50 protein-coding genes (2 of these 50 only partly in view) are annotated in these 56,300 nt (G+C 72.2%); 26 read left to right on the top strand and 24 right to left on the bottom strand.

Annotated elements, in window-relative coordinates; genetic code table 11:
• The 4 genes in view from EIW28_RS08145 to EIW28_RS08130 are tightly spaced (at most 57 nt apart) and all read right to left on the bottom strand, a layout consistent with a single transcriptional unit that may run on beyond the window.
• Positions 1-521: the 5' portion of a flavin reductase family protein gene (locus EIW28_RS08145; RefSeq protein ID WP_125247200.1), read on the bottom strand. 70 nt of this gene lie to the left of the window's left edge; only the first 521 of its 591 coding nucleotides appear in the window; it begins with the start codon at positions 519-521; the stop codon falls past the left edge of the window.
• Complete coding sequence (locus EIW28_RS08140) at positions 518-1,753, bottom strand: FAD-dependent monooxygenase (protein WP_125247199.1); 1,236 nt, start codon at positions 1,751-1,753, stop codon at positions 518-520. Before EIW28_RS08140 ends, EIW28_RS08145 begins: the two co-directional genes overlap by 4 nt.
• Positions 1,750-2,817: a monodechloroaminopyrrolnitrin synthase PrnB family protein gene (locus tag EIW28_RS08135; RefSeq protein WP_197717148.1), complete on the bottom strand. Its 1,068-nt coding sequence runs from the start codon at positions 2,815-2,817 to the stop codon at positions 1,750-1,752. Before EIW28_RS08135 ends, EIW28_RS08140 begins: the two co-directional genes overlap by 4 nt.
• Positions 2,818-2,874: 57 nt before the next feature.
• Positions 2,875-4,479, bottom strand: a complete 1,605-nt coding sequence (locus tag EIW28_RS08130; protein ID WP_125247198.1) for a tryptophan halogenase family protein — start codon at positions 4,477-4,479, stop codon at positions 2,875-2,877.
• A 244-nt stretch (positions 4,480-4,723) separates the two neighbouring features.
• Between EIW28_RS08130 and EIW28_RS08125 the strand changes: the two genes are divergently transcribed.
• The 3 genes from EIW28_RS08125 to EIW28_RS08115 all read left to right on the top strand — a co-directional run bounded on the left by EIW28_RS08125 (position 4,724) and on the right by EIW28_RS08115 (position 8,794).
• Positions 4,724-7,057, top strand: coding sequence for an ATP-binding protein (locus EIW28_RS08125; RefSeq protein WP_158630325.1), 2,334 nt, complete (start codon positions 4,724-4,726; stop codon positions 7,055-7,057).
• 204 nt (positions 7,058-7,261) lie between these two features.
• Complete coding sequence (locus tag EIW28_RS08120; RefSeq protein ID WP_187350586.1) at positions 7,262-8,089, top strand: SAM-dependent methyltransferase; 828 nt, start codon at positions 7,262-7,264, stop codon at positions 8,087-8,089.
• Between the two features lie 162 nt (positions 8,090-8,251).
• Entirely contained in the window at positions 8,252-8,794 is a 543-nt protein-coding gene (locus EIW28_RS08115; RefSeq protein ID WP_125247196.1) for a histidine phosphatase family protein, read from the top strand.
• 52 nt (positions 8,795-8,846) lie between these two features.
• On the opposite strand, the gene EIW28_RS08110 is transcribed toward EIW28_RS08115, so the two are convergent.
• Positions 8,847-10,514, bottom strand: coding sequence for a hypothetical protein (locus tag EIW28_RS08110; protein ID WP_125247195.1), 1,668 nt, complete (start codon positions 10,512-10,514; stop codon positions 8,847-8,849).
• Between the two features lie 201 nt (positions 10,515-10,715).
• Between EIW28_RS08110 and EIW28_RS08105 the strand changes: the two genes are divergently transcribed.
• Together EIW28_RS08105 and EIW28_RS08100 are read left to right on the top strand one after the other, a co-directional pair.
• Positions 10,716-11,351, top strand: coding sequence for a LysE family translocator (locus EIW28_RS08105; RefSeq protein WP_125247194.1), 636 nt, complete (start codon positions 10,716-10,718; stop codon positions 11,349-11,351).
• 424 nt (positions 11,352-11,775) lie between these two features.
• Positions 11,776-12,222, top strand: coding sequence for a PaaI family thioesterase (locus EIW28_RS08100; RefSeq protein ID WP_125247193.1), 447 nt, complete (start codon positions 11,776-11,778; stop codon positions 12,220-12,222).
• Positions 12,223-12,299: 77 nt separating this feature from the next.
• Here EIW28_RS08100 and EIW28_RS08095 read toward each other — a convergent pair whose 3' ends face one another.
• A complete protein-coding gene (locus tag EIW28_RS08095; RefSeq protein WP_125247192.1) occupies positions 12,300-13,106 on the bottom strand; it encodes an isocitrate lyase/PEP mutase family protein in 807 nt (268 codons plus the stop codon).
• 430 nt (positions 13,107-13,536) lie between these two features.
• Between EIW28_RS08095 and EIW28_RS08090 the strand changes: the two genes are divergently transcribed.
• The 4 genes from EIW28_RS08090 to EIW28_RS08075 are packed head-to-tail and all read left to right on the top strand — an operon-like array spanning position 13,537 to position 17,116.
• Positions 13,537-14,445: an ABC transporter ATP-binding protein gene (locus EIW28_RS08090; RefSeq protein WP_125247191.1), complete on the top strand. Its 909-nt coding sequence runs from the start codon at positions 13,537-13,539 to the stop codon at positions 14,443-14,445.
• A 29-nt stretch (positions 14,446-14,474) separates the two neighbouring features.
• Positions 14,475-15,209, top strand: a complete 735-nt coding sequence (locus EIW28_RS08085; protein WP_125247190.1) for an ABC transporter permease — start codon at positions 14,475-14,477, stop codon at positions 15,207-15,209.
• 4 nt (positions 15,210-15,213) lie between these two features.
• Positions 15,214-16,470 carry a sensor histidine kinase gene (locus tag EIW28_RS08080; RefSeq protein WP_125247189.1) on the top strand — a complete coding sequence of 419 codons (1,257 nt, stop codon included), beginning with the start codon at positions 15,214-15,216 and terminating at the stop codon, positions 16,468-16,470.
• Positions 16,460-17,116, top strand: coding sequence for a response regulator (locus EIW28_RS08075; RefSeq protein ID WP_125247188.1), 657 nt, complete (start codon positions 16,460-16,462; stop codon positions 17,114-17,116). The genes EIW28_RS08080 and EIW28_RS08075 overlap by 11 nt, the downstream gene beginning before the upstream one ends.
• Before the next feature lie 141 nt (positions 17,117-17,257).
• On the opposite strand, the gene EIW28_RS08070 is transcribed toward EIW28_RS08075, so the two are convergent.
• The 6 genes from EIW28_RS08070 to EIW28_RS08045 all read right to left on the bottom strand — a co-directional run bounded on the left by EIW28_RS08070 (position 17,258) and on the right by EIW28_RS08045 (position 23,724).
• Positions 17,258-18,484: a beta-1,3-glucanase family protein gene (locus EIW28_RS08070; protein WP_125247187.1), complete on the bottom strand. Its 1,227-nt coding sequence runs from the start codon at positions 18,482-18,484 to the stop codon at positions 17,258-17,260.
• A gap of 346 nt (positions 18,485-18,830) precedes the next feature.
• Positions 18,831-19,481 (bottom strand): phage antirepressor KilAC domain-containing protein, encoded by a 651-nt coding sequence (locus EIW28_RS08065; RefSeq protein WP_125247186.1) that lies wholly within the window; start codon positions 19,479-19,481, stop codon positions 18,831-18,833.
• Between the two features lie 242 nt (positions 19,482-19,723).
• Positions 19,724-20,425 carry an alpha/beta fold hydrolase gene (locus EIW28_RS08060; RefSeq protein WP_125247185.1) on the bottom strand — a complete coding sequence of 234 codons (702 nt, stop codon included), beginning with the start codon at positions 20,423-20,425 and terminating at the stop codon, positions 19,724-19,726.
• Between the two features lie 79 nt (positions 20,426-20,504).
• The gene (locus tag EIW28_RS08055; protein ID WP_125247184.1) at positions 20,505-21,938 is read right to left on the bottom strand and encodes a metallophosphoesterase; all 1,434 of its coding nucleotides are present in this window, start codon (positions 21,936-21,938) and stop codon (positions 20,505-20,507) included.
• The gene (locus EIW28_RS08050; protein ID WP_125247183.1) at positions 21,939-22,685 is read right to left on the bottom strand and encodes an SDR family NAD(P)-dependent oxidoreductase; all 747 of its coding nucleotides are present in this window, start codon (positions 22,683-22,685) and stop codon (positions 21,939-21,941) included.
• A gap of 34 nt (positions 22,686-22,719) precedes the next feature.
• Positions 22,720-23,724, bottom strand: a complete 1,005-nt coding sequence (locus tag EIW28_RS08045) for a hypothetical protein (RefSeq protein ID WP_125247182.1) — start codon at positions 23,722-23,724, stop codon at positions 22,720-22,722.
• 276 nt (positions 23,725-24,000) lie between these two features.
• On the opposite strand from EIW28_RS08045, the gene EIW28_RS08040 reads away from it, so the two are divergent.
• Positions 24,001-24,381, top strand: coding sequence for an Mth938-like domain-containing protein (locus tag EIW28_RS08040; protein ID WP_125247181.1), 381 nt, complete (start codon positions 24,001-24,003; stop codon positions 24,379-24,381).
• A gap of 4 nt (positions 24,382-24,385) precedes the next feature.
• Here EIW28_RS08040 and eccCa read toward each other — a convergent pair whose 3' ends face one another.
• The 5 genes from eccCa to EIW28_RS08020 are packed head-to-tail and all read right to left on the bottom strand — an operon-like array spanning position 24,386 to position 30,708.
• Positions 24,386-28,366: a type VII secretion protein EccCa gene (eccCa, locus tag EIW28_RS08035; protein ID WP_125247180.1), complete on the bottom strand. Its 3,981-nt coding sequence runs from the start codon at positions 28,364-28,366 to the stop codon at positions 24,386-24,388.
• Between the two features lies 1 nt (position 28,367).
• On the bottom strand, positions 28,368-29,699 hold the full coding sequence (gene eccD, locus EIW28_RS08030; protein ID WP_158630324.1) for a type VII secretion integral membrane protein EccD: 1,332 nt from the start codon (positions 29,697-29,699) through the stop codon (positions 28,368-28,370).
• A gap of 11 nt (positions 29,700-29,710) precedes the next feature.
• Positions 29,711-30,046 carry a hypothetical protein gene (locus tag EIW28_RS24135; protein ID WP_158630323.1) on the bottom strand — a complete coding sequence of 112 codons (336 nt, stop codon included), beginning with the start codon at positions 30,044-30,046 and terminating at the stop codon, positions 29,711-29,713.
• On the bottom strand, positions 30,043-30,345 hold the full coding sequence (locus EIW28_RS08025; RefSeq protein WP_125247178.1) for a hypothetical protein: 303 nt from the start codon (positions 30,343-30,345) through the stop codon (positions 30,043-30,045). The genes EIW28_RS24135 and EIW28_RS08025 overlap by 4 nt, the downstream gene beginning before the upstream one ends.
• 15 nt (positions 30,346-30,360) lie before the next feature.
• Complete coding sequence (locus EIW28_RS08020) at positions 30,361-30,708, bottom strand: hypothetical protein (protein WP_125247177.1); 348 nt, start codon at positions 30,706-30,708, stop codon at positions 30,361-30,363.
• Positions 30,709-30,977: 269 nt separating this feature from the next.
• On the opposite strand from EIW28_RS08020, the gene EIW28_RS08015 reads away from it, so the two are divergent.
• From EIW28_RS08015 to EIW28_RS08000, 4 genes are read left to right on the top strand one after another with little or no spacing between them, the layout of a single operon-like run.
• Positions 30,978-31,295 carry a hypothetical protein gene (locus EIW28_RS08015; RefSeq protein WP_125247176.1) on the top strand — a complete coding sequence of 106 codons (318 nt, stop codon included), beginning with the start codon at positions 30,978-30,980 and terminating at the stop codon, positions 31,293-31,295.
• 22 nt (positions 31,296-31,317) lie between these two features.
• Positions 31,318-33,789, top strand: coding sequence for a TPR repeat region-containing protein (locus EIW28_RS08010; RefSeq protein ID WP_125247175.1), 2,472 nt, complete (start codon positions 31,318-31,320; stop codon positions 33,787-33,789).
• A gap of 44 nt (positions 33,790-33,833) precedes the next feature.
• On the top strand, positions 33,834-34,550 hold the full coding sequence (locus tag EIW28_RS24130; RefSeq protein ID WP_158630322.1) for an RICIN domain-containing protein: 717 nt from the start codon (positions 33,834-33,836) through the stop codon (positions 34,548-34,550).
• Positions 34,551-34,575: 25 nt separating this feature from the next.
• Positions 34,576-35,412 carry an RICIN domain-containing protein gene (locus EIW28_RS08000; RefSeq protein WP_125247174.1) on the top strand — a complete coding sequence of 279 codons (837 nt, stop codon included), beginning with the start codon at positions 34,576-34,578 and terminating at the stop codon, positions 35,410-35,412.
• Positions 35,413-35,649: 237 nt separating this feature from the next.
• Here EIW28_RS08000 and EIW28_RS07995 read toward each other — a convergent pair whose 3' ends face one another.
• Positions 35,650-36,033, bottom strand: a complete 384-nt coding sequence (locus EIW28_RS07995; protein WP_187350585.1) for a winged helix-turn-helix transcriptional regulator — start codon at positions 36,031-36,033, stop codon at positions 35,650-35,652.
• A gap of 107 nt (positions 36,034-36,140) precedes the next feature.
• On the opposite strand from EIW28_RS07995, the gene EIW28_RS07990 reads away from it, so the two are divergent.
• The 4 genes from EIW28_RS07990 to EIW28_RS07975 all read left to right on the top strand — a co-directional run bounded on the left by EIW28_RS07990 (position 36,141) and on the right by EIW28_RS07975 (position 40,337).
• Entirely contained in the window at positions 36,141-36,959 is an 819-nt protein-coding gene (locus EIW28_RS07990; protein WP_125247172.1) for an NAD(P)H-binding protein, read from the top strand.
• A gap of 163 nt (positions 36,960-37,122) precedes the next feature.
• Entirely contained in the window at positions 37,123-37,320 is a 198-nt protein-coding gene (locus tag EIW28_RS07985; protein ID WP_125247171.1) for a hypothetical protein, read from the top strand.
• Positions 37,321-37,604: 284 nt separating this feature from the next.
• Positions 37,605-38,669: an arabinan endo-1,5-alpha-L-arabinosidase gene (locus tag EIW28_RS07980; protein ID WP_125247170.1), complete on the top strand. Its 1,065-nt coding sequence runs from the start codon at positions 37,605-37,607 to the stop codon at positions 38,667-38,669.
• A gap of 192 nt (positions 38,670-38,861) precedes the next feature.
• On the top strand, positions 38,862-40,337 hold the full coding sequence (locus EIW28_RS07975) for a family 43 glycosylhydrolase (RefSeq protein WP_125247169.1): 1,476 nt from the start codon (positions 38,862-38,864) through the stop codon (positions 40,335-40,337).
• Between the two features lie 290 nt (positions 40,338-40,627).
• Here EIW28_RS07975 and EIW28_RS07970 read toward each other — a convergent pair whose 3' ends face one another.
• From EIW28_RS07970 to EIW28_RS07960, 3 genes are all read right to left on the bottom strand, one after another.
• Positions 40,628-42,571 (bottom strand): hypothetical protein, encoded by a 1,944-nt coding sequence (locus tag EIW28_RS07970; RefSeq protein ID WP_158630321.1) that lies wholly within the window; start codon positions 42,569-42,571, stop codon positions 40,628-40,630.
• Positions 42,572-42,763: 192 nt separating this feature from the next.
• Entirely contained in the window at positions 42,764-43,015 is a 252-nt protein-coding gene (locus EIW28_RS07965; RefSeq protein WP_125247167.1) for a DUF397 domain-containing protein, read from the bottom strand.
• Positions 42,975-43,838, bottom strand: a complete 864-nt coding sequence (locus tag EIW28_RS07960; protein WP_125247166.1) for a Scr1 family TA system antitoxin-like transcriptional regulator — start codon at positions 43,836-43,838, stop codon at positions 42,975-42,977. Before EIW28_RS07960 ends, EIW28_RS07965 begins: the two co-directional genes overlap by 41 nt.
• A 344-nt stretch (positions 43,839-44,182) precedes the next feature.
• Between EIW28_RS07960 and EIW28_RS07955 the strand changes: the two genes are divergently transcribed.
• The 3 genes from EIW28_RS07955 (at position 44,183) to EIW28_RS07945 (ending at position 46,268) form a co-directional block, all read left to right on the top strand.
• A complete protein-coding gene (locus EIW28_RS07955) occupies positions 44,183-44,512 on the top strand; it encodes a hypothetical protein (protein WP_125247165.1) in 330 nt (109 codons plus the stop codon).
• Between the two features lie 40 nt (positions 44,513-44,552).
• Positions 44,553-44,816: a hypothetical protein gene (locus tag EIW28_RS07950; RefSeq protein WP_125247164.1), complete on the top strand. Its 264-nt coding sequence runs from the start codon at positions 44,553-44,555 to the stop codon at positions 44,814-44,816.
• A gap of 801 nt (positions 44,817-45,617) precedes the next feature.
• Complete coding sequence (locus tag EIW28_RS07945; protein ID WP_125247163.1) at positions 45,618-46,268, top strand: alpha-ketoglutarate-dependent dioxygenase AlkB family protein; 651 nt, start codon at positions 45,618-45,620, stop codon at positions 46,266-46,268.
• Between the two features lie 312 nt (positions 46,269-46,580).
• Here the strand turns inward: EIW28_RS07945 and EIW28_RS07940 are convergent, their stop codons facing one another.
• Both EIW28_RS07940 and EIW28_RS07935 read right to left on the bottom strand, forming a co-directional pair.
• Positions 46,581-47,483, bottom strand: coding sequence for an alpha/beta fold hydrolase (locus EIW28_RS07940; RefSeq protein ID WP_125247162.1), 903 nt, complete (start codon positions 47,481-47,483; stop codon positions 46,581-46,583).
• 355 nt (positions 47,484-47,838) lie between these two features.
• Entirely contained in the window at positions 47,839-49,038 is a 1,200-nt protein-coding gene (locus EIW28_RS07935) for an MFS transporter (protein WP_158630320.1), read from the bottom strand.
• 582 nt (positions 49,039-49,620) lie between these two features.
• On the opposite strand from EIW28_RS07935, the gene EIW28_RS07930 reads away from it, so the two are divergent.
• Both EIW28_RS07930 and EIW28_RS07925 read left to right on the top strand, forming a co-directional pair.
• Complete coding sequence (locus EIW28_RS07930) at positions 49,621-50,454, top strand: MBL fold metallo-hydrolase (protein ID WP_125247160.1); 834 nt, start codon at positions 49,621-49,623, stop codon at positions 50,452-50,454.
• 125 nt (positions 50,455-50,579) lie between these two features.
• The gene (locus tag EIW28_RS07925) at positions 50,580-51,392 is read left to right on the top strand and encodes an SDR family oxidoreductase (RefSeq protein WP_125247159.1); all 813 of its coding nucleotides are present in this window, start codon (positions 50,580-50,582) and stop codon (positions 51,390-51,392) included.
• 385 nt (positions 51,393-51,777) lie between these two features.
• Here EIW28_RS07925 and EIW28_RS07920 read toward each other — a convergent pair whose 3' ends face one another.
• Positions 51,778-52,671 carry an SDR family oxidoreductase gene (locus EIW28_RS07920; protein ID WP_197717147.1) on the bottom strand — a complete coding sequence of 298 codons (894 nt, stop codon included), beginning with the start codon at positions 52,669-52,671 and terminating at the stop codon, positions 51,778-51,780.
• 62 nt (positions 52,672-52,733) lie between these two features.
• Between EIW28_RS07920 and EIW28_RS07915 the strand changes: the two genes are divergently transcribed.
• The 3 genes from EIW28_RS07915 to EIW28_RS07905 all read left to right on the top strand — a co-directional run.
• A complete protein-coding gene (locus tag EIW28_RS07915; RefSeq protein WP_125247158.1) occupies positions 52,734-53,156 on the top strand; it encodes a winged helix-turn-helix transcriptional regulator in 423 nt (140 codons plus the stop codon).
• Between the two features lie 89 nt (positions 53,157-53,245).
• Positions 53,246-54,394, top strand: coding sequence for a PP2C family protein-serine/threonine phosphatase (locus EIW28_RS07910; RefSeq protein ID WP_125247157.1), 1,149 nt, complete (start codon positions 53,246-53,248; stop codon positions 54,392-54,394).
• A 42-nt stretch (positions 54,395-54,436) separates the two neighbouring features.
• A protein-coding gene (locus EIW28_RS07905; RefSeq protein ID WP_125247156.1) for an RICIN domain-containing protein crosses the window boundary here: on the top strand, positions 54,437-56,300 show its 5' portion. Its footprint extends 1,109 nt past the window's final position; 1,864 of the gene's 2,973 nt are visible here — the first part of the coding sequence; the start codon lies at positions 54,437-54,439; the stop codon falls past the right edge of the window.

Here is a 56,300-nt window from a genome sequence, read left to right as displayed (position 1 = left end):
CCCGCTCCTTCCCAGGTCTTGAAGCGCCGCATGCCGTACAGGAGGGGGCGCGGCTCGCGGCGGACGGTGACGCGCTCGACCTCGCCGAGGACGACGACGTGGTCGCCGACGGTGTAGCGGCGGTCGACGCGGCAGTCCGCGGTGGAGTGGGCGTCGGCGACGAGGTGGGGGCCGGCGGCGCCGGGGCGCCACCTGACGTGCGCGAAGCGGTCGGCGGCGCCGGAGGCGAAGAGCTCGGCGACGTCGCGGGCGCGGTCGTCGAGGAGGTTGACGGTGAACGAGCCGGAGGCGAGGACGGCCGCGGCGGTGGGGCCGTGCTCGCGCAGGCAGACCAGGAGCGTGGGCGGGTCGAGGGCGACCGAGCACAGGGACGAGCAGGTCATGCCGATCGGCTCGCCCGCGGGGTCGGCGGCGGCGACGACGGCGACGCCGGTGGGGAACGCGGCCATGAGGGACCGCAGGTCGCCGGTGTCGGCGCAGGCGCCGTCGCAGGCGTGCGGGGCGGCGGGCCGGGTGCTCATCGCGGTCCTCCGGTCCCGTAGGGGGACTCGGCGGCCAGCTCCTCGACGGTGAACCCGGCGGTGGAGGCGTAGTCGTCGGAGATTTGCTGGAGCTCTGCGGGGGTGAAGACGTCCTCGATGCGGTCGAAGCCCTGCGGGGCGCGCTGCCAGGCGAGGTCGATGACGCGCTCGGGGCCCATGCGGCGGTTGGCGGCCTGGACGCCGCGGGTGGCCGGGAGGCGCTCGTGCTCGTAGCGGCGCAGCGCGGTCGCGACGTCTGGTCCCTTGTGGAGGTGCCAGGCGAGGGCGCGGCCGTCGATGATGGCCTGGGTGGCGCCGTTGGAGCCGACGGGGTACATCGGGTGGGCGGCGTCGCCCAGGAGCGTGACGGGCCCGTCGGTCCAGGTCGGCAGGGGCGCGCGGTCGACCATCGGGTACTCGTGGATCTGCGCGGCCCCGGCGACGAGCGCGGGCAGGTCGGTCCAGGGGACCTTCCAGTCGCCGAACTGGGCGAGGACCTCGCGCTTGCGGTCGGCGAGGGAGAGCGCGGGCGAGGGCCCGTCGGCGGGCCGGCCGGTGACCCAGTTGATCAGGGCGTTCCCGGTCTCGTCGGCGGGCCGGATCGGGTACATGACGAACTTGGCGCGGTCGTCGCCGAGCACGGCCATGGAGGCGCCGGTGAGGAACGGGGCGGCGCGGGTGGTGCCGCGCCACATCCACATCCCGTTCGCGTCGGGCCCGCCCTCGCCGGGGTGCATGGCGGCCCGGACGGCCGAGTGAAGGCCGTCGGCGCCGACGAGGAGGTCGGCCTCGAAGTCGCCCGATCCGGTGTGGACGGTGACGCGGCCGTCCGCGGCGGTGTAGCCGAGGACGGGGCGGCCGGTCTGGATCGCGCCGTGGCCGAGCCGGGCGGCGACGGCGTCGGCGAGGTCCTGCTGGAGCAGGCCCCGGTGCAGCGAGTACTGCGGGTAGCGGTGCCCGGCGAAGCGGCCGCGCGGCTCGGACCAGACGAGATCGCCTCGCCGCGTGTAGAACGCGAGCTCGGCGGTGGTCACGGCGTGGCCCTCGACGGCGTCGGCGACGCCGAGGGCGTGGAGCTCGCGGACGGCGCTGGGCAGGATGTTCAGGCCCACGCCGAGCGGCCGCAGCTCGGCGGCGGCCTCGAGGACGTGCACGTCGCGGTGCCCGGCGGCGTGGAGCGCGAGGGCGGCGGTGAGCCCGCCGATGCCGCCGCCGGCGATGGCGATCCTCATGCGGGCCTCCCGGCGGGGACGAGGGACTTGGCGATGGCGGCGTTGTCGCGCGTCAGGTCCAGGATGGACTGGAGCAGGCCGATGGAGCCGCCGCCGGAGCCGAGCTCGTACAGGCGCACCTCCTCCTTGTACGCCTTGCGGGCGATGCCCAGGTGGCGGCCGCGGAAGACCACGAGGCGGCGCATGACCCGGTGCAGGGCGGCGAGGTGGCGGACCCACGGCTCGGGGTCGGGCTCGGCGGCCTCGCGCAGGCGCCGCACGATCGAGGGCCGGTCGCGCCACTGCGCCACCAGGGCCCGCCAGGCCGGGAGCGTGTGCTCGGCCGACTCCTCCAGGAACGCCTCGTACGCGGGGTCGTTGTCGTCGGCGGCCCACAGCGCGAGGTCGGCGAGGTAGAGCGGGACGTGCGCGGCCGCGGGGCCGAGCCAGTCGCGGCCGGCGACGGCGACCTCCTCGTAGTAGGGCCGCATCTGCTGCGCGAAGAACTCCGGGGAGACGCGGGCGACGACGTCGCCGATCGCGGTCTCGAAGGCGCCCAGGGCGTCCGAGAGGTCGTCGAGGAGCGGCACGAAGTCCGGGTCGGCGAGGTCGGCGTCCGCGAGGTCGGCGCAGCGCTCCAGGGCCCGCCCGAGTTCGGGGATCGAGGCGCGCGGCCCTCCCATGAGGACGGTCTCCTGGGGGTCCCCGGTGTACATGCGCTGCCGCTCCCCCAAGGGGTTCCACTCGGTGTAGTGGTGGACGGTGTCGCGCGGGATCATGTCGGTGCGCCGGCCGAGCTCGACCAGGACCGGCTCCAGGCCGGGCACGAGCGGCACCGGCTGCACGCCGTGGCGCTTGACCGAGCCGAGCAGGAGGCCGAGGTCGCGCATGGCGGCCAGGCACTCGCAGAAGTCGAACGCCGCGACCTCGGGGAGGCTGGGGGTGAGCCGGCGCAGCGCGGCCGTCAGGGCCGGGACGTCGGCGGCGGCGTTCATCGCGGGGACGGCGCGCAGCGGCGCGTCGGCGCCGAGCGGGTCGAGGCGGGCCGCGCGCGGCCCGTCGAAGCGGGGGTCGGTGAGGTGCATGCGTTGTCGCCCTTCAGAAGCGGGCCCGGCGGGAGGGGCGCCGGGCCCGGCGGGGTCCTACTTCCCGTGCAGGCCGCGCAGGTACTCGTACGCGGTGGGGAGGGTCTCCAGGAGCCGGTCGCGTTCGGCGGCGATGCCCGCGAACACCTCCCGCGCGCCCGCGGCGGCGTCGGGGCGCAGCGCCTGCGTCGGGTACACGTGGTCGGGGACGAGGTCGAGCCCCGAGAAGATGCAGTAGAAGCTGCCGTTGGTCCAGTAGTTGCGGAACTCGGCCTCGAAGTTCCCGTAGTACGTGGACTCGTCCGCGACGGGCATGTTCACCGGCATCCCGGCCCGGTACATGTCGACCTTCTCCTGCATCCCCGCGTCGAGGACCAGATTCTTGTTCTCCCGCCAGAACGGCGTGTCGTTGCGGGGCGCGAACTTGAAGTGCGCCTGGATGAAGTCGCGGGAGTCGTCGAACATGGTCTCGATCTCGGCGTTGAAGCGCTTGGCGAGGACCGGGTCGAACCGCTTGTCCGGGAAGTGCTTCACCAGCTGGAAGATCGCCGCGTAGATGAAGTAGATCCCGGTCGACTCCAGCGGTTCGAGGAAGCACGAGGCGAGCCCGACCGAGACGACGTTCTTCACCCACGCGCGCCGGTTGCGGCCCACCCGGAACGAGATCTGGTTCAGGGCCGTGTTGTCGGGGTCGAGGCCCCACAGGCGGCAGAAGTCCTCGCTCGCGGTGTCGCGGTCGGTGAAGCGGCTGGAGAACACGTACCCCGAGCCGAAGCGCCCGAGCATCGGGATCTTCCACGTCCACCCGGACTTCATGGCGATCGCGGAGGTGTACGGCTCGATGCCCTCGGCCTCGTCGTCGTGCGGCACGGCCGCCGCGACCGCGCTGTCGCACAGCAGGTAGTCGCTCATGTCGAGGAACGGCTCGCGCATCGTCTGGTTGATGAGCAGGCCCCGGAAGCCCGAGCAGTCGACGAACAGGTCGCCTTCGAGGACCCGTCCCGACTCGGTCTTGAGCGCGGTCACGAAGCCGCGCTCGTCGCGCACGGCCTCGGTGAAGCGGTCCTGGACGTGCGTGACGCCGAGGGACTTGACCGAGAAGCGGCACAGGAAGTCCGCGACCAGCTGCGCGTCGAAGTGCCACGCGTAGTTCGTCCAGCGGTTCCCGTCGCGGTCGCGCGGCGCGAGCTTCGCGTCCATCGCGGCCGGCTCCCGGTAGCAGGCGTAGTCGAACTGCTCGTCGGTACGCCCGGCCGCCCGGTCGGCGAACCAGTAGTGCGACAGCGGGAGCTGGTCGTGGGCGGGGAGGATGCCGAACGTGTGGTAGAAGTGGTCCGGCCGGCCGCGGTGGGTGCGCGAGACCGGTTCGCCCTCGCCCTCGGTGCGCCAGTTGACGAACTTGACGGCCATCTTGAAGCTCGCGTTGCACTCGCGCATCCACTCGTCCTCCTCGATCCCGAGGAACGAGAAGAACGCCTTGTGCAGGTTGGGAACCGTGGCCTCGCCGACGCCGATCCGCGGCACCGCGGGCGCCTCCAGGACGGTCACGTTCACCGTGCCCTGGAACGCCTTGGCCACATAGGAGGCGGTCATCCACCCGGCGGTCCCGCCGCCGAGGACGACCACGTTCCGGATGCGGTGGTCGGTGGGAGAGGTGTCCATGCGCTGGCTCCTGTCCGACGCATCGCGGCACGGATGCGTCCTGGTGTTCGAAGGGGGTTCCGGCAACGACGCTACGGAGCGTCACGGTTGTCGGCCAGCCGTGCGGTTGTTGCGCGACAACGTGACTGGAGCGCGGAACCCGCCCGCGCGTGTTCGCACCGCGAACATTGCCGCACCTCGATACGATGAGAGTTGTTCACCCGGGCGACCCGACCGGCACGGTTCCGAGGCGAAGAGCGAGGCCATGGGAAGACCAGAACAACCGATCGACCCCGGGCGGGGTCCGCTGGAGCAGTTCGCGCAGCGGCTGCGCGAGCTCCGCGCCGCCGCGCCCGGCAGCACCTACCGGGCCATGGCGGCCAAGGCGCACTACTCCGCGTCCACCCTCGCCAGGGCCGCCTCGGGCCGCGAGATGCCGTCCCTGGACGTCGTCCAGGCGTACGCGGCCGCGTGCGGCGCCGACCCCGAGGTGTGGGCCCGGCGCTGGCACCGGCTCCAGCGCGACCTCCAGGGGACGCCGGCCCGCCCGGCCGCGCGGGCCGCCGCCCCGCTGCCGTACCAGCTGCCCGCCGACCTGCCCGACTTCGCCGGGCGCGCCGCCGAGACCGCGACCCTCCACGACACCGTCCTCGCCGCGATGGACGAACCGGACCGCCGCTCCCCCATCGTCATCGGCATCACCGGCGGCCCCGGCCTCGGCAAGACCACGCTCGCCGTCCACCTCGCCCAGCGGCTCGCCCCCGAGTTCCCCGACGGCCAGCTGTTCATCAACATGCGCGGCTTCGACGAGCGCCGCCTCGCCCCCGAGACGGTGCTGCGCCAGTGCGTGCGGACCCTCGGACACCCCGACGAGCGCGTCCCCGCCGACTTCGACGAGCTCGCCTGCGCCTACCGCTCGCTCCTGCGCCACCGCCGCTGTCTCCTGGTGTTCGACAACGCCCGCGGCGAGGCCGACCTGCGCCCGCTCCTGCCCGGCACTCCCGGCTGCGTCGTCATCGCCACCAGCCGCAACAGCCTCATCGGACTCGAAGGGGCGCAGACGCTCCGGCTCGGGCCGTTCAGCGCCGAGGAGTCCCTCGAACTCCTCGCGCGCACCGCCGGGGCCGACCGGGTCGCGGCCGAGCCGCGGGCCGCCGCGGAGCTCGCCGAGCAGTGCGGGCACCTGCCGCTCGCGCTGCGAATCGCCGGGGCCCGGCTCGCCAGTCGTCCCCAGTGGAAGGTCGGGACGCTGACCGAGCGGCTGCGCGACGAGCGCCGCCGCCTCGCCGAGCTCGAAGCCGGCGACCTCCAGCTCATGGAGGCGTTCTCCATGTCCTACCGGGCGCTCGAAGCCGACGAGCGGCTCGTCTTCCGGCGGTTGGGAGCGCTCTTCCCCGGCCTCGACTTCGGACCCCTCGTCGCCGCCCGCCTCGCCGGCATCCCCGAGGCCGACGCCGAGGACCGCCTCGAGACCCTCGTCGACGCCAACCTCGTCGAGTCTCCCGGGCCCAGCCGCTACCAGATGCACGACCTGCTGCGGCTCTACGCGACCACCAGGTGGGTCGCCGAGGACGAGCCCGACGACGCCGCGAAGCGGCTCCTGGAGTGGTACACCGGGACCGCCGCGGCCGCCACCCGGCTCCTCATGCCCGACTGGTTCGGCCTCGACGTGCCCGCCCTCCCCGGCGCGCCCGTCGCGACCGCCCGGGACGCCCTCCACTGGTACGAGCGCGAACGGCACAACATCGTCGCCCTCGTGCGCTTCGCGGCCGAGGCCGGCGAGCACGACTTCGCCTGGCGCCTCGCCTACGCCGCGGGCGGCTACTTCGTCCTCATGCGGCACTGGCAGTCCTATGCGGCCAGCGGCGAGACCGCGCTCGCCGCGGCCCGCCGCACCGGGAACGCGACCGTCGCGGCCGCCATCGCGGTCAACCTCGCGGAGGCGTACACCGAGCTGCACCGGCCCGCCGAGGCGATCGTCCTCCTCGAGGACGCCGTCGCGCACTACGAGCGGGTCCGCGACGCGGCCGGGCTCGTCCAGGCGCTGTGCGGGCTCAGCCACGCGTGCGTGCGGCGCGGCCGCGTCGGCGAGGCCCTGGAGCACGCCCGCCGCGCCTACGACAACGCCGAGCGGGCCGGGACCCCGTGGGGCGAGGGGTCGAGCCTGTGCGCGATCGGCCGCGCGTACGTCGGCGAGGGCCGGTTCGAGATGGCGCTCAAGATGTTCCGGGCCGCGCTCGACCGCTCCGAGCTCATCGGGAACCGCTGGGCGCAGATGCGCTCGTTCCAGGTGATCGCCGAGACCTGCCTGGAGATGGGCGACCACGGCCGGGCCGCGGACGCCTACCGCAGCGCGCTGGCGCTCGCCGCGGAGATCGGCGACCAGCTCAGCGAGGGCCGGTTCCGGTACCGGCTCGGGAACCTGCGGTACGACCTCGGGGACGTGGCCGGGGCGCGGCTGGAGTGGCGCACCGCCGAGCCGGTCCTGGCGGCCCTCGGGGACCCGCTCGCGAACGCGGTGCGGCTGCGCCTCGACGGCGGCGCGGGGCCGGAGCGGTCCCCGCGGCCGGTCGGGCGCCACCGGACCCTGACGGCGTAGCGGGGCCCCGGGATGCCAACGTCCCCTTGGGGAGCGCAGCTCGTGGTCCCCGGGCCGATGGCGTAGGCTGGAGCCACGTCCCGCACCGGCGGCGGGACCCCCTGGGCCGGATGTCGACCGGCCTCCCCCGGCAGCGCCGCGCCCGCCCGCCGCGACGCGCCTGATCCCCCCGTGAACTGCCCATTCAGCGCCGATTGGATTGCCGTGAACGAAGCAGCCCCCGAATGGCCGCCGCCGGGGATCGACCCCGAGGTGCCCTCGACCGCCAGGGTCTACGACGCCATCCTCGGCGGCAGGGACAACTTCAAGGCCGACCGCGAAGCCGCCGACGTCTTCATGCGGCACATCCCCCAGGCCCGCGAGTGCGCCCTGCTCAACCGGACCGCCCTCGTGCGCGGCGTCCGGTACATGGTGCGCGCGGCCGGGATCGACCAGCTCCTCGACATCGGCTGCGGCCTGCCCACGAAGCAGAACACGCACGAGGCCGCGCAGGAGATCAACCCGGAGACCCACGTCGTCTACGTCGACAACGACCCGATGGTGCTCTCCCACGGCCGCGCCCTGCTCGCCGACGACCGCACCACCACCGTGGTCACCGCCGACCTGCGCGACCCCGAGGGGGTGCTCGCGAACCCGGAGGTGCGCGGCGCGCTCGACTTCGACCGCCCGGTGGGCCTCATGCTCATCGGCATGATCATGCAGATCGCCGAGGATGAGCGGCCCGACGACATCATCGCGGCGCTCATGGAGCCCCTCGCGTCCGGCTCGCACCTGTTCATCACCGCCTGGCCCGACACCGGCGACCCGGCCCAGCACGCGCTCTCGCGCGCGTGCCTGGAGACGCTCGGGAACGGCTGGTGCCGCCCCGTCGAGCGCCTCGAACGCCACTTCCTGGGGATGCCGCTGGTCGCCCCGGGCCTGGAGTACGTCTCGCGGTGGTACCCGGAGGACCCCGGGCGCGCCGTTCCCGAGTTCGCGGACCTGGAGCCGTACGAGCGGACCCAGATGGCCGCGATCGCCGTCAAGCCCTGACGGGCCCGACACCCTGGGCCCCAACCCGAACCGACTCTTGACCTAGGTCACGCAGCCACCTTCGCCCCGCTTCGTCCGGGACCAGTAGGCTCGATGCGGACCGCCGGCGCACCACACGCTCCACCCGCTGTGCAGCGTGTTCGAGAAGAGAAGAGACCGCCTATGCCCATGCTCGAGATCCGACGGCACAGCAAGCGCAACGGCGACGAGGCCGTCCACCTCTCGCAGGAGGGGGTCGAACTGGCGCGCTGGTCCGGCACCCTCATGGGCCCCTTCCAGACCGTCGCCACGAGCGTCGCCCCGCGGGCGCGCGAGACGGCCATCGCCATGGGGTTCGCGGTCACCGTCGAGCTCCCGACCCTCCACAATGTGAACGCATTCCTCCAGGAGTCGCAGGCGGCCTCCTTCGACGTCGGCGCCCCGTTCACGCGGCTCGCGCGCCTGGTCGGGCGCCGCGGCAGCGCCGTCAGCGACTACGCGCACGCCCTCGCCCGGCAGTGGTCCGAACTCCTCGCGCCCCTCGGCCCCGGCGACGCGGCCCTGGTCATCGGGCACGGCGGCCACATCGAGTGCGGGCTCGTGGCGCTCTTCCCCGACGCCGACCACGACGACTGGGGCCCGCTGTTCGGGTACATGGAGGGCGCGCGGCTCCACTACGACACCGCGGCGGGCCGCTTCCACGACATCGAGTTCGTCAGGAACTGAAGCGCGCGAGGCGGAGCGGGGGCCGAGGCAAGCCGGCCCCCGTTCCGCGTCCTCAGGCCCGGCCGGTGCGCACCGCGACGCGCGGCAGGTACCAGACCGCGAGGGCGGCCGCGGCCAGCGCGTACGGGATCAGGACCGGCAGCGGGAACCCGTAGGCGATCCCGGTGTGCTCGAAGTCGAGGTGCTCCAGCGCGTACCGCATGACGCCCGCGGAGAGCATGTCCTGGTACGTCAGCTCGTTCCAGAACAGGTCCTGGACGTGGACGAGGAGCAGCGCCAGCACGGCCAGGAGCGCGAACGGCAAGGCGGCCTTGGCGAACGCGGCGTTCGCCGCGCCACGCGGGTGGCCCTGCGCGATGCGGGCGCGGCGGCGGTCCTGGAGGCCCCAGCACAGGGCCGTGAACAGGAACAGCAGCGGCACGGCGATCCACGCCCGCGGCGGGAGCGACCCGATGACGACCCACTCGCCCGGTTCGGCCACCGCTTCGAGGTGCGCGGCCGCGAGCGGCCCGGTGCCGACGAACAGCCAGGGCGCGAACAGGAGCAGGACCCAGCGGGAGGCGTCGCCGAAGGGCCGCAGCGCCCCGATCGCGAAGCCGCCGACCGCGGCGGCGGTGACCGCGACCCCGGTGGTGATCAGCGGCGGGACCCAGGTGCGGCGGATGGTGAACCACAGGTCCTGCGGCGGATCGGAGACCTCGCCGGCGCGGGCGAGCCACGGCAGCAGGAAGTAGCCGACCGCGGCGAGAGCGAGGAGCAGGACGGCGAACGCCGCGACGGCCGCGCCCGCGCGCGTCCCGGCCGGCTCGGCCGGTTCGGGGTCGACGTCGATGCGAACTTTGGCTGCCGCGAACAGGACGGCGGCGCCGACGCCGAGGACGGCGAGGATGCCGAGGAGGATCACGGAGGTCGCGGCCGCGGAGCCGACGTCCATGCCGGCGCGCACGCCGTCGTACACCTGGTGCAGGGGCAGGCGCACGTCGGCGGGCAGGCCGCTGATCGTGTCGAACGCGAACGTCTGGAGCCCGGCCGCGGCCAGCGCGAGCGCGGTCAGGCCCGCGGCGGCGGCGACGGTGCCCGCCGTCCTGCCGTCGGCGTTCCCGCCGCGCAGGGCCGCGAGCCCGGTGAGGACGCCGGTGCCGATGACGACGCCGGAGACGAGGCACGGCCAGTCGTACAGGCTCGCTTGGACTTCGCTCTCGGTGACGACCCGGTCGACGAGCCAGGCGACGGTGAGCGCCGCGGGCGCGAACGTGATCGCGGCCAGCGCCCACGCGACGCGCGCGACGGCGCGGACGCCCGCGCCGGCCCGGTGGACCAGGAGCGCGATGAGCGGGGCGACGACGGCCCCGCCGAGGACCATGAGGCCGGTCGGCCCGAGCAGGTGGCCGATGCCGTCCCACAGTTCGCCCGAGGCGAGCACGCTGTCGTAGTTCGCGCCGCCGGCGTCCTCGGTCTCGCCGAGGGCGAAGCCCTGGAGGCGGCTGAGCTCGTAGGTGCGGATCGTCGGCAGGACGTAGGCGACGACGAGGGCGACCACGGGCACGGCCAGGAGGGCGAGGCCGCCCGCGACGCGCGAGGCGTCGCTGCGCGGCTGGACCGACGGGGGCGGGAACTGGGTGGCGGGCGGGGGCGGCAGGGGCCAGCGCGGCGCGCGCTGGAACGTCAGGGTGGGGTCGTCGGGGGGCGGGGGCGCGCCCGCCCCGGGCGGAAGGACCATGGGGGCTCCTGCGGAGGGATGAGAGCGGTAGGAGAACTCTGTATCACGCGGGAATCCGGTGCCTACCTGCGGTCTTGTGACTCCGGAGGCGTCCGTGGACGGAGTGCCGCGAGGCGCGTGTGAGGCGTCGGTTCGGCCTCGGCGCGGTCGCGGGCCGGAATCGGGTTGCCCGCCGCGGGCGGGCGGTGCTTTGATGGGCTCATGTCGGATCCCGCGAACTTCCTGGCGTTCGTCGCCGCCTCGCTCATCCTGATCATCATCCCCGGGCCCTCGGTCATGTTCACCGTGAGCCGGGCGCTGATCTACGGACGGCGGCAGGCGCTGCTGACGGCGTGGGGGAACGCGGCGGGCACGTTCTGCGCGTCGGCGCTCGTGGCGGTCGGCCTGGGCGCGATCATCAGCGAGTCGGCGCTGGCGTTCGCGATCGTGAAGTACGCGGGGGCGGCGTACCTGGTCTACTTGGGCGTCAAGGCGCTCCGGGACCGGCAGGGGCTGATCACCCCGCCGGAGGGCGAGCGGGCGGCGCCGAAGCGGACGGTGCAGACGATCGGCGAGGGCTTCCTGGTCGGGCTGCTGAACCCGAAGACGATCCTGTTCTATCTGGCGATCCTGCCGCAGTTCGTCGATCCCTCGACGGGGTCGGCGACCGCGCAGATGCTGCTGCTGGGCGGCACGTTCGCGCTGCTGGCGGCGCTGTGCGACACGGTGTGGGGGCTGGTGGCCGCGGCGGCGCGCGACGTGTTCCGGCGGCCGAAGCCGAAGCTGGTGCTGGCCCGCACGGGCGGCACGGCGCTCATCGGCCTGGGCATCGCGGCCGCGGCGGGCGAGCGCGCCTGAGTCCTCGGCCGCCCGGTTCCGGCGGGCGGATGCGGCGTCCCGCACCCGTTTGGGAGCGCTTGCACATAGATGTTCATGGATGTATGGTCGGTGGGTCCTCACCGCGATCCCATATCGTTCTTGCGGCTCGCGGCGGTCCGATCCCTGGGTCGCCGCGACATGACCTGCGCACCGGCTTAGTCCGCACCCCCGACGCGTTCGGGTGCCGGGCGGATCGACCGCCCGACACCCGAACGCGTCCTTTCGTTCCGGCCTGGATGCCGTGCACCCCAGGGGAAGCGGGGGCGCTGCCGCGCCGGTGGAGGTGACGGGTCCGGGCGGTCCGGGGCCGGTCCTAGACTGTCCTGGCGCGCGGCCCGCGGGGCCGCGGGCGCGGGCCGGGCAGTGCCGCCCGGCCGCGGGACGACGATTGGAGCCGCCGGACATGACCGAGTTTCCGCCCGAGGTCCTCGACCGGTTCGCCGGTGCGGGGATGGACCTCCAGGAGCTGTTCTCCGCCGGGGAGCTGGGCGCGCGCATGGGCATCGAGGTGCTGGAGGCCGCCCCGGAGCGGGTCGTGGCCCGGATGGCCGTCGAAGGGAACCGGCAGCCGTATGGTCTCCTCCACGGCGGGGCCTCGGCGGTGCTCGCCGAGACGCTCGGCTCGGTCGGCTCGATGCTCCACGCCGGGCCCGGCCGGATCGCGGTCGGCGTGGACCTGAACGTGACCCACCACCGCGCGGTCCGCGCCGGCACGGTCACCGGCGTCGCCACCCCGATCCACCGCGGACGATCCACGGCCACCTACGAGATCGTCGTCAGCGACGACGACGGCCGCCGCATCTGCACCGGCCGCCTCACCTGCATGATCCGCGACGCCCCGGCAGCATAGGAACGCACGGACGCGCCGGGGCTGTCGCTGCGCCGCTTCCGCTTGCCAAACGCGGGTGGCATGTCACATGTCATGTGTTATCCGAGCAGGGACTGCATGGTGCCGTAGTCGATGCCGCCTTCGGTGTCGTAGGTGTCGGAGTCGAAGAGGCCCAAGGCGGCGCGGCGGGCGGCCGCATACGCGGCCGAGGCCACTTGGGAGCCGAGGCTGATGCGGGCCACGCCGAGCTTCGCCAGCGCGGAGGGCGCGGGGGCGCCGGGGCCCGCGAGGATGTTGAGCGGCAGGCTGATCGCGTTGACGAGCGCGGTGATCGTCTCGGGGTCCGTGACACCGGGAACGAAGATGCCGTCGGCGCCCGCTTCCGCATAAGCCGCGGCGCGCTCGATGACGGCGGCCAGGCGGGTCTCCGGTTCGCCGATGCCGGCGAGGTAGATGTCGATGCGGGCGTTGATGAACAGGTCGGGCCCAGCGCCCTCGCGGGCCGCGGCCAGGCGCTCGGCCTGGTCGGTCAGCGGCCGCAGGGAACCGGGCTCCTCGGCGACGGTGTCCTCGATGTTGACACCGACCGCCCCCGCGGCGGCGACGGCCGCCAGGGTCTTGCGGACCCCCTTCGGGGTGCGGCCGAACCCGGATTCGACGTCGGCGGTGACCGGCAGGTCCACCGCGCGCACCACGCGCTCGACGACCGCCACGGCCTCGTCGCGCTTGAGCGCGTCACCGTCGGGGCGGCCGAGGCTCCAGGCGACGCCCGCGCTGGTGGTGGCGATCGCGGGCGCCCCCGCGGCGGCGATGACCGCAGCGCTGCCGGCGTCCCAGCAGTTCGGGAGGAGCAGGGGCGGGGTGGTGTGGAGGGAGCGGAAGCGCTGCGCCAGTTCGTTCGTCATGCCGCAATCAAATCAGCCGTGTCGCTTCGTGTCTGGCCAGGATCCGACATCACCATTCGCGGCCGAAGCGCCCGGACCGATTCGCGTTCGCAGGGCCGCCGCCGCGCCGCTGCCCCTCGCCAGCCATCCGTCGTGCTTCGCGGGGGGCCGCCGCGCCGCTGCCCCTCGCCCGCTGTCTGCCTTCCTTCGCCCGGGGGCCGCCGCGCGGCGCGCGGCGGCCCCCGGGCATCGTCACCTCCGAAACCTCGACTTCGATATACCACTCAATCGACCCTTGGTTTTCCGGCGAATCGGCCGCCTCCCACTCCCCCGGTGGACCGCATCAACCGATCGGTTGATCGCCGGGATCAACCGCGCCTTCAGCTTCGCGGTCGATGCCCCGGGCCCGGATCCTTGCGAATCTTGTCTCACACGAAGCAAGGAGGCCACCATGGCGATCATCGAGGTCAAGGACCTGGTCAAGCACTACGGGGAGCAGCGGGCCGCCGACGGCGTCTCGTTCACAGTGGACGAAGGCGAGATCTTCGGCATCCTCGGCCCGAACGGCGCGGGCAAGACCACCACCGTCGAGTGCGTCGCCGGGCTGCGCGACCGCGACGCCGGGACCGTCTCGGTCATGGGCCTCGACCCGGCGCGCGACGCCAAGGAGCTCAAGCAGATCCTCGGCGTCCAGCTCCAGGAGAGCCGCCTGCCCGACAAGATGCGCGTCGGCGAGGCCCTGGACCTGTACCGGTCCTTCTACCCCAACCCGGCCGACCCGGACCGGCTCATCGAGTCGCTCGGGCTCGGCGCCAAGCGCCGGACGCCGTTCGGGAAGCTCTCCGGCGGCCAGCAGCAGCGCCTCTCGATCGCCCTGGCGCTCATCGGGAACCCGCGCATCGCCGTGCTCGACGAGCTCACCACCGGGCTCGACCCGCAGGCCCGGCGCGACACGTGGGACCTCATCGAGCAGGTCCGCGACACCGGCGTCACGATCATCCTGGTCACCCACTTCATGGACGAGGCCGAGCGGCTCTGCGACCGCCTCGCCGTCATCGACTCCGGCAAGGTCGTCGCCGTCGACTCCCCGGCCGGGCTCACCGCGCGCGTCAGCGCCGAGCAGCGCGTGCGCTTCCGGCCCTCCGCGGAGTTCGCCGACGCGCTCCTGCTCGACCTGCCGGAAGTGGCCGGCGTCGAGCGGAACGGCCCCCAGGTGGTCGTCTCCGGCAGCGGGAACCTGCTCCAGGCCGTCGCGTCCGTCCTGGCCCGCAACCACATCGTGGCCGCCGACCTGCGCGTCGAGCAGGTCAGCCTCGACGACGCGTTCGTCGCCCTCACCGGCAAGTCCATCGAGAACTGAACCCCAGCAACGGAAACAGGAGTCCCCCGATGTCATCCTTCATGAAGCTCGTCCAGGCCGAGGCCCGGCTGTTCGTCCGCGACACGACCGCGCTCGTCGTCGGCCTGCTCCTCCCCGCGGTCATCCTCCTCGGGCTCGGCGCGGTCCCGATGCTGCGCGAGCCCTCTCCCGAGATGGGCGGCATCCGGTTCATCGACTACTTCGCGCCCTCGATGATCGTCATGTCGGTCGGCGTCGTCGGCCTCACGAACCTGCCGACGGTCATGGCCGGCTACCGCGAGCGCGGCGTGCTCCGCCGCATGCGCACCACCCCCGTCCACCCCGCGAAGCTCCTCTCGGCGCAGCTCGTCGTCAACGTCGGGGCGGCCCTGGTGTCCTCGCTGCTCGTGATCGTCGCGGGCCGGATCGCCTACGGCGTGCCGCTGCCGGAGAGCCCGCTGTGGTTCGCACTGGCGTTCGTCCTCGGCATCACCGCGGTCTTCGCGCTCGGTATGCTGGTGGCGGCCACGGCAGCCACCTCCCGCGCCGCCTCCGGGATCGCGTCGGTGCTGTTCATGTCGACCATGTTCTTCGGCGGCGTGTACCTCCCCCGGTTCATGCTCCCCGACGCGGTGGCCCGCATCGGCGACTTCGTGCCGCCGGGCGTCCAGACGCTGCTCGACAGCTGGAACGGCGAGACCCCGGCCGCGCTGCCGCTCCTGGTGATGGCGGCGACCGCTCTGGCCGCGGGCACCGCCTCGGCCCGGATCTTCAAGTGGGAGTAGTGAAATGCAGACGGCGCCGTGGAGCCCCGAGCTGATCGGCGAGCGCTCGTCCGGCATCCACAAGATCTACAGCCGGTTCCTGGAGCTGGTGCCGTACCTGACGCTGGCGGTCGCGACCGCCCTGAGCGCGCTGCTGTCGGAGCTGACCGCGGCCGACCGGACCACCGCCGTGGCCCTGTCGGCCGCGGCGGCCGTGTGGGTGTACTTCGGGTTCACGCGCATGACGGAGGAGGCGTTCTCCCCGGTGCGGATGACGGTGTACTTCATCGGCTTCATCGCGTTCGGGTTCGCGCTCATGCGGTACGACATGCTGTACTTCATCTTCGTCGTCACCGGCTTCTTCCACGCCGGCCTGCTGCGTCCCCTGTGGATGATCGTGACGGGGATCGGGGCGACCTCGGTGGTGGTGAACTCGACGATCGTGGAGGTGCCGAGCGTTCAGGCGTACTCGGGGTACGCGGTCATCGTGTGCGTCCAGACCCTGGCGATCAGCTTCGGGTTCCTGCTCAACGACCGGATGGAGAAGCTCCGCGCCGAGCGCGAGGAGGCGTTCCGGGCCCGCGAGGCGGCCATGGAGGAGAACGCGGGCCTCCACATGCAGCTCATGACGCAGGCCCGCGAGGCCGGCGTCCTCGACGAGCGCCAGCGCATGGCCCGCGAGATCCACGACACCGTCGCGCAGGGCCTGGCCGGGATCATCGCGCAGCTCCAGGCCGTGGACGCGACCGACGACGAGGCGCAGCGACGCCGCCACCTCGACAGCGCGGTGGAGCTGGCGCGGGACAGCCTGGCCGAGGCGCGGCGCACCGTACAGGCGATCGGTCCGCCCACGTTGGACGCCGCACAGCTGCCGGAGGCGCTCGCGGAGGTGTCCGCGAAGTGGTCTGCGGCCCATGCGGTCCCGGTGGAGCTGGTGACCACCGGGGAGGCCCGGCCGATGCACCCGGAGGTGGAGGTGACGCTGCTGCGGGTGACGCAGGAGGCGCTCACCAACGCGGCCAAGCACGCCGGCGCGGGCCGGATCGGGATCACCCTGTCGTACATGGAGGACGAGTTGGCGCTGGACGTGCGGGACGACGGGGTCGGCTTCGAGCCGGCCCGGACGACGGCCGGGAGCAAAGGCGGGTACGGGCTCTCGGCGATGCGCCAGCGCGTGTCGCGGATCGCAGGGAGCCTGTCGATCGAGTCGGAGCCGGGCCGCGGCACGGTCGTGTCGGCGATCGTCCCGGCGGTGCCGCAGGGGGTGGCCGATGCCGCCTGAGCCGATCCGGGTGCTGATCGCGGACGACCATCCGGTGGTCCGGGACGGGCTGCGCGGCATGTTCGCGCGCGGCGGCGACATCGAGGTCGTGGGCGAGGCGTCCGACGGCCGGGAGGCCGTCGACCGGGCGCTCGCGCTCGGGCCCGACGTGGTGCTCATGGACCTGCGGATGCCGGGCACGGACGGGGTGACGGCGATCCGGGAGCTCGCGGCGCTCGGCGCGGCGGCGAAGGTCCTGGTGCTCACCACGTACGACACGGACTCCGACGTGCTGCCGGCGATCGAGGCCGGCGCGGCCGGGTACCTGCTCAAGGACGCCTCGCCCGAGGAGCTGCGGCGGGCCATTCGGGCCGCGCACGAGGGCGGCACGGTGCTCGCGCCCTCGGTGGCGTCGGTGCTCATGGCGCAGGTGCGCCGGCCCGCGGCGGCGGGCACGCAGGGGCCGCTGAGCGAGCGCGAGCTGGAGGTGCTGGCCCTGATCGCGAAGGGGCGCAGCAACAGGGAGACGGCCGCGGAGCTGTTCATCAGCGAGGCGACTGTGAAGACGCACCTGATGCACGTGTACGCGAAGCTGGAGGTCAACGACCGCGCGGCGGCGGTCGCGGTCGCCTACGAGCGGGGCCTGTTGCAGCCCAAGGGGCGGTGAGTCTTCGTGGCCGACGCGGCGTACTAGGGCGGCGCGCACCGAACGGATCACGGTGAAGGGCGGTCCGTCCGACCGGCGAGAGCGCTCTCTCGTTGCGCGCGGTCTCCGGCCGGACGGGTTCCTCCTCCCCAGGGGGTCTACTTAGGTGACCGTGAGGGTCAGGCGGGTCGGGTTGCCGTCGAAGGCGACGCCGGACTGGTCGGGGACGCCGTCGGGCGTGACGTCGTCGTACGGGAAGGCGTAGCCGATCGGCGAGTTGTCGTGGACGGCGCGCGCGTAGTGGTTGGTGACGTCGTGCGCGTAGAAGTCGGCGACGGCCGGCCCGTTCGGCTGGTCGGCGTGGCTGTGGATCGTGCTGCGGTTGAAGGCGGCGGCGAGGCGCGCGAGCAGGGCCTTCTTCGAGTCCGGGTCGGACGGGTTGTTGGCGAACGGCCCGTGGTTGCAGGTGAAGACGTCCTGGGAGGTCGGCTTCGGGAAGGCCGAGCCGTCGCCGAAGACGAGGAGGTCGCCTTGGACGCGGCCGGTGAGGACCCCGCGCCCGCCCTGGAGGTCGATGCGGAGGTCGTTGGCGCGGTAGTGGTTCCAGACCTGGTCGGCGTAGCCGGTCCAGTAGTCGGCGAACGGCATGTCGGGCCGCCCGAAGTAGGGCGCCATGACGTTCTGCGGCGAGACGACGCGGAGGATCCTGCCGTCGCCGCCGCGCATGACGAGCGAGTCCCACGGGTGGCCGTCGGCGGCGGCCTGCGCCTCGAGGTCGGCGGCGATCGCCTCGACGGCCCCGTTGTCGAGCGCCGCCACCGAGTGGTCGCCGTCGCCTTGGAGGCGCAGGCCGATCGGGAGGGCGGTGACGAGGTCGACGTAGCTGACGTTCACGAACAGCTGCACGTCGTTGAACGTGAACTCGCAGAAGGAGACGATCTTGCCGTAGTTGGTGTCGGCGGGGTTGTGGAGCGCGGGCTCGACGAGCGCGGGGCCCGGGTTGACGTAGAAGTCGAGTTTGGACTCGCGCACGAAGTAGGCGCGGGCGCCGTACATGCGCGGCAGCGTGACCACGGCCGGGGCCGCGCCGGGCGGGTTCAGCGGGATGGCGCAGTCGACCGGGAGCGGCGTGTTGGTCGCGCCGGGCTGCTCGATGTAGTACGGGGCCTGGCCGCCGCCGCGCAGGAGCATCATGCGGCCGGTGCCGAACTCGCGGCCGGTCACGTAGGCGTACACGGCGCTGGTGTCGGTGTCGTTGGCGAGCGCGAGTTCGCAGGTGGCGGGCGCGGCCTCGGCTTCGGGGGCGGCGAAGGATCGCCACCACGGCGAGCTCGCGGCCACGGCGCCGGCGGCCGCGGTCAGGGTGATCATGGATCTGCGGGAGACCATCGAGGTACCTCCGGATCTGTCGGATATCGAGGAATTCGCAGACATTAACATGGTTTGTTAATAGATTAAAGGGGCGAATGCCAGCAAAACGCTTGCCGCACACGCTGAAGCGCCCTCCGCACGTCCCGTGATTGGCCGAGGTTTGCACCTGCGGGCCTGGCCGCGACGACCTTCGCACGGGAGGCGAGCAGCCTCGACTGCCGAGTCCCGCAACCGGGCGGCAAGCGGCCTCGCCGCAGGCTGCGAGCGACTTCGACTGCCGAGGCCCGCAACCAGGCTGCGAGCGACCTCGACCGCCGAGGCCCGCAACCGGGCGGCCGCAGCAGCGGCCGCCCGGCCAAGGGGTTCATTCGCGGGCGGCCTCGATCTCCGCGAGCGCCTCGCCCGGGACGCGGCGCGGAAGTTCCACGATCACCTCGGTGCGGCCGCCGCCGAGGCGTTCGCGCAGTTCCGCGAGGCCCTTGGCGGTGACGCGGATCTGGGGCGGGTCGATGACCCGGCGCCCGGTCCGGGGGTGGGAGTGGGATTGGGGGATCTCGGACAGGCGGCCGGCGGTGATCGACGACTGGTAGACGCGCCAGCCCTGGTCGCCGCGCTGCCGGTAGGTCCAGCCGAACTCGGCGAGGGCCGTGAACAGCCGGTTCTGTCCGATGTCGATGGACGGGTCGCGCGAGAGGATCTTCGCGGCGTCGCCGACCGAGTAGTCGCCGCGCCCGGAGGCGAGGACCTCCCACGAGGCGGCCGCCGGGGCGAGGTCGGCGAGCTTGATCTGCAAGCGCCGCTTGGCTTCCAACGCGGCCAGGTACCTGCGGGCCACCTCGATCTCGTCGAGGTCGTCGGCGTCGATCGGCGTGGTCTCGACGGCGACGTCGGCGGCGATCCCGCGCAGGACCACCGCCGTCTGCGCGGCGTCCTGGTAGCGCTGCCAGGCGCGGTATCCGAGGTGCGGCATGGCGTCCCGCGCGGCGGGCTGCTGAACTGGGGCGGATTCGAGCATGTTCGGCTCCTCTCGGGAGGGCGTCCTCAGCGGCTTCCAAGGACCGTCCTGCCTTCGATCATACGTTCGGGGTACGACATTTTCCGCCCTCTGAACGCCATGAATTCCCGCAGTTCAGCGAAGGTTTTTCACTTCCCGCGCGCCCTGTTCGAAAACCCGCTTCACCGTCCTCTCAGGCCACTCAGATCACTCAAGGCACAGCGCCCGCGCGCCGGCCCCGGGTGGGGCTGGCGCGCGTACGGTCACGCCTTGCCGACCGCGGAGACGATGGCCTCGGCGAGTTCGGCGGGCTTGGTGAGCTGGGGCCAGTGGCCGGTGGGGAGGTCGATGTAGGTGACGTCCTTGACCGAGGCGGGCTCCTTGACGAAGGGGACCCCCTGCTCGATCCAGGCGAGGATCATGGCGCTGGGGAACTCGCAGCAGATCATGGTGATCGGCACGTCGAAGCGGCGCTCGTCGTGGAGGACCTGCTTGTCGAACGCGACGTCCTTGGGAGTGGGGATCGCGCGGGCGCGGAACGCCTCGCGCAGTTCGGGGGTGAGGTCCACGAGGTCCTCGTCCTCGAAGACGTTCCAGTCCGGGAGCGGGATCTCGCCGTTGACGACCGGCAGTTCGTCGTTGATGACGCCGCCGGGGCCGAGCGGGGCCGAGTCCACATAGACGACACGGGCGATGCGATCGGGCCGAGCGTCGGCCACGGCGTGGGCGACCGCGCCGCCGCCGGAGTGGCCGACGAGGACGACGGGGCCGTCGAGCTCGTCGACCTTGGCGACCACGAAGTCGATGTGGTCGCGCAGGCCGATGCCGGAGCGGTCGGCGTCGACGGACTCCATGCCCGGCAAGGTGAGCGGGTGGGTCCGATGCCCGGCCTTCTCGAGCGCGGGGGTGATGTCGTCCCAGGAGGACGCGTCGAGCCAGAAACCGGGGATCAAGATGATGTCCATGGCCCCGACCCTAGCGGCCGGGCCCGACACCCGGGACCTGATCCGCCGCCCGCGGCGTCAGCGGGGCGAACGGCACGGTTCAGGCGGCGCGGAGCGTCATCACGGTGATGTCGGCGTCGGCGCCCACGCGGATCGGGGGGCCGTTCGTGCCGGCGCCACTGGTGACGTAGACCTGGGTGTCGCCGTGGGTCTCCAGGCCCGCGAGCTGGCCGCTGCGTAGGCGCGAGAGGTAGTGGACGGGCCAGATCTGGCCGCCGTGGGTGTGGCCGGAGAGCTGGAGGTCGACGCCGTAGCCGGCGATCCGCTCGACGGCCGAGGGCTGGTGCGCCAGCAGGACCACCGGGCGCGCCGGGTCGCGGTCGCCAAGGGCCGCTTCGAAATCCGGGCCGATCTCGGTGTCCTGCATGCCGCGCTGCTCCACGATGAGGTCGTTGACGCCGGCCAGGTCGAAGCCGGGCAGCTCGACACGTCGGTTCGGCAGGCCGGTCATGCCGAGCTCCGCGACGCGGTCGTACCAGGCGTCGGCGCCCACATAGTGCTCGGCGTTCCCGGCGACGAAGAACGCGCCCTCGCTGGCGCTCAAGCGCGACAGCGGCTCGGTCTCGCGGCGCAGCTGGTCGGCCTCGTTGCTCGCGAGGTCCCCCACGAACGCGATGAGATCGGGCTGGGTGCCGTTGATCCGGTCGACGACGCGCTCGCAGTAGCCGCGGCCGCGGATCGCGGAGAAGTGCGTGTCGCCGACGATCGCGATCCGGTAGCCGTCGAAGGCCCGGTCGAGGCGGGCGAGCGGCACCGTGACGGGCTTGAGGCGCGGTGTCCGGTAGCCCTCGTACAGACCGTGGCCGACGGTGCCGAGGGCGGCGGCGGCCGCGCCGATGCCGATGGCCCGCGAGACGACTACGCGGCGGGTCAGGCCGGTGCTGTGTGACATGGCATTGCCGGGAGAGGCCGCGTCGCGGCGATCGGATGAGGGTTCGGGTTTGGGGCCGAGTTCGGCCTCGGGCTCTGGTTTGGCCTCGGGTTCTGGTTTGACCTCGGGCTCTAGTTCGGGCTCAGGCTCGGCTACGGCTACGGGTTCAGGTTCACGATCCGACCCCGACCCCGACCCCGACTCCGACTCCGACTCCGACTCCGACTCCGACTCCGACTCCGACTCCGACTCCGACTCCGACTCCGACGATGATGCCCCGCCCTCCTTGCGCCGCAACAGGAACCACCGCAAGGGCTCCGCCAGGACCAGGATGCCGCCCAGGTACATCAGGACACCGAACCAGATCCAGCCCGGCCAGCCGACCTGCTGTTGGAGCCACATCGGCGCGTACGTCGAGGGCGTGAGGAACCAGGCGAGCATCCCGGTCGCGCCCAGGACGCCGAGGACGACCGCGCCGGCCGGGCGCCACCGCGAGCCGGGGCGGGTCGAGTCGCGGCACAGCCGCAGCCACAGGTACGCGTGGAGGAGGGTGAAGCCGACAGGGATCGCGATGTCGGGGACGATCGACCAGAGCGCGTCCACTCAGCGCCCGGCCAGGGCGCCGCCGTTGGACTGGATGATCTGGGCGGTCACGTGCCCGGCCTCGGGCGAGGCGAGCCAGGCGGTGAGGGCGGCCATGTCGTCGAGCGAGCCGGGGCGGCCGTTGTGGGTCTGGCCGACCAGCATCGCGCGGCGCTCCTCGGTCATCGAGGAGCCGAAGAACTCGGTCTGCTCGATGTAGCCGGGCGCGATGACGTTCGCGGTGATGCCGCGGGCGCCGAGTTCGGCGGAGAGGTCGATCGCGTAGGGGTGGAGCGCGGCCTTGGAGCCGGCGTAGCTGCCGCTGCCGGAGCCGCGGTAGGCGGCGATGGAGCTGAAGAGGACGATGCGGCCGCCGTCGTTGAGGATCGGTTTGAGGCCTTCGACGAGGTGGACGGCGGTCATCACGTTGAGGCGCAGGTTCGCGTTCCAGGCCCACGAGGCGCGTTCGAGTCCTTTGGGGATCTCTTCGGGGATCTTGTTGGCGGCGTTGCCGCCCGCGACTGCGGCGATGACGTCGATGCGGCCGGCGCGCTCGGAGGCGTGCTGGAGGACTTCAAGGGCGCCTTCGGGGGTTTCGAGGTCGGCGGCGACGTGGGTGGCGCGCTCGCCGATCCCGGCCGCGGCCTCGGCGAGGACGTCCTCGCGGCGGCCGACGATGATCACGTCGTCGCCTTGGGCGGCGAAGCGCTCGGCGACGGCGCGGCCGATGCCGGTGCCTCCGCCGCTGACGACTGCGGTGCGTGCCATGGTGGTGCTCCCTTCGGTCGTGTGCGGTCCGACTCTAGCGCGGCGGCGCGGTGCGGGCCGCGCGGCGCAGTGCCCACCAGGCGAGGGCCGCGACGAGGAGCGTCATGGCGGTGTTGTTGGCGTACTTGGCGACCGGGTCGGTCTCGCCGATCGGGTCGGTGAGGAAGCTGGGGAGGACGACGGCGAGGAGTGCGCCCGCGGCGAGCGCGGTCGGGTGGCGGCGGGTCCAGGTTTCGGAGCGGGACCAGTGGGCGATGGCCGCGCCGCCGCCGATGGCGAGGCTCGCGGTGACGGCGACGCCGGTCCAGGTGGGGGTCCAGTTCGCGGCGATGAGGGCCGCGGCGGCGGCCGGGAGGAGCGCGGCGGGCGGCGGGACGCGCCGCGGCACCGGGCGCTTCCGCTTGCGGCCCAGGAGGAACGCCAGGGCGATGAGGAGTGCGGCGGTGGCGGCGGCGCCGGTGAGCTGGGCGGCGGAGGCGTGGTCGCGCTCGTTGGCGAGGTGGTCGCGGAGCACGAGCCAGGCGGCGGCGAGGTAGAGGAGGGCGGTGACGGCGAGTCCGGGCGCGCGGAGCCAGGGCCGCGGCGGTTCGCGTCCGTCGACGGCCTCGACGATCGCGATCGGGGCGGTGAAGCTCCAGAGGGTGTGCCCGCCGATGAAGGTGAGGGCTGCGGACGCGCTGAGGCCGAGCGGGTCGATCCAGGTGGGGCGGGTCATCTCGTCCCAGTAGTCGATGCCGCGGTAGTCGGTGGAGAACAGGGACTGGTCGATGATCCCGGCCTGGACGGTCCCGAGTGCGGCGGCCAGGAGCAGGACGCCGGCCCAGCCGAGTCCGGCGCGGCGGGCGGTCTCGCGGATGAGGAGCGCCGGCGCGCCGTATAGCGCGGCTCCGAAGAGGATGGTCATGAGGAGGGCGGCCGGGTCGCCGGTGGTGGCGTCGTAGCCGGAGAGCATTTCGGCGCACACGGGCGCGAGCAGGGCGAGCCCGAGCGCGGGGGCGAGGCGGCGCACGAAGGGCTCGCGCGGAGCGGTCTGGTCCATCCCTCGACGCTATGGGCCGCAGCAGTTTCACCGCATCGGTCCGCGGTATCGGGCGGCGTGTCGGAGGTATCGGCATGGCGATACCGAAGCAGGTGCGGGATCATGGCGGCCCGAGCGCGGGGGCGAGGCGGCGCGCGAAGGGCTCGCGCGGAGCGGTCTGGTCCATCCCTCGACGCTATGGGCCGCAGCAGTTTCACCGCATCGGTCCACGGTATCGGGCCGGGTGTCGGAGGTATCGGCATGGCGATACCGAGGCAGGCGCGAGATCATGGCGGCATGAGTGATGCAGCGCATGACGACACGGCGTCCCCGAAGATCCTCTCAGTCGCCTGGGGGCGGATGGAGGTGGACGGGCTCGGCACCGGGAAGGACTTCATGCTCCACCCGGGGGGCGGGAGGCCGTGGGACTGGCGGGAGTCGGGCACCGAGCACAGCCCCGGCATCCAGCCCGCCGACGTGCAGTACCTGATCGACAACGGCGCCGAGTCGATCGTGCTCTCGCTCGGGATGGAGCGGCGGCTCGAGGTCGACCCCGCGACGGTCGCGCTGCTGGAGCGCCTCGGGGTCCCGTACCGGACCGCGGAGACCCGCGAGGCCGTGGAGTTGTACAACGCCGACCCGGGGCGGGTCGGGGGCCTGTTCCACTCGACCTGCTGACGGGTCAGGGCCTGGCGATCTGGAGGAGGTCGGGGTTCTGGCCGCGGCGGGTGAGGAGGGCGCGGCCGGGTGGGAGCTGGCGGCTGGCGGTGCCGTTGATCAGCCGGCCCTCGAGGCGGTCGCCGGAGAAGAGGAGGCCGGGGCTGGACATGTCGCAGAGCTGGCGCAGCAGGGGCTCGTAGACGGCGCGGCTCGCGCCGCCGGTGCGGCGGGCGAGGATCAGGTGGAGGCCGAGGTCGGCGCCGTGGGCGGCGAGTTCGGTGAGGGGCGCGAGGGGGTTCCCGGCGGAGGTGGGGACGAGGTCGTAGTCGTCGACGACGACGAACACCTCGGGGCCGGTCCACCAGGAGCGGTCGCGCAGCTGCTGCGGGGTGACGTCGGGTCCGGGCAGGCGCTTCTTCAGGGCCTCGGCGAGCTCGAAGGCGTTCTGGGCGGCGTGCGGGCCGGTGTTGCAGTAGGTGACGAGGTGGTCCTCGGGGACCTCTTCGAGGTGCGAGCGCCGGTAGTCCACGAGGAAGATGCCGGCCTCGTCGCTGGGGCGGCGCACGATCTGGCGCATGATGGCGCGCAGGAGCGTGGTCTTGCCGGTCTGCGTGTCGCCGAAGACGACCAGGTGCGGGTCGGCGGTGAAGTCGATCGCGGCGGGCCGCAGGTCGCTCTCGGCGACGCCGACGACGGGCGCGAGCGCGAACGGGTCGCCGGGGGCCGGGGCGGGGAGGGGCGGCACGAGTTCGCTCAGGGCGACGTCGGCCGGGAGGGCCTTGACGGCGGCGACGCCGGGGCCGGGCCAGCGGCGGCGCACGGCGTCGACGAGGTCGGCGAAGCCGTCGGCGAGGTCGGCGGTGTCGCCGGAGCCGTCGACGCGCGGGAGTGCGATGTGCCCGAAGTGCTTGTCGGCGTTGAGGACCCGGCCGGGGACCTCTTTGGGGAGCTCCTCGATGAGCTTGCGGTCGATGCCGGAGTCGAAGGCGTCGGCGAGGCGCAGCTCGATGCGGCCGGAGATCGCGGCGGCGAGGCGGGCGCGGATCTGCGCGGAGTTCACGGCGGTGAGCACGGTGTGGACGCCGAGCGCGGGCCCGCGGGAGGCGATCTCCATGAGGAGGTCGTTGGCGTCCTCTTTGGCCTCGGTGAGGCCGCCCCAGCCGTCGATGGCGAGGAGGACGTCGCCGGGGACGTCGACCGTGCCTGCGGCGGCGGCCCGGCGGAGCCCGGCGGCTGAGTCGATGCCCTTGGCGCGCATGAGGTGCTCGCGGGCGTCGAGGAGGGACCGGACTTCGGCGAGGGTGCGGGCGACGAGTTCGGGCTCGGCGCGGCCGGCGGCGACGGCGACGTGCGGGAGGCGGCCGAGGCCGCCGAGGGCGCCGCCGCCGTAGTCGATGACGTAGGCGGCGAACGCGGTCGGCGGGTAGCGCAGGGCGAGGCCGGAGACGAGGGTGCGCACGAGCGTGGACTTGCCGGAGGTGGGCGCGCCGAGGACGGCGAGGTTCGCGTCCGCGCCGGCGAGGTCCCATTCGAGGGCGTCCTGGCGCTGCTCGCGCGGGTGGTCGGCGAGGCCGAGGACGGCGCGCAGGCCGGCGCCGGGCTCGGCCGGGTCGGTGTCGAGGGCGGAGAGCGGCAGGGACTCCGGCAGCGGCGGGAGCCACACTGGACGGACGTTCGGGATGCCGTCGGTCTGGGCGGCGCGGGCGAGGGAGGCGACGAGGACGCGGAGCACGGAGTGCTCGGGGTCGGGCTGCTCGCCGCCGGGTCGCAGGGCCGCGGAGTTGACGAGCGCGTCGAGGACGTTCACGACCGGCGGCACCGGCCACGGCAGCACCGGCAGGCTCCGCTGCTCGACTTCGCGCGGCGGCGTGTACTTGCCGGAGACCATGGCGGCCTTGAACCTCGTGAAGATCGTGGTGTCCACTTTGAGGTAGCCGGAGCCGGGTTCGGGCGGGAGCCGGTAGGCGTCGGGGACGCCGATCGCCTCGCGGCTCTCCGCTTCGGAGAAGGTGCGCAGGCCGATCCGGTAGGACAGGTGCGATTCGAGGCCGCGCAGGTGCGCGGCCTCGAGGCGCTGGGTCGCGAGGAGCAGGTGCACGCCGATGGAGCGGCCGATGCGGCCGACCGCGACGAACAGGTCCGAGAAGTCGGGCTTGGCGGTGAGCAGCTCGGAGAACTCGTCGATGATGACGAGCAGGTGCGGCAGGGGCTCCAGGTCGGGCTGCCCCTCGGCGCGGCGCGCCTCGCGCAGCCGCGCGTAGGCGTGCACGTTCGGGAGGTTCCCGGCGTCCTTGAGGATCTGCTGGCGGCGGGCCATCTCGCCGTACAGGGCCTCGGCGAAGCGGTCCACGAGCCCGAGGTCGTCGGCGAGGTTCGTGATCGCGCCGGCGCTGTGCGGCAGGTCGTCGCAGTCGGCGAACGTGGCGCCGCCCTTGAAGTCGACGGTGAGCAGCGCGAGCCGCTCCGGGGAGTGGCGCACCGCGAGCGCCGCCACGAGGGTGCGCAGCGCCTCGGACTTGCCGGAGCCGGTGGCGCCCACGATGAGTCCGTGCGGGCCCATGCCGCCGAGCGCGGACTCCTTGAGGTCGAGCTCGACGGGGCGGCCGTCGGCGTCCACGGCGAAGGGGACGCGCAGGAGCGCGGACTCCTCGCGCGGGGCCCAGGTGCGGCGCCAGTCCACTTCGGCCGGATCGGCGACGCCGAGGATGTCGGCGAGGCCGTGGACGCCGGAGAGCGCGTGCGAGACGTCGTCGAGGGCGAGCCGCCAGGGGCTGACGGCGCGGGCGATCGCGGCCAGGTCGGCGGGGTCGAGGCGGTCGGGGCGGCCGGTGCGGGTGGTCTCGGCGACGGCGCCGTCGGCGCGTTCGATGCGGGTCACCGCGATCTGGTCGGCGTCCACGGCGATGCGCGCGGCGGTGTGCTCGGGCTCCTGGCGCTGCTCGGCGACGAGGGTCCAGACGTGCACGCCGAGGAGTTCGTTCGCGCTCGTGTCGGGGAGGACGCCGGGCAGGGACACCTGGTGCTCGCCGTCGACGACGACGAGGAGGCGCCGGGTGCCGGGGCCGGGCGGGCCGCCGCGGCGGCGGCGCAGCTCCCCGGCGCGCACCGCGAGGTCGTCGGCGAGGAGCTCGGCGAGTTCGGCGGTGGTCGGGGCGATGAGCGGGACGGGGGCCTCGGCGGCGGTGGGGTCGGCGAGGAGGTGCGGCAGCCACGACAGCTTCGTCCACTGGGGAGCGACCGTGGGGTGGGCGACGATCGCGATCCGCAGGTCCTCGGGGGCGACGAGGACCGCGAGCTGGGCGAGCATCGCCTGCGCGGTGGCGCGGGTGCGCGCGAACTCGCCGATGATCGCGGTCTCGCCGACCTCGCCGACGGCGAGGGTGAGCGGCTGGTCGGCGAGGTTCGCGTACTGGTCGACGAGTTCCTCTGCGCCCGAATGGCATACGGGGTCGTAGACGACGAGCGGGCTCTGCTCGTCGATCTTGAGCGACAGGGCCCGGCTCAGCGGCACCGACGCGAGGCCGCACCTGACGTGCAGCAGGTCGGGGTCGGTGTTGCGCCGCTCCCAGCGGCGGCCCGGGTCGCACGCGAGGCCGAGGAGCAGCCCGGGGTGCGGGTGGCGGCGGGCGGCGTGGTCGCGCTGGGCCTTGACGGCCTCGCGGATGGTGTGCCGGGCGTCCTCGAGGTAGTCGAGGTACCGCTCGCGCTCCTGCCGGAGCTTGCGGCGCGGCCCGGACCGCATGGCGGCGAACAGGACGACGCCCATGGCGACGCTGGCGACGAGCATGAGCAGGCCCGCCGTCGCGTACAGGGGCCGTTCGAGGTTCGACAGGACCATGACCATCGCGCCCGAGCCGGACATGAGCGGCATCATGAGCATCGGCGCGCCCATGACCGCCGAGGGCGGGTCGCCCAGGGCCGGCGGCGAGGCGAGCGTGATCGGCTCGGTGGAGACCTCGGGGGCGGGGCGCCGGGCCGGGCGGCGGACGACGGCGGTCCCCATGTCAGATGCCGCCGATCATCGCGTACAGGCCCGACAGGTGCCCGGCGAGGGTGATCATGCCCGCGACGAGGAGGGTCTCGGCGACGGCGACCACGCGCCGCCACCACGCGGCCGAGACCGCCGAGCGCGAGATGGAGGCGACCGAGACGTACGCGAGTCCGGCGAGGACCGCGAGCGCGGGCAGCCAGGCGAGGAGCGGCGCGGAGTGGCCGATCCACAGCCATGCCGACCACGCGAGCGCGGCCATGCCGGCGAGGCGCAGCGGGGCGACGTGGCGGACGAGCTCGAAGATCCGGGAACGGGTCAGGAGCGCCAGCGCGCCGCCCGCGCCCATGAGGGAGGCCCACGGGTCGGGTTGGGCCGCAAGGAGGGCCGAGGCCGCGCCGGCGGTGGCGGCGAGGCCGCAGACGGCGCCGGTGAGGCGGGCGTCGGTGGCCTGGAGGCGGCGGGCGAGGTGCTCGTCGCTCGTGGGCTCGCCGGCGCGGACGTCGCGGTCGAGGGCGAAGAGCCCGGCGGAGGACATCGCGAGGCGGGGCACGAGGGCGATCGCGAAGAGCGCGATGAAGAGGACGAGGGTCTCGGCGCGGACGGCCGAGAGGCCGAGGCGGGCCCACAGGGCCCAGGCGAGGGCGCCGAGGGCGAGGACGGCGGCGATGCCGACGGCGTAGGCGGTGGCGAGGCGGGCGCCGGCGCGGGCGACGACGACGAACGCGAGGGCGGCGATGCCGGCGCCGATCATGCGCGTGGACTGGTGGGCCGCGCCGTCGGCGGCGAGGACCTCGACGGCGGTGTGGCCGACGCGGCCGGCCCACAGGGCGCCGCCGGTGAGGGCGAGGTGGGTCATGAGGTCGTGCTGGCGGGCGGACCACCAGGACATGAGGACGGCGAGGAGGCAGACGAGGCCGCCGGTGAGGAGGACGGCGGAGTCGGCGCCGGGGCTGAACGCGGCGGCGGCGACGAGGAGCCCGGCGGTGGCGACGGCGAGGAGGCGGCCGGTGCCGGACTCCCAGCGGGCGCCGCCGGCGTCGATCGCGTCCTCGACGGCGTCGCGGACGTCCTCGACGGTGCCGGGGAGGGCGGCGGCGGTGGCGTCGTGGAGGAGGAGCACGCCGCCGTCGGGGACGCCGGCCTCGGCGAGGGTCCCGCCGGGCGCGAACGTCGTGCCGTCCATGGTGGACAGCGCCCAGCCGGTGCCGTCCGCCTCCGGCTCGTCGGGTCCGGTGTGCCGCAGCAGCTGCGGGAGGAGTTCGGCGACGGGCAGGTCGTCGGGGAGCGCCAGGTCGCGGGTGGCGCGGGGGCCGACGACGGTGACGGTGCTGTATCGACCGGGCAAGGTGGGCCTTCTCAGTCCGGGCTGGCGTACGGGGCGGATACGGTGGCTTCGCGCTCGGCCTCTTCCTCGGCCTCGCGCTGCCGCTGCTTCTCGAAGGCGCCGGCGACGGCGATCGCGGCGACGATGAGGGCCACCGCGATCACGCCGATGAGCGCGGCGGGCCACAGGGGTTGGCGCTGCCGCCAGCTTCGCGCCGAGCCGTAGAGGACGGCGGCGCGGAGCTGGCGGCGGCGGAGCGCGGCGGCTTGGAGCACGTAGCGCTCGCTCTGGCCGGTGCGCCGCATGACCAGGGGCGCGAGGTCGGCGCCGGCCTCGGCCGGCTTGGACTGCGCCTGGGGCTCGGTCAAGCGCCCCACATTCCGTTGATGCGGGCGATGGAGCCGTTCCAGTTGGATCCGGCGTCCTCGGTGGCGGTCGCGAGCTTGTTGAACGCGGCCTGCACGTCGGTGAACTCGGTCTCGCTGGTCTGGTTGAAGGTGGTGAAGCCGTCGAGGCCGGCGCCGGTCCACTTGGGGGTGACGGTGCCGACGGCGCCCTGGATCTGGCCGAGGATGGCCTCGAAGCGGCCGCGGTAGGTGTGCTGGACGCCCGCGAGGTTCTCGAGCTCGCCGACGTTGCCGTACAGTTCGTATCCTTGTCCAGGCATTGTGGACGCTCCCTTCTAGGCGATGCCGATGTTGATCGGCTTGATGGCGGGCATGGCGCCGGGGACGGCGGCGAAGCCGGCCTCGTTGGCGTCGTCGGTGGTGAAGCCCTCGGTGCTGGTGGAGCCCTGGGTCATGGCGCTGACGCCGTACTTGTCGGCGAGGGCGTTGTACGCGGTCACGAACTCGGCCTTGGCGGTGCGGAAGGCGGTGAGCGCGTTGCCGCCCTGGGCGTTGACGTCGTTCTCCATCTCCTGGATGAGGGACTGGAGCTGACCGAAGAGCTCTTCGACGGAGACGGAGTGGTCGTTGGCGCTGACGTTGAGCGCATTGGCCTCAGTGAGACCGAATTCGTTTCCGGCCATGGGGGTTCCTCCTTTGAGCAGGATGCGAATGGCCCGTGCTGGGGAGCGTATCGGTACATGTTGACACGGGCGTGAAGCGGAAGTAAAGAGCGGACGGAACCACTCCGGACCCTCGGGAACCGGTTGCGCGACTTCTGCACCTCCTTTCACTTCCGTTGGGGCGCAAGCGAGACAGTTCATCCGAAGTTCTTCCGATCCTCACGGTTTCCCGATACGCTGACCGCATTCCGCGCCTGCACCCCCCTGGAGGACCGATGGACTACGTCGGCATGAATCCCGATCAGGCCAGCGCCAAAGGCGGACTGACGATCGACAGCGCCGACCGGTTCGGAGCGCTGAAGGGCGAACTCCTCGGCATCGTCAACCAGTGCGTCGCCGCCGCCGGCGAACCCGAGGTCGTCGAGGGCTACGACGAGTTCGGCGCCACCTGGTCGACCGACCTCGCCAAGACCGCCGACCACGGCGTCAGCGTCGGCGGCACCACCCACGCCACCGTCGGCGAGGGCGTCGGCACCGACACGGACAACGCCGGGCTCCAGAGCGTCGACGCGCCGCTGCCCAGCGCCCCGAGCATCAAACCGGTCTGACCCGCTCGAAGGAGAACCCCCCATGCCGAGCATTCCCACCCTGGGCAGCCTGAACATCCCGGTCTCCAACGCCGTCGTGGACACCCTCCGCGAACTCGCGACCGAGCTGGACGCCAAGTCCGGCAGCATCATCGGGCGCGGCGCCGACGTCATGGAGCAGATGAACTCCACCGCCGTCGAGTTCTCCGAACTCGTCGCCGAGCCGCTGCGCCGCCGCGGCGCCGAGTCGATCGAGGCCGCCCGCAAGGCCATGCAGGGCTCGGTGTGGGGCAGCACCGTCACCGGCCGCTGGGCCGACGACGCCGAGACCTACCAGAAGCTCGCCGCGAAGTACCAGGGCCTGTGGGCCGAGCAGGTCGCGAACGACTTCGGCGTCACCGCCGAGTCCGCCGGGGTCACCGCCGGGATGCCCGGCGACGTGCAGTCCAAGGTCATGGACAACGCCATCGCCGACGCCGGCGCCGGGGCCCTCGCGAACTTCCAGGGGATCGTCAACGCGGCGTACGAGCAGTACAAGCGGGACGCGAAGACCGCCGGGTCCCGCCTCAAGGCCGGCCCGACCCCCGCGAACCTCAAGTCCCTCGCGGCCGGGGGCGGCGGCACCTGGGCGATGTTCAACCTCTTCGGGGCGGCGGCCGGGGTGCCCCCGCTCACCGGCGCGGACGGCAAGGCGTTCGCGGAGTGGCTGCGCGAGTTCATCAACGAGGACGAGGCGCTCCCCGCCGACAAGCGCAAGATGCTCGAAGCGCTCCTGGCGCTCGCGGGCGAGGCCCGCGACAAGCAGCAGGACGGCGGCACGCTCACCACCGGGCAGCTCGACTTCCTGGAGCAGTTCTTCAAGGGCATGGACCAGCCCTGGACCGCGCAGAACCCGATCCAGACCAGCGTGCTCTACCTGATCCCGGACATCCTCGACGGCTCCAAGACACCGGAAGCGGACCGGGCGCTCATCATGGCGGCCATGGGCGGCGGCCTCCTCGCCCTGTCCGACCCGCGGATCGGCGGCGGCGGCTCCCGCATGCCGCAGTCGATGAAGACCCTCGTGGACCACTTCTTCGGCACCGGCGACCGGCCGCCGTACTCGCGCGAGACCGCCGCCGAACTGCGCGGCCTCGGCGAGTTCTTCAGCGCCATGAAGGGCCGCGGCCTCGACGACCTCGAAGGCGGCAGGGAATACTCGGCCGCGCTGACGCTCGCGGTCGCCGACGCGGACTCCTCGTTCCGGATCGGCTCCGAGGACCGGCTGCTCGACGTCCTCGAGGTCTCCACCCGCAGCCGGGACGCGAACGCGGCCCTGCTCACCGGGGTGCTCCAGCACCCCGACTACGGCAAGGACAGCCCCGAGCACGTGCTCCGCGGCCTGTTCGGTCCTCAGTGGAAGGACGACGGGAAGGCCGCGTCCGGCCTCATCGACTGGATCGGCGACGACGCGTCCTCGAAGGACCCCGCCGTACGCGACCGCGCCGTCGAGTCCGCTTACGCCCTGTTCACGACCATGACCAACGAGAAGCCCGCGAGCCACTGGGACCAGTCGGCGTACGACTTCTTCACCGACTCCTACGGGAAGATCGGGAGCTTCGAGAACGCCCCGATCGGCCAGGCCAACCCCGAGATCGCCTTCGCCATGGGCAAGACCGCCGCGGCGTACCTCGACTACTTCAGCGCCGCCGACAACGGCGGGGACGACCAGGCGACCTTCGGCAACCCGGCCTCGCAGATGTACCTGTCCATGGACACCCGGCGGAACTTCATCGAGATGATCATGGGCAGCCCCGATGCCGGCGAGAAGTTCGGCCAGGCCGCGTACGCGCACGCCCTCGCCGAGGCCGCCTACGCCGACGGCTGGAAGGACCCCGAGGAGGCCCAGTCGCAGGCGAACGAGTCGGGCATGCTCATGGGCCTGCTCGACCACGGGTTCAACAAGGTCTTCACGGAGGCGCAGACCGACGCCGACCGCGCCACCGCGCTCGCCACCCAGCACTCCAACTGGTCGCGGGCCGGCGCCGCCGCCGCGAAGGAGCTCATCCTCGAACTCCCGGGGACCAGGTCCCTCGGACGGCTGGGGCAGCAGGGGGTCCGGCAGCTCACCGAGTTCTTCAAGTGGACGCCCGGCGTCGCCCAGTCGCACGACTTCATCTGGGACAAGGGCGTCACCCCCGACCCCGCCGACTACAAGCAGACCTGGGACCGCAGCAAGGAGCAGTGGGATCTCGCCGTCAACCACGCGGTCGTGCAGCAGGCGCTCAAGGACCCCGACTCGGGGATCACGATCGCCGACGTCCAGAAGGCCGACCCGCGGCTGGTCGAGGGCGGCAGGCTCCGCCCGGTCGAGGAGATCCTGGCCGCCAACGAGCCCCCGGTCAAGGGCAGCGTCGACAAGAACCTGGACCACCGCCTCGCCACCGAGGAGCTGCACCGCCTGTTCGGAGACAAGCTGAGCGACAAGCTCAAGACGTACCTCAGCACCTTTGACGACCAGCGCAAAGACCAGTGATCCGGCCGGTCCCCGCCCCTCCCCCGAGCTAGGAAACCTCCACTGTGACCCAGACCGATCCGCGCCCGCCCCAGCGGGACCTGCCCGACCGGATCCAGGACGCGCTGACGGGCATGCGCGACCGCATCGGCGCGAACCGCGCCGTCGCGGCCACCGCGGCCGTCGTCGCGGTGGTCCTCCTCGTGGCGATCGTCGCCGCCGTCATCGCCTCCGGCGGCGGCCCCGCCCCGCAGGCCGGTGACGACGCGAGTGCTTCGGCCGCAACGGAATCCGGGACGGCACCCGAGGCCGCGCCCGGAGAGCACGCGCCGGCGCTGCCCGCCGACGGGGCGTACCTGGTCCGGCAGGAGTCCACCGGGCTCTGCCTGACCCTCGGTCCGGAGATCGGCAACGAGACGCGCACCGTCGTCGTCATCGGCGACTGCGCCGCCACCGAGCCGGCGGCCTTCGCGTTCGCCGCGCAGGGCGCCGGCGTCTACACCGTCGGCATGGAGCTCCCGGACTGGAGCGCCTGCCTCGGCGTGGACGCGCCCGGCGACGGCGACGGCTATCTCACGGCCGCATACGAGTGCGCGGACGACGACCTCCAGCGCTTCCAGCTCACCGAGCGCGGCGACGACACCTACGCCGTCGCGGTGACCGCGACCGGCCTGTGCCTGAGCCTGCTGTGGCAGGCCGAAGGCGTGGCGGGAGAAGCGATCGGCACCACCGACTGCGACGACGCAGACCCGCACCAGCGCTTCGCGCTGCTGGTCCCCTGAACGACCGTCTCCGAAGGACCCCTCCGTGGAACCCAGGCCGCCCTCCACTCCGCACGGACCCCGGCACCGTCACCACTCGCCGAACGACCTGCCCGCGCGCCTCCGCGAGTTCCTCGAACGCGCCCGGATGCGCTTGGGCACCAGCCAGACCATGGCCGGCGTCGCCGCCGTGGTGGCGCTCGTGCTCACCATCGCCGTGATCTCGGCCGTCATGGCGGCCACCGGCGGCGACGAACCGGAGGCCGCGGCGAACGACGCGACCGCGAGCGCCTCGCCGTCCGCGCCCGTGTCGCCCCCGGCCTCCCCCTCGCCCTCACCGAGCCCGTCCCCGTCGCCCTCCGAGTCGGCGAGCGAAGAGGCGGACCCGCCCGCGGACACCGCCGAGGAGCGCGAGTCCGAAGCGCCCGAACCGGAACCGGACTATCCGGCCGACGGCTGGTACCGGGTGCAGCAGGAGGCGAGCGGCCTGTGCCTGAGCACCGGGCCGGAGCCGGGCAACGAGGGCCGCACGGTCGTCGTGCTGGCCCACTGCGACGCCCCGAATCCCGACACGCTCCAGGTCGTCGCCTGGGACGAGGGCGTGTACGTGTTCAACATGCACTTCCCCGACTGGAGCGCCTGCATGGGCGCCGACGCGCCGGCCGACCAGGAGGGCTATCTCATGGCCGCGTACGGGTGCGAGTTCACCGAGACCCAGTTCTGGGAGCTCGAACCGCTGGGCGACGGCCTCTACTCGATCGCGACCAGCTCGTCCGGGCTGTGCATGGGCATCCTCGACGGCCGCTGGAACGACCACGGGCAGCCCTTGGCGACCAACAGCTGCGACTCGGGTGACGCGGGCCAGCGGTTCCGCCTGATCTGATCCGCCGCAGCGCGGCGACGCGGCCTGTGGCCGTTGGGCGGCGCCTACCGGCGGGCGGCACCGAGGCGGCCGGGGCCACGCGAGTCTGTGGCCGCTGGACGGCACCGACTGGCGGCACGGAGGCGGGCGGGGCTATCGGGGCTTGGCCTCCGGGCGGCACCCGAAGCGGCCGGGCTACCGGGACTTGGCCGCCCTCGGCGGCACTTCACTGCGGCACCGAAGGGGCCTGGACCGGGGCTACCGGGACTCGACGGTTCCGGCCTTCGCCCGGGCGTCGAGGACGGTCTCGGCGTTGTCCTTGATCCAGTCGAAGATGCCGCCGAGCCGGTCGGCGGTGCCGGTGCCGAGGTCGGTGAGGCCGTAGGTGACCTGCGGCGGGACGGTCGGCTCGACGCGCCGCCAGACGAGGCCGTCGGCGACCAGGTGCTTGAGCGTCTGGGAGAGCATCTTCTCGCTGACGCCGTCGATGCGCTCGCGCAGCTCGAAGAAGCGCAGGTCCTCGCCGCGGAGCGCGAGCAGAACCCAGATCCCCCAGCGGCTGGTGATGTGGTCGAGCACCTGCACCGCCGGGCACTGGCGGTGAAACACCTCACTGCCGCCTTCGCGGACGGGCCAGGGCACCTGATTTCCTACGAACACGACATGAGCTTACTTCGAAGTGCGTCCTTCCGAAACCGCGTCGGGCCTCCTAGCTTTGGGTTCACCACCGACACAAGGAGAACCAAGTCATGATCACTGTCACCGGAGCCACCGGGAACGTCGGCCGCCCGCTCGTGGAGGCCCTCACCGCCGCCGGGGAGCGCGTCAACACGGTCACCCGCGGCGCGGCCGCGACCGGGCAGTATGTGACACATTACCGAGCCGACCTGTCCGAGCCCGAAAGCCTGAAGCCGGCCCTCGAAGGCGCGGAGGCGCTCTTCGTCGTCACCGCCGCCGACTTCATCGTGCACGGCGACATGAGCGCGGTCATGGCGACCGCGAAGGCGAGCGGCGTCCGCCGCGTCGTGCTGCTCTCCTCGCAGGGGGTCGCGACTGGGCGCCACCTCGCGGACTTCGAGGAGGCCGTCATGCAGTCGGGTCTGGAGTGGACGATGCTGCGGCCGGGGAACTTCGACTCCAACGCCTTCGGCTGGGCCGAGTCGGTGCGCACCCGCCGCACCGTCGAGGCCCCGTTCGGCGACATCGCGCTCCCCGCGATCGACCCCGCCGACATCGCCGCGGTCGCCGCCGCCGCGCTGCTCGAACCGGGCCACGCGGGCCGGGCGTACACGCTCACCGGCCCGGCCGCGATCTCCCCGCGCGAGCAGGCCGCGGCCATCGGCGAGGCGGTGGGCGAACCGGTCGCCTTCGCCGAACTCACCCGCGACGAGGCCCGCGCCCGGATGCTCGGCTTCATGCCCGAGCGGGTCGTGGAGGCCACCCTCGGCGTGCTCGGCACCCCCTCCCCCGCCGAGCAGGCGGTCAGCCCAGACGTCGAGCGAGTCCTCGGCCGGCCCGCGACGCCTTTCGCCGAGTGGGCCAAGCGCAACGCCGCCGCCTTCCGCTGAACCAGGGCACAGGGGCGCGGGCGGAGCCAATTGGCTCCGGCCGCGCCCCTGCGGCGTTCCCCGCCGCGGGCGAACCCCAACGCCGCCGCCTTCCACTGCCCCGGGGCGCACGCCGTTCGTGGTGGCGCAGGCTTCCGCTAACCCCCCGCACCTGGTTCGCGGCGTGGGCGGAGTGCAACACTGCGCCCGCGCCCGGATGCTCGGCTTCATGCCCGAGCGGGTCGTAGAGGCCACGCTCGGCGTGCTCGACAGCTCCTCCCCCGCCGAGCAGGCGGTCAGCCCAGACATCGAGCACATCCTCGGCCGCCCCGCGACCCCGTTCGCGGCATGGCAAAAGCGCAACACCGCTGGCTTCCGCTGATCTGTGGCGCAGGGGCGCGGGTGGAGCCGATCGGCTCCACCCGCGCCCCTGTGGCGTTCCCCGGCGCGGGCGGGCCCCGGCCATCGTCGGCGCTACGAAAGTTTTTTGTACAACGTTGTGGATCAGCATTGTGTTAGCGGTAAAACTCGGTTAGGCTACGGTTTCAAGCCCATAGACATCCACAAATATCCCGATTTCATCCCACAGCCGAGGGCCGCCCGGCACCGCTCCCGGCTCCCATTCCCGACCGCTCCTCACCGCCGAGGGGCAGAAGGAGTCCACCCATGACCACCGAGACCGCAGACCGCACCGGCCCGAGGCGGCGCCTGACGACCGCCCTCGCCGTGCTCGTGGCGGCGCTGACGACCGCCGCCACGTTCATGCTCGTCACCGCCGACGCCGGCGCAGAGATCACCGCCCAGCAGGAGTGCGCGCCCGCGCAGCCGGGCTCGATCCGCGGCAGCCTCGGCGCGCACGACCCCGCGCTGTGGGCCGGGTGCTCCGGCCAGCCGTGGTACGTGTTCGCCACCGGCGACGCCCGGTTCGGCGGCGGGACCATCCCGATCCGCCGCTCCACCGACGGAGGCCAGACCTGGTCGAGCCTCGGCACCATCTGGAACGCCAAGCCCGCCTGGATCACCCAGCAGATCCCCGGCGTCTCGAACCTGTGGGCGCCCGAGATCCACTACGACGCCGCGCAGGGCCTCTACTACCTCTACTACTCGGCCTCGACGTTCGGGTCGCAGCGCTCGGCGATCGGCCTCGCCACCAGCCCGACGCTCGACCCGGCCGCCCCCGGCTACGGCTGGACCGACCGGGGCCCGGTCTTCCAGTCGTACGAAGGCAACGCCTACAACGCCATCGACCCGAACATCGTCGTCGACGACGCCGGCGTCCACTGGATGGTCTTCGGCTCCTGGTGGCAGGGCATCCACATCCTCAAACTCGACTGGCCCTCCGGCAAGCCGGCCGCGGGGGCCGTCCCGATCCGCCTCGCCACCAAGAGCGGCGGCATCGAAGGGCCGTCGATGACGAAGCGCGGGAACTACTACTACCTGTTCACCTCGATCGGCACCTGCTGCGCGGGGGCGAACTCCACCTACAAGATCACCGTCGGCCGCTCCACCTCGCCGACCGGGCCGTTCCTCGACGCGAACGGCGTCGACATGCGCAACGGCGGCGGCACGGTCGTCCTGGGCGCGTATGGGAGCAACGTCGCCTCCGGCGGGCAGTCCATCCACAGGGGACTGATCTCCTATCACGCATACGGCTCGAACGGCGGCTTCACGCTCGACATCGAGCGGATCGAATGGAATTCGGCGGGCTGGCCCGTGCTCAACGGCAGTTGACGAGGAGGCGGGGCCGCGTCAGCGGCCGAGGGCCGGACACGGCCTCGGCCGCCGACGGGTCCCACCGGCCGCGGCGACCCGCCGCGACCGCCTGACCGCTCGAACGGCGGCTGACCAGAGCCGCCGCCCGGGGCGCACCCCAGCCGGTGCGTCCCTCCCTCACACCTGCAATCACTCCGCTTGGAGCGCAACATGTCCACAACCCTCACCCGCGGGCGCGCACTCGTCGTGTTCGCCCTCATCGCCGCCCTCGCGGCCTTCGGCCTGTCGATCGCGACCGCGAAGCCAGCGAAGGCCGCGGTCACGACCGGCACCTGGTTCACCATCACGAGCGCCCACTCGGGCCTGGCGCTCGACATCCTCAACGCCTCCACCACGGCCGGCGCGGTCCTCAACCAGTACACGCCGAACCAGTGCACCTGCCAGCAGTTCCGCTTCGTGGACGCGGGCGGCGGCTACTACAAGATCCAGGCCCGGCACTCGAACCAGGTCCTGGAGGTCTACGAGTGGAACGCCGCCGACGGCGCCACCATCGCCCAGTGGACCGACCTCGGCGGCACCAACCAGCAATGGTCGGTCACCGAGCACGCCGACGGCACCTACTCCTTCGTCAACCGCTTCTCCGGCAAGGCCCTCGACCTCTGGGAGTGGTCCACCAGCGCGGGCGCCCGCATCTCCCAGTACACCTACAACGGCCTGAACGCCCAGCGCTGGCGCCTCGACGCGGTCCCCGCGAGCGGCGAGCCGACCGTCTCGAACCCCCTGCGCGCCAACGGAGCCGACCCGTGGATCGAGTATTGGGACGGCTACTACTACATGGCGACGACGACCTGGGACTCCACGGTCACGATGCGCCGCGCCACGACCCTGAACGGCCTCAAGACGGCCGCCGACACGGTGGTGTGGAACGACTCGGGCACCCCGAGCCGCTGCTGCTCGCACTGGGCGCCGGAGTTCCACCGCATCGGCGGCGTCTGGTACCTCATGTACACCTCCGGGAACTCGCAGACGAACTTCGACGGCCAGAAGCTCCACGTGCTGCGGTCGACCTCCTCGACCCCGATGGGCCCGTACGAGTTCATGTCCACGCCGCTCCCCAACCAGTGGAACATCGACGGCTCCTACCTCCAGGTCAACGGGAGTCTGTACCTGATGTGGTCGGAGTGGGTCGGCGCCGACCAGTCCATCCGCATCGCCCTGATGTCGAACCCGTGGACGGTGACCGGCTCGCACGTCACCATCTCCAAGCCCACCTACGGCTGGGAGATCCAGGGCGGCAGGACGAACGAGGCCCCGGCGGTGCTCCAGCACGGCGGGCGCACGTTCGTGACCTTCTCGGCCTCCTCGTGCAACACGCCCGACTACAAGCTGGGCCTGCTCGAACTGACCGGCTCGAACCCGCTGTCGGCCTCGTCGTGGACGAAGACCTCGACGCCGGTCCTCCAGCGGGGCGGCGGGGCGTTCGGCCCGGGCCACAACGGCTTCTTCACCTCGCCTGACGGCACGGAGGAGTGGCTGGTCTACCACGCCAACACCACTGCGGCCCAGGGCTGCGGCTCGACCCGCGAGACCCGCGTCCAGCCGATCACGTGGAACGCCGACGGCACCCCGGACTTCGGCACCCCGCTCCCGAGCGGCGTCGTGATCGCCGCCCCGTCGGGCGAGTAGCGGTCCGGCGCGACAACGGGCCGGTCGATCTCGGTTAGAGAATCGACCGGCCCGCTTCATGAACGCGGACGCTCCGCGCTGTTCGCTTGTGCGGCCATGGAACCGGATGCCCGAGTGCCGGTCTCAAGCGCGAACTCCGGCTCGGCTCACGGTCGGAACGCCCCGCCCGGTGCCGGTCTCGAACGCGAACGCCCGCCCCGGCGCACAGACCGAACACCCCGCCCGGTACGGGTCACGAGCGCGACCGCCCGGCTCGACTCACAGGTCGAACACCCCGCCCGGTCCGGACGCTAGCGCAGTCCGAAGGAGCGAATCGTGGTGTGGGTGACCTCGGTTCCCGCCGCGTCGGTGGCGGTCAAGCGGAGCGAAGCATACTCGGCGCCCTCCGGGTGCACGAGCTCCGCAGTGCCGCAGTCGACCTCGACCTCAGTCCAGGTCGCACCGTCGTCATAGGAGACCTCCAGGCCGATCGACTCGGCCTCCTGCTCGCCGGAGGAGAGCGACAGCTCCAGCTCCAACGGCTCGTCGCCCTCGGCCCAGCCGTGCTGCACGCCGGCGGCCTCCACGACCACGACCGGCAGGTCCAGGAGTTCGAGTTCCGCAGTGGCGGAGTCGAACTCCCAGGTCGCGGTCGCCGACACGGCCAGCGGCGTGGCCACACTACCTCGGGCGGCCTCGGAGGTCAGCGTGTAGCGGCCCTCGTCGCCGTACGGCAGCTTGAAGCTGAACTCACCCCAGGAGTCGCTGGTGCCGATCAGCTCGCCGCCGCGGCTGAGCGTCACCTCGCCGCTCGCGAAGTCGAACATCCGCAGCACTTCGCCCCCATGGCTGGCGACCGGCGTGACCCCGCCGGAAATGCGATCCCCCTCGCGCTCGGCATACGGCACGCCCGCGGCCAGCGGGCCGTCCCCGATCGCCCGCTTGGCCGAACCCGGCTCGAAGGCGACGTCCTGCTGCGTGGTGTAGAACCCGTCGAGGAACTCGCCCTGCTCATCGAGCACGACCCCCTCGGTGTGCCGGTCCCACCGGACCGATTCGGCGGTGAGGAGCGTCGTCGCCTTCGACGGGAACACGCGGTCCGTGCACTGCGAGAACAGGAAGAACTGGTCCTCCCAGCCGATCGGGTAATCGCATTGCATCCCTTCGAGTTCGACGCCGAGGTCCTGGAAGTCGGTCTCCTCCTCGACGAGATCGGCGTCGGCGACGGTGTAGGCCGGGTCGGCCGGGATCGACCCGGCTTCGGGGAACGCGAGGGTGTACGTGTACGGCACGCCCCCGTCCTCCGCACCGGCGAACACCGGCTGATAGATGAAGTTGAACCCGAACTCACCGGTCTCGGGCTGGGGCAGCACGAAGACGTCGGCGTCGGGGTCCAGGAAGTCGAACGTGCCGAAGCTTCCGCTCTCGTAGGTGGTCTCCAGGTAGAGGAGGTGGTCCGTGAGGACCGCGTCCTCGCGCTCGACCTCGGCGGTCACGGGCGCGGCCGCGGCGGCGTCGACTTCGAGCTTCGTCGGTTCCTCGCCCACGGTCGCCGCGGTGAAGCCGAAGACGGCCTCGCTCCGGCCGGTGGTGTCGGAGCGGTCGAAGAGCGTCGTCATGATCATGTACTCGCCGGGTTCGAGCGCGACCGTGCCGGTGCCGTCCTCACCGATCTCGATCTCACCGGTCTCGCCGGTGCCGGCATGCACCCATCCGACGATCGAATCCTCCGGCGTACCGCCTGAGCGGTCCTTGACGCTGACGGTCAGCTCCTGCGCCGCGGCCGACGCCGTCACCGACGCCCCTGCCTCGACCGGGAACAGCCCGGCATACTCGCGGGAGTCCAGTTCGGACTCCGGGACTGCACCGGCGTCGGTGTGCCCGCCCGCGAGGAGCTGGGAGACGTTGTAGCGCCGCGGGTCGGCCTCGCCGGACCTGATCGCTTCGAGCATGTCTACCGGCACCACGATCACGTCCGCGGAACCGCCGGTGGAGGTCTGCCCGACGAACTCGATGTCTTCCCGGCCCGGTGCCGGGGTCACGTCGACGCCGCCGCCGGGCGTCAGGCGGACCGTGTCGCCGGTCGGGAGCACGACCGAGTCGGCTGCGGTGTCCTCAGACGCGGTCGCGCCGCCCGCGGTCGGGTCCGTCGCTTCGGCATCGTTCACCTCGGCGCTCGCGGCTGCGCCGCTGACGATGACCCCTGCCAACGCCGAGATCACCACCGCCGCACCGAGCGTATGTTGTCTGCGCATCGTCTCTCCTTCTGATCGGAGTCGCGGCTTCACTTGGGCCGCACGACATATGAGCGCTTCGAGCATCCTCGGTAGTTGCATACTGATAATTCATATTTTTTCGGCGATGAGCCCCAGAACGGTGATCATGTCGTGTCGAGGGAAAGCAGCAGGCCCCCTCGCGAGCGAGGGGGCCTGTGGGTTCGGAGGAGCCTAGCTGCGGCGGGTCGCCCGCAGGAGGCTCGTGAAGTCGGCGGCGCCGAGGTCGAAGACCGGGGAGTCGTGCCCGAGCTTGGAGTCCCGCACCTGGAACCCCGCAGCGGTGTTCCTGGCTTCGACACAGTCCGAGTTCGCAGTGTTATTGCTGCGGGTGCTCTTCCGCCAGGTCTGGCGGCACTCAACACAGTCAGCGTTGGATGTGTTGCTACTCCGGGTGCTCTTCCGCCAGCCGGTGTATTCCACCATCTAGAAACCCTTCAATCCCTTGCGAGTCAGCCCGCAGAAGGCTGCGGGCTTGATCATACACGGCAAGATTTCTCGGCTCGACCACGTGGCGGCTCTGGTCGAACGTTTCCACATACACGAAATCCGGCCCGGCAGCGCTCTGACCAGCCGCTTTGAACCCTTCGAATGAGAACGGCACAACCAACGGCGATCGCACTACAAGCACCTCACACCCCGGCATCGCGTTCACCTCGATCATCCTATCGATTTGCGCTCGCTTGTCCTTCGCCGACAGCCGATCGAGGACAGCGAAGATACTTGAAGGAATGTAGATCTCCGCTGTAGGAGACTCTGCTGTCGCGATTCGGCTGAAGAAGTTCTCCTGGCGTTGCTTCTTCCGCAGCCAGTGCTTGACCTTGCTGGCCCGGCCTTCAAGCGGCTCGGGCTGCAACACCATGTGAAACGCTTCGGTCTGCACCAGCGCCGACGGCAGAACCGGGTCCCATTTCACGAATGAGCCATAGGTTCGCTCGGCGCTTTCGACCACGTACATGTTGCGCTGCTCGAGGTTCGAGATCAGCTCGGAGCCGGTGAGCAACTGCTCGCCGACATGGAGGATGAACCGCTTTCGTGCCTCCGCTACTCCTCCGCGGTCGCAGATCAGCGAGAGATTGCCGAGGTCCGGAAGCCGCTCGCGGTCGAGCCAGGCTCGAATCGTGTTGCCGCTCTTGCCCATCACCTTCGCGAACTGGTTCGGGGTCCATCCGGCTTCCTGCGAGATGATGTTGACCTCTGCGAACAAGTATGCCCGTGCGAACTTCTGGTACAAGACCGTTCCTGCCATCGCGGCCTCCCTAGCTGCGCGAATCACGTGTAGTAGCGATGATCGCACAAAGCAGCCCATCGGCTTTCATCACGACTCGATGCAGTTTCGGGTACCCGCAACGGGGTTCCATTTCGGCGTCCCGGAATTGAACACCCACCATGGAACCCCGTTCCTGAACACCGGAACTTCAAGGGTGACATGGGCATTGACCTGGCAAAACGTCGATTAGAGTGGTGTCATCGCGGACGGTCGCCCGATCCGCGATCGGTGGAAGACCGGGGAGCCTTGCCTCCCAACGACCTACTGCGGCTCCCCGGCACCCAGAACTGTCGGGTATCCGACACTCTCTAATGGAGGAAGCGATGGCGTATCAGAACACTCGCCCGAGACCGAATGCAGCGGCGCCCGACCCGTTGGAGCGCGGCGGGTTCGGCGACGGGTCGAACCGCTATACCGTCTACGCGTCAAGTGCCGAGGTGCCGGATTCGTTCCAGGTGTGCGCCAACGGGAATCGAGCCGACCTGGTCCTGATCGTCTCGGGCCTCACGTCTCAGAACCTCCACGCCACCTGGGGCGACGAGTGGCGGAACCGCACCGCCGAGTGGCGCGAGTGGGCGCGGGCGACGGCCTTCCACGTCTTCTACAACGGCAGTCCGCAGCCGCAGGCGCAGACGAGGTTCTGCGATGGGTGAGCGGGACCCGTACAGCCTCCGGTCCGACGGCCGGCCTGGCGTGGACGGCTACCTCGGCGACTTCCGGCGCGGCCCGGCGGTCTTCACGCTCTATCACCTCGGCGCGGACCATCCCGCGCGGCCGAATCGGATCACCGTGTACCTCGTCGATGTCGATGACGGCGCCGGTCCGCGCGAGTGCTGCCGGTTCACCGACGACTCCGAAGACGTTCCGGAGTGGTCCATCGCCTGGCGCGGTGACGCATGGTGCCCCTGGATCCTCGAACAGTCCCGGGCGCTCATCGCCGAGCCGGACGACACCTGAACCTGAATCCTCCCGGCGGCCCGGTCATCCAACTTCGGGCGGGCCGCCGGGGCCCCCGGGCCGGTCGATCTTGGTGGGGATCGACCGGCCCTCTTCGTCTGCGCCACCGCCCACGAAGCCACTCCCCCGCTGCGCCACTCCCCGCTCCCCGCTGTGCCATTCCCGCCACTCCCCGCTCCCTGCTCCGCGCTACTCCCCGCCCCCCGCTGTGCCATTCCCGCCACTCCCCGCCGCGCCACTCCCCGCTCCCGATCCCCCGCTCCCTGCTCCCGCGCCGCACTACTCCCCGCACCGCGATCCCCCTGCTCCCCGCTGCGCCACTCCCCCCGCTCCCTACTTCCACGCCGCGCCACTCCCCCGAACCCGCACCCGCACCCGCACCCGCACCCGGATTCCCGCGCTCCCCTACTTCCCGGTTCCTCGTCCCCCGCACCCACACTCAGATACCCCCTCCCCCACTTCCCGGCCCCTTCGCCCCCCGCTCTCCCGCACCCGAACCCGGATCGCCGACTCCCCACCGGCGTCCCGATCGAGCCCCCGCTCCCCCGCACCCAAACCCGGCTCCCGCTCCGCGCCACTCCCCCGCACCGCGATTCCCCGCTTCCTACTCCCGCGCTGCGCCACTCCCCGCACCGCGATTCCCCCGCTCCCCGCTGCGCCACTCCTCCTCTCCCCCTCCGCGCCCGCATCCGCGCCCGCGCCCAAATCCCCAGCTCCCCACCTCCCCAGTTCCCCAGCTCCGGAGTATCCGGTCGCCGCAAGGCGGAGCGTGCGAGTCGTCCCGGATCTAGACTTCGGGCTGTGGACGGCGAGCTGTTCCCGAGGACGCGCACTGAGGTCGCGCCCGGTGCGGTGCTGCTGCCGGATTGGCTCGGCGAGCAGGAGCAGCGCGAGCTGGTCGCGGCGTGCCGCGAATGGGCGCGGCCTCCGGCGGGCATGCGCACCGTGCGCACGCCGGGCGGCGGCGTCATGTCCGCCAAGGTGGTCGGCCTCGGCTGGCAGTGGCGCCCCTACTACTTCTCGAAGACGGCCGACGACGGTACGCCGGTGAAGCCGTTCCCGCCCGAGCTCGGCGAACTCGCCGGCCGGGCGCTCGCCGACGCCTTCGGCCGGGCGCCGGAGGAGGGCCTGGCATATGACATGGCACTGCTCAACTTCTACGACGCCAAGGCGCACATGGGCATGCACCAGGACAAAGACGAACTGTCGAAGGCCCCGGTCATCTCGCTCAGCCTGGGCGACACATGCGTCTTCCGCTTCGGGAACACCGAATCGCGCTCGCGGCCATACACCGACATGGAGCTGCGCAGCGGGGACCTGTTCGTGTTCGGCGGCCCCTCGCGCTTCGCGTTCCACGGGGTGCCGCGAATCCTTCCCGGCACCGCTCCCAGATGGCTCGGCCTGACCGGCCGCCTCAACCTGACGATCCGGGCGACCGGGCTCCCGAGCTGAGGCGGCCTGGGTTCGGTTCAGACCGGGCTCCCGAGCTGAAGCTGAAGTGGGCCTGGGTTCGGTTCGCACGGGGGGCGTGAGCTGGAAGCGACGCGCCGAGATTGCGCTACTTGCGGTACGAATCCACCTTCTTGATTATCGAGGCGTCCCAGCCGAGTCCGGCGCAGAAGGTGAAGAGGGGCCTCCGCACGGGGCCGGGTTCGACCTCGCGCGGCTTGCGGACTCCGGCCGCTAGCGGTCGGGCTCCGGGCCGGCGTGCCCGGTTCGGTCGAGGAAGTCCCTGCTCAGCGCGCGGCCTGCGGACTCCGGCCGCTAGCGGCCGACCTCCGGGCCGGCGTGACCGATCCGGCAGAGGAAGTCCCTGGTCAGCGCGACGATCTCGTCAAGGTGGGTCTCCAGGGCCCAGTGGCCGGCGTCGAGGAGGTGGAGTTCGGCGTCGGGGAGGTCGCGAAGGTAGGCGCGGGCGGCGGCTTCGGGCATGTAGCCGTCGTGCGGGCCCCAGGCGATGAGAGTCGGCGGGCGGTGCTCGCGCAGGTACGCCTGCTGGCGCGGGAACCAGGCGAGGGTGCTGCCCTGGTCGGCGAGGAGGTCCACGATGCGTTCGCGCCGTTCGGGGTCGCGCACCTGCGCCCAGGAGAGCCGCCACAGGTCGGGGCTGATGCGGGGCACGAGGCGGTCGGGGACCTCCCCGACGAACTCGCCGCGGAAGCCCTCTTCGGAGACGGCCTCGCGGATGCGTTCGCGCCCTTCGGGAGTCGGGTTCGCCCAGTATTCCTTGAGCGGGGCGTACTTCGGGCCGTGCTCGTCCTCGTAGATGTCGCCGTTCTGGATGATGAGGGCCGCGACGCGCTCGGGGGCGGCCATCGCCAGGCGCAGGCCGAACTGGGAGCCGTAGTCGTGCAGGTAGATGGCGTAGCGGGTGAGGCCGAGGACGTCCACGAACTGTTCGAGGAACCGCGCGTAGGCGTCGAAGGTGTGGTCGAAGCGGCGCGGGTCGGGTGTGCCGCTGTAGCCGAAGCCGGGGTAGTCGGGGGCGACGAGGCGCCAGCGGTCGGCGAGCGCGGGGATGAAGTGCCGGTACTGGAACGAGGAGCACGGGTAGCCGTGCGGCAGGAGCAGCACGGGCGCGTCGGGCGGCCCGGCGGTGCGGTAGAAGACCTCGGTGCCGTCGACGTCGACGGTCCGGTGCTCGACGGGTGCGGTGTGGTCGCGCATCGGTGCAACATGCCCGTTGCGAAGCTCGGTAAACCGAGGGCGGGCGGTGGACCGGTCTGCCCGGCGCGGTGAACCGAGCGGCGTGCGGTGAACCCGTCAGCCCGGCGCGGTGAACCGAGCGGCGTGCGGCGAACCTGTCAGCCTGCGCGGTAAGCCGAGCGGCGGGCAGTGAACCGGGTGCGGGAAACCGAGCGGCGGGCAGTGAACCGGTCTGCCGGGCGCGGTGAGCCGTTTGAGGTGCCGTGAACCGGTCTGCCGGGCGCGGTGAGCCGTTTGAGGTGCCGTGAACCGATCAGCCGGGCGCGGTGAACCGAGCTAGGTGCGGTGAACCGGTCTGCCGGGCGCGTTCCTCGGATCAGCGGTCCGCAGGGCGGCGCGAGGCGGCGGCCGCGACCGCGAGGGCGGCGAGGCCCATGGCGACGCCGATCCAGATCGGGGCGGTGAGGCCCCAGTGGGCGTCGATGGCGAGGCCGCCGAACCAGGCGGAGAGGGCGATGCCCACGTTGAAGGCGGAGGCGTTGACCGAGGAAGCGAGGGAGGGCGCGCCGGCGGCGGCGTCGAGCACGCGGGTCTGGAGGACCGGGACCATGGCGAAGCCGGCCGCGCCGATGACGAAGACCATGATCGCGGCCGGGACCGGGGAGTGCGCGGCGAAGGCGAACACGACGAGGGCGGCCGTGGCGGCGCTGATGGTGCCGAAGAGGGCCGGCATGACGGCGCGGTCGGCGAGGCGGCCGCCGAGGAGGTTCCCGGCGGTGAGGCCGACGCCGAACAGGAGCATGAGCCAAGGGACCGTGGACGTCTCGAAGCCGGCGACCTCGGTGAGGATCGGTTCGAGGAAAGTGATCGCGGCGTACGCGGCGCCCCAGCCGAGCATGGTGACCGTCAGGACGAGCCACACCTGCGGGCGGCGGAAGACGGCGAGTTCGCCGCGCAGGCCCTCGCCGGCGTCGTTCGGGCGGGCGGGGACGAACAGCAGGATGGCGGCGAGCGCGAGGGCGCCGATGACGACGATGGCCCAGAAGGCGGCGCGCCAGCCGAGGCGCTGGCCGAGGGCGGTGCCGAAGGGCACGCCGATGACGTTGGCGAGGGTCAGGCCGGTCATCATGAGGGCGATGGCGCGCGAGCGCTTCTCGGGCGCGACGAGGCTGGCGGCCATGATGGGGCCGATGCCCATGTAGGCGCCGTGGCAGAGGGCCGAGACGATGCGGCCGGCCATGAGGAGGCCGTAGGTGGTGGCGACGGCGGCGATGACGTTGCCGGCGATGAAGAGGGCCATGAGGACCGCGAGCATGGTCTTGCGCGGGAGGTTCGCGCCGAGCGCGGTCATGATCGGGGCGCCGACGGCGACGGAGGCGGCGTAGCCGGTGACGAGGAGGCCGGCGGTGGGGAGGGAGACCTTGAGGTCCTCTCCAAGGGGGCCGAGGAGGCCGACGACCACGAATTCGGTGAGGCCGATGCCGAAGGCGCCCAGGGCGAGTGCGCCGATGGCGAGGGCGCGGCGGCTGCGGGTGGCGGCGTCCGGTGCGGGCCGGGGCGCGGTGGTGGTCGGCACGGGGGTCCTCTCGGCGCGGGGTGGGCCTCCGGGGACGAGACGAGGTGCCCCCGGAGCCCGCCGCCCAGTATTCCCCCTCGCCGGGGATTCGTCCAGTGGTTTGTCCAACCGTTTCAAAAACTGGGAGGCGGAGCCGGGGCGGGGGCCGCTGCGGCTCCGTGCGGCTGCGACGCGCGGGCCAGGGCGAGGCCGGGGGCCCAGGGCGGGGCCAGCGGGCGAGGCCAGGGCGAGTCGCGGCAGGCCCGGTGCGGCTTGCCGCGGCTCGGTGCGGCCCGGTGCGGCTTGCCGCGGCTCGGCCCGGTGCGGCTCGGTGCGACTCCCTCCGGACTGCGACCTTCGCCGCAGCGGTGCTCCTGCTTTCGTCGCACCGCGTTGGGGTGCAATGTCGTTCGCGCGGGCGAGGCGTGGGGCGGGGCGGGCGGCGAGGCTGGAGGCCGTCTCAAGAAGGGAACCCCCGTGGCAAGCACCCGTCGTCGTACGCTCATCGCAGGAACTCTGGGAGGAATCACCATCAGCGCAGCATCATTCGAGGCGGCGGCCGCCGAGCCGCCGCGACCGGTCGCGTTCGGCGCGGAGGGCTGCGTGCCCGACCTGGAGGTCGACTGGCACGCCGGGTGGCCCTCGGCGAAGCACGACCCGGCGCCGGAGATCCAGTCGCACGCCGCCGACGAGCACACGATCATCATGCGCCAGAACAAGTCCGTGAACTACGAGGCGCCGTTCATGTTCCTGCTGTTCGGGAACGAGCGGGCGCTCCTGATCGACACGGGCGCCACGCCCGAGCCCGAGTACTTCCCGCTGCGGGACACGGTGGACGAGCACGTCGAGGAGTGGCTGTCGCGGCATCCGCGCCGCGGGTACGAGCTGCTGGTGGCGCACACCCACGGGCACGGCGACCACAAGGCGGGCGACGGCCAGTTCGCGGGCCGGCGGCGCACGACGGTGGTGGGCCCGAGCCTGGAGGAGGTCGTGGCGCACTACGGGTTCGACGACTGGCCGGCGACGCCGCGCCAGGTCGACCTGGGCGGGCGGATCGTGGACGTGATCCCCGGCCCCGGTCACCACAAGGCGGCCACGGTGTTCTACGACCGGTGGACGCGGATGCTGCTGACGGGCGACACGATGTACCCGGGGCGGCTGTACGTGCAGGACTGGGACGCCTTCGAGGCCACTGTGGACCGGCTGGTGGCGTGGAGCGAGGCGCACCCGGTGTCGCATGTGGTCGGTTGCCACGTCGAGATGTCGGTCCAGCCGGGCCTCTCGTACCCGCGCGGGTGGACGTACCAACCCGACGAGGCGCCGCTGCCGATGACCGTGGAGCAGCTGCATGAGCTCCAGCGGGCGGTGCGGGAGATCGGCGGCGCGCCGGGGAAGCACGTGTACGACGCGTTCGAGGTCTGGTTCGAGGCCGAGTGAGCCTGGTCTTAAGACCTCCGGTGGAGGCGGAACGGGGACGCGAGACCGATGGCGGCCGGCGTTCCCGTTCCTAGCCTTGGACTTCCGCGGACCGGACCCGGTCCGGGAAGTCCAAGGAGGAGAACATGACCATCCTGGTCACCGGTGCTACGGGCAATGTCGGCCGCCACCTGGTCGAGCTGCTGGCGGCCGAGGGGCGCCCCGTGCGGGCGCTCACGCGCGACCCCGCCAGGGCGCGGCTTCCGCAAGGGGTGGAGGCGGTCGCGGGCGACTTCACGGACCTCGCGAGCCTGGAGCGGGCGCTGGAGGGGGTCACCGGGCTGCATCTGATGACGACGTTCGGGCCGAAGAACGAGACGGTGCCGCACAGCGCGCAGCTCGCCTCGGCCGCGATCGAGGCCGGCGTCAAGCGGGTGACGCTGCTGTGGAACGGGTACCGGGGGCCGGTCGAGGAGGCGTTCGCGGCGCTGAACCCGGTCGAGCTCCAGCCGGGCGAGTTCATGTCGAACGCGCTGACGTGGGCCGAGGAGATCCGGACCGAGGGCGTGGTGCGCGAGGCGTTCGGCCACGTGGGGCACGCGCCGGTCCACGAGGGCGACATCGCGGCCGTCGCGGCGGTCGCGCTCACCACGGACGACCTCGCGGGGCGGCAGATTCCGCTCACCGGGCCGGAGGTGCTCAACGTGCCGGACCAGATCGGCGCGATCAACGACGCCACCGGGCGGAATGTGCGGTTCGAGGCGCTGGACGAGGACCAGGGGCGGCTGCGGATGCAGGCGCTCGGGTACGACGAGGCGGCCATCGACTACGTCCTGGGCTGGCGCGCCGACCCGCCGGCATGGACCCAGCGCGCCTCCGACACGGTCGAACGCCTGACGGGCCGCCCGGCCCGCACCTTCGCAGACTGGGCCCGGGAGCACGCGGACGCGTTTCGTTAGGGGCTTTCGGGTTTCGTGCGGGCAGCCTCGTGCGCCGCGCGGGGCCGGATCGAGCCGCCCCCGGCTTCGATAGTGCCCGCAGGGTGTGACAATCCGCGGGCTCCGCGATCGGGCCCGTTTCACTAGGAGCGCTCGGGTTTCGCGCGGGCAGCCTCGTGCGCCGCACGAGGCCGAATCGAGCCGCCCCCGGCTTCGATAGTGCCAGCGAGGTCCGACAGTCCGCTGCGGGCGCTCCGCGCCCGCGCGGCGCAGGCCGACCCGGTTTCGGTGTTCGGCTGAGGCTTTTCCTACCGCGGCGGGGACGGCACTCCCCCGCCCCTGCGGCGAAGCGGCCCGCAGGTGTTCCTGCGGGCCGCTTCCCCCCGTTGCGGAGTGCCGGTCGGGGTCAGGCCTGGTCGACCGCGCGGGCGATCGCGTCGGCGATCGGGGTGGTCGGGCGGCCGATGAGGCGGGCGAGGTCGCCGGTCTGGACCGCGAGGAAGCCGCGCGAGATGGCCTCGTCGATGCCGACGAGGATCGGGGCGAACGTGTCGGGGACGCCGGCGCCCAAAAGGATCTCGCGGTGCTTCTCCGCGGGCACGCGGTTGACCGGGATCTCCTTGCCGAGGCGGCGCGAGAGCTCGGCGGCGTACTCCTCGAACGTCCACGCCTCGTCGCCGCTCAGCTCGTACTCGGCGTTCTCGTGGCCCTCGCCGGTGAGCACCGCGACCGCGGCCGCGGCGTAGTCGGCGCGCGCGGCGCTCGCCACGCGGGCGCCCTCCGCAGCGCTGGTGAGCAGGCCCCCGGCGGCGACGGCCTGGCCGATCGCCCCGGTGTAGACCTCGTGGTACCAGCCGTTGCGCAGCAGCGTGTACGGCAGGCCGGAGTCGATGATGTACCGCTCGGTGAGCTGGTGCTCGCGGGCCAGCTCGAAGTCGGCGGCCGGGCCGCCGAGGACGCTCGTGTACGCCAGGAGCGCGACCTTCGCGTCCTTCGCGGCGTCGACCACGGCCTTGTGCTGCGGCACCCGCCGGCCCACCTCGCTGCCGGAGATGAGGAGGACCTTCTCGCCCTCGCGGAAGGCGCCGGTGAGCGAGGCCGGGTCGTCGTAGTCCGCCTGCCGGACCTCGACGCCCCGCTCGCCGAGGCGGGCGGCCTTGGCCGCGTCGCGCACGACGACGGCGATCTCCTGCGCCGGCACCTGTTCGATCAGGCCCTCGACCACCAGGGTCCCGAGGTTGCCGGTTGCTCCGGTCACGACGATCATCTGCTGCTCCTTCAAGTCGGTTGCGTCGATCATTTCACTTTCAAAATGAAAGTGCAATCCAAACGAAAGCACTATCGTGGAGGTAACATTGCGGGATGACCTCCCGTCCCGTCGATCCCGCCGCCGAGTTCAGCGCGCACCACGTCCTCCGCGAGTTCCAGGTGCTCGCCGACGGCTGCCCGTCGCGCCCCGTCCTCGACCACGTGACCGGGCGCTGGGGCACGCTCATCGTGCTGTCGCTGCACAGCGGGCCGAAGCGGTTCAGCGAGATCCGCCGCGCGGTCGGCGGCATCAACGACAAGGCCCTGTCGCAGGGCCTGCGGCACCTCGAACGCGACGGCCTGGTCTCCCGCCACGCCTCAGACGGCTTCCCCTCCCGCGTCGAGTACCGGCTCACCGAGGTCGGCGCCGGCATGGAGGCCCGGCTGCGCGAGATGGTGCGGTACCTCTACGAGCAGATGCCGGTCGTCCTCGAGGCCCAGACCGGGTACGACGCGGAGCACCCCGCCCCGTCCTAGCGGGCGCGCGGGCCCGGAGCCTCCCGCCCATTCGGCCGGACCGGCGGAAAACCGCAGGTGACGGCCCCGCGGCGGCCTAGACTCAGGCCATGGCTGCGCACGTTCCCGGACTGGGAGGGCTGCGGCCGGGCACGGCGATACCGATGTGGGTCCGGCTGCTGCCCCTGGCGGGCCTGGTCCTCGCCTCGCTCATCCAGATCTTCGAGAACGACCCGCTGCACGTCGGCATCGCCATGGCCGCCGTCCCGCTCATGGCCGCGTTCGTGCTCGGACCGGCGTGGACCGCGGTCATCGCCGCGGTGGCCCTGGTTCTCATCGCCGCGCCGCTGCCGTTCACGGGCCGCTTCGACCTCGCCGACCTCATCGTCATCGGCACGGTCTTCCTCACGGCCGTGGGCATCTCCTGGTTCCGCGCCCGCTTCGAGGCCGGCCTGGTCACCATGATCAGCGTCTCCGAGGCCGCCCAGCGCGCGGTCCTGCCCGAGCTGCCCGCACGCGTCGGCGGCCTCGCCTGCGCCGGCGTCTACCGCTCGGCCCAGCGCGGCGCGCGCATCGGCGGCGACCTGTTCGACGTGCGGCCCAGCCCGTTCGGCACACGGCTCATCCTCGGCGACGTGCAGGGCCACGGCCTCGACGCCGTCGGCACCGCCTCCATGCTGCTGTCGGTGTTCCACGAGGCGATCCTCGACGAGCGGGAGCTGAGCGGGATCGCCTGGCGCCTGGAGCGGCGCATCCTCGCCGACGCCTCGGACGGGTACGTGCCCGAGCTGTTCGCCTCAGTGCTCCTCGCCGAGTTCTCCGAGGAGTGCGACGAGGTGCGGCTGCTGTCGTGCGGGCACCCCTCGCCGCTGCTGCTGCGCGGCGAGGAGGTCGAGGAGGTCGACCTCAAGCCCCACCCCGTGCTCGGCCTGCGCCTGGCGGAGCCGACGCGGGCCGGGGCCGCGACCGCGCTGCCGTTCGGCGTGGACGAGACCCTGCTCGCGTTCTCGGACGGCCTGGTCGAGGCCCGCGACGAGGACGGGCACTACTACCCGCTCGCCGAGCACCTCGAAGGGCTCGTGACGCCCTCGCCGCAGCGGCTGGTCGAGTTCGTGTGGGAGGACGCGTCGCGGTTCGCCGCGCGCATGGACGACGACGTCTCGATCCTGGCGGTGACCAGGGTCGAGGGAAGCGGTCCCAGCGCGGAGTTTTTCAATCCGTTAGACGAAGGGTGTTTACAAGCGTTCGATTCTGTGTGAACATCCAAATGAATCGATCAAGACCCCCTGAAGGAGACGACGATGTCATCCCCCCGTCCCCAGCGCGCGCTTCCATTGCGCCGCAACGGCTTCAGACGCGGCCCGGCCGCGGCGGCCGCAGCCGGGCTCGCGGCGGTCGTCGCCGCGTCCGCCCTGCCGGCCCTCACCGGCGGCGCCGCGAACGCCGAAGAGGCCGCCGCGAACGCGGTCACCGTCGCGCTCGACCCGTCCTACCAGCAGGCGGAGTTCGAGGGCTGGGGCACGAGCCTCGTCTGGTTCGCGAACGCCACCGGCGGCTACCCGGACGAGATCCGCAACGAGCTCGCCGACATGGTCTTCGGCGACGAGGGCCTGAACCTGAACATCGCCAGGTACAACATCGGCGGCGGCAACGCCCCGAACATCGACAACGAGTACCTGCGCGGCGGCGCCTCGGCCGTCCCCGGCTGGTGGGCCGCCCCCGAGGGCACCACCCACGAGGACAAGGACTGGTGGGACCCGGAGAACCCCGACCACTGGAACTGGGACGCCGACGCGAACCAGCGCTGGTGGATCGACCGCGTCAAGGAGGACGTCACCCACTGGGAGGCGTTCGCCAACTCGCCGCCGTACTTCCAGACCGTCTCCGGCTACGTCTCGGGCGGCTTCGACGCCAACCAGGACCAGATCCGCGCCGACTCGGTGGACGAGTTCGCCGTGTACCTCACCGAGGTCATGGAGCGCGTCGAGGCCGAGCACGGCATCCGGTTCGACACCGTGGACCCGCTGAACGAGCCGAACACGAACTACTGGGGCACCCAGCTCGGCCCGGACGGCGTGCAGCCGACCGGCGGCCGCCAGGAGGGCGCCCACGCCGGCCCCGAGCTCCAGCAGCTCGTCATCAACGCGCTCGCCGAGCGGCTCTCGGAGTCCGAGCTCGACGCCGTGGTCTCGGCGATGGACGAGACGAACCCGGGCACGTTCGTGCGCAACTGGAACGCGTACACCGAGGAGTCCCGAGCGAACGTCGACCAGCTCAACGTCCACACCTACGGCACCGGCCAGCGCACCAGCGCCCGCGACCTCGCGAAGGCCGCCGGGCTGCCGCTGTGGATGAGCGAGGTCGAGGGCTCGTGGACGTCGGGCCAGGACTACGAGTCCATGGAGAACGGCATCGGCATCGCGTCGCGGATCACCGACGACCTGCGGGAGCTGGAGTCCACGGCGTGGGTGCTGTGGCAGCCGATCGAGGACGTGGCCGGGGGCCACAGCTGGGGCTCGATCCACGTGCCGTTCGACTGCACCGCCGAGGACACGCTCGAGACGTGCCCGATCAAGGTGAACACGAAGTTCTACACGATCCAGAACTTCACGCACTACATCGAGCCGGGCGACCACGTGATCGCCACCGACAGCGCGGCGACGACCGCGGCGGTCGAGGGCGACGGCTCGGGCGCGAACGCGGTGTACACCAACAGCGCCGACGCGGCCGTGGACGTGACGCTCGACCTGTCGAAGTTCGAGCGCATCGCGCGCGGCGCGACCGTGACGCCGGTGGTGACCAGCGCGGACGGCGCGCTCGTCGAGGGCGACCCGGTGCGGGTGCGCGGCGGGCAGGCGACGCTGACGGTCCCGGCGAAGTCGGTGACGACGTTCGTGATCACGGGCGTGTCGGGTGTGGCATGTGACGCGGCACTGTTCCAGGACGGGCACGTGTACCGGTTCGACGGCGTGCAGAGCGGGAAGTCGATCGCGCCGAACGCCGAGGGCACCGGGATCGTCATCGAGACCGACGACCAGTACGACGGCGAGCAGCTGTGGCGGGTCGAGAAGCTGACCGGGGGCTACACGAACACGGAGCGGTACGCGATCGTCAACGCGGCCACGGGGGCGCGGCTGGCGATCGGCGACGGGCTGGCGGTGCTCG

Origin of the sequence: Glycomyces terrestris (assembly GCF_003933745.1) — a bacterium.
Classification (GTDB): Bacteria; Actinomycetota; Actinomycetes; order Mycobacteriales; family Micromonosporaceae; genus Glycomyces; species Glycomyces terrestris.
Note: the sequence above shows the minus strand (reverse complement) of the source record. Positions and strands in the feature narration are given on the sequence as shown.

Excerpts from the sequence above, each read along its gene's own strand:
- EIW28_RS07940 (WP_125247162.1), bottom strand. The coding sequence starts at position 47,483 with ATGCGCGACCACACCGCACCCGTCGAGCACCGGACCGTCGACGTCGAC.
- EIW28_RS07970 (WP_158630321.1), bottom strand. The coding sequence starts at position 42,571 with ATGCGCAGACAACATACGCTCGGTGCGGCGGTGGTGATCTCGGCGTTG.
- EIW28_RS07965 (WP_125247167.1), bottom strand. The coding sequence starts at position 43,015 with ATGGTGGAATACACCGGCTGGCGGAAGAGCACCCGGAGTAGCAACACA.
- EIW28_RS08020 (WP_125247177.1), bottom strand. The coding sequence starts at position 30,708 with ATGGCCGGAAACGAATTCGGTCTCACTGAGGCCAATGCGCTCAACGTC.
- EIW28_RS08130 (WP_125247198.1), bottom strand. The coding sequence starts at position 4,479 with ATGGACACCTCTCCCACCGACCACCGCATCCGGAACGTGGTCGTCCTC.
- EIW28_RS08050 (WP_125247183.1), bottom strand. The coding sequence starts at position 22,685 with ATGGCACGCACCGCAGTCGTCAGCGGCGGAGGCACCGGCATCGGCCGC.
- EIW28_RS08105 (WP_125247194.1), top strand. The coding sequence starts at position 10,716 with ATGTCGGATCCCGCGAACTTCCTGGCGTTCGTCGCCGCCTCGCTCATC.
- EIW28_RS08080 (WP_125247189.1), top strand. The coding sequence starts at position 15,214 with ATGCAGACGGCGCCGTGGAGCCCCGAGCTGATCGGCGAGCGCTCGTCC.
- EIW28_RS08090 (WP_125247191.1), top strand. The coding sequence starts at position 13,537 with ATGGCGATCATCGAGGTCAAGGACCTGGTCAAGCACTACGGGGAGCAG.
- EIW28_RS08065 (WP_125247186.1), bottom strand. The coding sequence starts at position 19,481 with ATGCTCGAATCCGCCCCAGTTCAGCAGCCCGCCGCGCGGGACGCCATG.
- EIW28_RS08045 (WP_125247182.1), bottom strand. The coding sequence starts at position 23,724 with ATGGACCAGACCGCTCCGCGCGAGCCCTTCGTGCGCCGCCTCGCCCCC.
- EIW28_RS07975 (WP_125247169.1), top strand. The coding sequence starts at position 38,862 with ATGTCCACAACCCTCACCCGCGGGCGCGCACTCGTCGTGTTCGCCCTC.
- EIW28_RS08025 (WP_125247178.1), bottom strand. The coding sequence starts at position 30,345 with ATGCCTGGACAAGGATACGAACTGTACGGCAACGTCGGCGAGCTCGAG.
- EIW28_RS08135 (WP_197717148.1), bottom strand. The coding sequence starts at position 2,817 with ATGCACCTCACCGACCCCCGCTTCGACGGGCCGCGCGCGGCCCGCCTC.
- EIW28_RS07980 (WP_125247170.1), top strand. The coding sequence starts at position 37,605 with ATGACCACCGAGACCGCAGACCGCACCGGCCCGAGGCGGCGCCTGACG.
- EIW28_RS07910 (WP_125247157.1), top strand. The coding sequence starts at position 53,246 with ATGGCTGCGCACGTTCCCGGACTGGGAGGGCTGCGGCCGGGCACGGCG.
- EIW28_RS08060 (WP_125247185.1), bottom strand. The coding sequence starts at position 20,425 with ATGGACATCATCTTGATCCCCGGTTTCTGGCTCGACGCGTCCTCCTGG.
- EIW28_RS08010 (WP_125247175.1), top strand. The coding sequence starts at position 31,318 with ATGCCGAGCATTCCCACCCTGGGCAGCCTGAACATCCCGGTCTCCAAC.
- EIW28_RS07990 (WP_125247172.1), top strand. The coding sequence starts at position 36,141 with ATGATCACTGTCACCGGAGCCACCGGGAACGTCGGCCGCCCGCTCGTG.
- EIW28_RS08095 (WP_125247192.1), bottom strand. The coding sequence starts at position 13,106 with ATGACGAACGAACTGGCGCAGCGCTTCCGCTCCCTCCACACCACCCCG.
- EIW28_RS07960 (WP_125247166.1), bottom strand. The coding sequence starts at position 43,838 with ATGGCAGGAACGGTCTTGTACCAGAAGTTCGCACGGGCATACTTGTTC.
- EIW28_RS08040 (WP_125247181.1), top strand. The coding sequence starts at position 24,001 with ATGAGTGATGCAGCGCATGACGACACGGCGTCCCCGAAGATCCTCTCA.
- EIW28_RS08015 (WP_125247176.1), top strand. The coding sequence starts at position 30,978 with ATGAATCCCGATCAGGCCAGCGCCAAAGGCGGACTGACGATCGACAGC.
- EIW28_RS07920 (WP_197717147.1), bottom strand. The coding sequence starts at position 52,671 with ATGATCGACGCAACCGACTTGAAGGAGCAGCAGATGATCGTCGTGACC.
- EIW28_RS08085 (WP_125247190.1), top strand. The coding sequence starts at position 14,475 with ATGTCATCCTTCATGAAGCTCGTCCAGGCCGAGGCCCGGCTGTTCGTC.
- EIW28_RS08100 (WP_125247193.1), top strand. The coding sequence starts at position 11,776 with ATGACCGAGTTTCCGCCCGAGGTCCTCGACCGGTTCGCCGGTGCGGGG.
- EIW28_RS08115 (WP_125247196.1), top strand. The coding sequence starts at position 8,252 with ATGCCCATGCTCGAGATCCGACGGCACAGCAAGCGCAACGGCGACGAG.
- EIW28_RS07925 (WP_125247159.1), top strand. The coding sequence starts at position 50,580 with ATGACCATCCTGGTCACCGGTGCTACGGGCAATGTCGGCCGCCACCTG.
- EIW28_RS08140 (WP_125247199.1), bottom strand. The coding sequence starts at position 1,753 with ATGAGGATCGCCATCGCCGGCGGCGGCATCGGCGGGCTCACCGCCGCC.
- EIW28_RS08075 (WP_125247188.1), top strand. The coding sequence starts at position 16,460 with ATGCCGCCTGAGCCGATCCGGGTGCTGATCGCGGACGACCATCCGGTG.
- EIW28_RS08125 (WP_158630325.1), top strand. The coding sequence starts at position 4,724 with ATGGGAAGACCAGAACAACCGATCGACCCCGGGCGGGGTCCGCTGGAG.
- EIW28_RS08110 (WP_125247195.1), bottom strand. The coding sequence starts at position 10,514 with ATGGTCCTTCCGCCCGGGGCGGGCGCGCCCCCGCCCCCCGACGACCCC.
- eccCa (WP_125247180.1), bottom strand. The coding sequence starts at position 28,366 with ATGGGGACCGCCGTCGTCCGCCGCCCGGCCCGGCGCCCCGCCCCCGAG.
- EIW28_RS07955 (WP_125247165.1), top strand. The coding sequence starts at position 44,183 with ATGGCGTATCAGAACACTCGCCCGAGACCGAATGCAGCGGCGCCCGAC.
- EIW28_RS08070 (WP_125247187.1), bottom strand. The coding sequence starts at position 18,484 with ATGGTCTCCCGCAGATCCATGATCACCCTGACCGCGGCCGCCGGCGCC.
- EIW28_RS07915 (WP_125247158.1), top strand. The coding sequence starts at position 52,734 with ATGACCTCCCGTCCCGTCGATCCCGCCGCCGAGTTCAGCGCGCACCAC.